Source organism: Geodermatophilus sp. SYSU D00684, assembly GCF_054050455.1.
The window spans coordinates 56,637-111,918 of sequence record NZ_JBJGZI010000012.1 but is presented as its reverse complement, the minus strand read 5'-3'; the positions used below and the strand labels follow the sequence as shown (position 1 = coordinate 111,918).

Genomic DNA, 55,282 nt, shown 5'->3' with positions numbered 1-55,282 from the left:
GGCCGGCGCGGCGGTGCTCGCCCTCGCCCTGGCGGCGGCGACCCTGCGGAGGAGGACCAGCTGACGGCAGCACGGCGCCCCGGACGGCGCCCCGGCAACCCCGACACCCGGGAGGCGGTGCTGGCTGCGGCCCGCACCGCCTTCGCCGAGCGCGGGTACGACGGCGCCTCGATCCGGGCCATCGCCGCGGCCGCGGGCGTCGACCCCGCCCTGGTGCACCACTACTTCGGCACCAAGGACGCGCTGTTCCTGGCCGCCGTCGAGGCCCCGGCCGACCCCGAGGACTTCCTGCCCGAGCTGCTGGCCGTGCCGGTGGACGCCCGCGGCGAGGCGGTGGTCCGCACGGTGCTGCGGGTGTGGGACGGGCCCGCCCGGCCGGGGATCCTCGCGCTGGTCCGCTCGGCGGTGAACCACGAGTGGTCGGCGCGGCTGCTGCGCGAGTTCGTGCTGGCGAAGGTCATCCGCCGGGTCATCGGCTCGATGGACATGCCGGTGGCCGAGCGCGAGACCCGCGGCGCCCTGGTCGCCTCCCAGGTGATCGGCCTGGTGATGACCCGCTACGTGCTCCGGCTGGAGCCGCTGGCCTCGGCCGCCCCGGAGGACCTGGCCGCGGCGGTCGGCCCGACCGTGCAGCGCTACCTCACCGGGGACGTCGCCCTCCTGGGCCGGCGGGACTAGCGCGCGACGCGGGCCAGCTGCCGGGCCTGGGCGACCAGCCGCCCGGTGGAGTCCCAGATCCGGCACTCCTCGTCCGACCAGCCGCCGGTGACCTCGGTGGACCGGGACTCGACGACGCACCATCCCGGCGCCGGGAGCGCGCGCACCAGCACCTGCAGCTGCACGGTGGGCGCCCAGCCGGGCTTCCCGACGGCGAACGCGGTGGGCGGCAGCGCGTCGGCGAACAGCAGCAGCGCCAGGGGGTCGGGCTCGCGGTCGTCGGCCAGCCGGATCCAGGCGCGCAGCAGCCGGCGGTCCGAGGGCCGGCCGGCCACCCAGCCCGCCGTCGCCGGGTCCAGCCGGGTGTCCAGCTGCCGGGCCAGGCCCACGGCGGGGCCCCCCTCGGTGGTGCGGGTCGCCACGCACTCGTCGGGTGCCGGGAGCTCCGGCGCGGGGTTGACCGTGTAGTCGGCGACGGCGTCGGGGCCCAGGGTCGCCGTCGTCACCTGGACGGCGAGGGAGGGCCCGGCCGCGCCGGTGAGCAGCACCGAGGAGTGCGCGAGCGTGCGCCCGGCCGGCCCGGCGGTGACCGCGAGGTCGGCCGGCCCGCCCGGGGTGGCGCGCAGGTAGCTCGCCGACAGCGCCACCGGGTGCGGGTGCGGACTGTCCAGCAGCGCCGCCCGCGCCACGACGGCGAGCAGGTAGCCGCCGTTGAGGACCCCGCTGCCGACGTCCCAGCCCGGGTCCAGCTCGGCCCGGACACCCCCGCCCTCGGTGCGGGTGAGGGCGGTGGCCCGGTCGAAGGCGGACTGCGCGGTGTCGGTCTGCGGCACGGCGGACAGGGTGCCAGGGTGGTCCCCCGTGGAGTACACGCACCTCGGGCGCAGCGGCCTGTCGGTCTCGCGGCTGTGCCTGGGCACCATGAACTTCGGCTGGAAGACCGAGGAGGCCGACGCCCACGCGATCATGGACCGCGCGCACGACGAGGGCGTCAACTTCCTCGACACGGCCAACGTCTACGGCTTCGACGCCGGCAAGGGCCGCACCGAGGAGGTGCTGGGCACCTGGTTCGCGCAGGGCGGCGGCCGCCGCGAGCGCACCGTCCTGGCCACCAAGGTCTACGGCTCGATGAGCGAGTGGCCCAACGACACGTTCCTGTCCGCGCGCAACCTGGTGCGGTCGGCCGACGAGTCGCTGCGCCGGATGCGGACGGACTGGATCGACCTCTACCAGTTCCACCACGTCGACCTCGAGACGCCGTGGGACGAGATCTGGCAGGCCTGCGAGACGCTCGTCGCCCAGGGCAAGGTGCTCTACGTCGGGTCGTCCAACCACGCGGCCTGGCAGCTCGCCGCGGCCAACGAGGCCGCGGCCCGGCGGCACTTCCTCGGGCTGGTCAGCGAGCAGTCGCACTACAACCTGCTCACCCGGCACGTGGAGCTCGAGGTGCTCCCGGCGGCGCGGCACTACGGCATCGGCGTCATCCCGTGGAGCCCGCTGGCCGGCGGCCTGCTCGCCGGCGCGCTCGGGCAGCCGGAGGGCACCCGCCGCACGGAGGACCGCCAGCAGCGGCGCATCGAGCGGCACCGCCCGGCGCTGCAGGCCTACGAGGACGCCTGCCGCGAGTGGGGGCTCGCCCCGGCCGACGTCGCGCTGGCCTGGCTGCTGCACCGGGACGGCGTCACCGCGCCGATCGTCGGCCCGCGCACGATGGAGCAGTTCACCGGGTCGCTGGCCGCGCTCGACGTGCGGCTGGAGCAGGCCCAGCTCGACCGCCTCGACGAGGTCTTCCCTGGCTTCAGGCCCGCTCCGATGGAGTACGCGTGGTGAAGGTGCTGAGCGTCTCGTGCCGGCCCGCGGTGCTGCGCACCAGGGACACCTCCGCCAGGGCCCACTCCGGCCCGCGGTAGCCGGCCAGCCGGGCGGGCAGGTCGCCGTCGGCGGGGCGGCGGGGGTGCCAGCGGCCGAGGGTGAGGTGCGGGCGGAACGGCCGGTCCTCGAGCGGCAGGCCCAGCCCGCGGGCGGCGCGGGCCAGCCGCCCGGCCAGGGCGGTGACGACGGCGACGTCGCCGTCCAGCCCCGCCCAGAACACCTGCGGCCGCCGGGCGGACCCGAAGCGGCCGGCGCCGGCCAGCCGCAGCACCGCCGGCGGCGTGCCGGCGACCGCGGACCCCACCGCGGCGGTGAGCGGCTCCAGCAGCGCCGGCGGGACGGCGCCGAGGAACAGCAGCGTGAGGTGCCAGCGCGCGGGGTCCCCCCAGCGGGGCGCGCCGGGGGCCTCGCGCAGCGGCGCGACGGCCGCCGCGAGGGAGTCGCGGGCCGGCGCGGGCGGTGCCACCGCGACGAACAGCCGCAGCGGCGCCGGCGCGCTCAGCGCACCACCAGGCCGGCCCCGGCCAGCGCGGTCTCCACCCGCAGCCGCTCGGCGTCGCGTGCGGTACCCGGCGGCGTGCCGAGCAGCGTGGTCGGGACCTCGAGCAGCTCCGCGGCCTCGGCGAGGAGGTCGTCGTAGGCGGCGAGGATCCCGCGCCGCCGGGCCATGGGCACCCCGGCCGGCACCCGGGCGACCTGGCGGGACACCCGGCGCAGGTCGGTGGCGACGACCTCGAGCGGCCGGTGCGGCGGCTCCACCGGCGCCGGGCTCCGGCGGCGGAGCGGCGCCGGCACCTGCGCCGACCCGAAGACCACCCTGGCGATCCAGCCGAGCAGCGCGACCGACCCGACCACGCCCGCGACGATCGATCCGAGTTGCAGCAGCGCAGCGGGCATGTCGCCTCCACGGACGACGCGGGTCGTGACGTGTATCACGGTACGTCCTGGGACGGCGTCCGGCCTCCCCCCGCGTCCGCCGGAGCCAGCGACCGGACGGCCCGCGTGCCCACGTGCAGCTGCAGCCGCGGCGGGAGCACGCGGGCCTCCAGCCGGACCCGCCGCCCCCGGGCCAGCCACAGCCCCGCGACGGCGCCCGCCGCGACGACGACCAGCCCGCCGAGGATCAGCCCCCACGGCGCGCCGAGGTGCTCGGCGGCCCAGCCGATCAGCGGGGCGCCCAGCGGCGTGCCGCCCATGAAGGACGTGAAGTACAGGGCCATCACCCGCCCGCGCATCTGCGGGTCGGCGCCCAGCTGCACGAAGCTGTTGTTGGCCACGCTGAACACCAGGGCGGCCGCGCCGGTGGGCACCAGCAGCACGGCGAACGACCAGAACCCCGGCACCAGGCCGCAGGCCACCGTGAGCAGCCCGAACACGACGGCCGAGGTGACCAGGAACCGCTGCCGCGGGCGGGCGCTGCGGCGGGTGGACAGGAACGCGCCGGTCAGCGACCCGACGGCGAACGTCGTCGAGAGCAGGCCGAACGCCTCGGCGCCGAGGTCGAAGACCTCCCGGGCCATGAGCGCGATGGTGACCTGGAAGTTGAACCCGAAGGTGCCGATGACGAAGGCCAGCACCATCGCCAGCCGCAGGTCCGGGCGCGACCAGGTGTAGGCCAGCCCCGCCCGCAGCTGCCCGCGGGCGCGGGCGACCGGCTCGCTGCGGCGCAGCTCCCCGCCCCGCATGAGCAGCAGTGCGCCGATGGTGAACACGAAGCTGGCGGCGTTGACGAGGAACGCGGGCGCGGTGTCGCCGCCCGAGGCGCCGATGAGCAGCCCGGCCAGCGACGGGCCGACCAGCCGGGCGCCGTTGAAGATCGTCGAGTTGAGCCCGACCGCGTTGGCGAGCAGGTCGCCGCCGACCATCTCCGAGACGAACGCCTGGCGCACCGGGGCGTCGACCGCCGACACGCACCCCAGGGCGCCGGCCAGCAGGAACACGTGCCACAGCGCGACGGCGCCGGTGGCCACGAGCGTGCCGAGGCCGAGCGCCAGCAGGCCCATGAGGGCCTGGGTGACGATGAGGACGCGGCGCTTGTCGTAGCGGTCGGCCAGCACCCCGCCGTACATGCTCAGCAGCAGCGTCGGGCCGAACTGGAGGGCGGTGATCAGGCCCAGCGCCACCCCGCTGTCGCCGGACAGCTGCAGCACCAGCCAGTCCTGGCCGATGCGCTGCATCCACGTGCCGGTCAGGCTGACCAGGTTCGCCGACGCGTAGAGCCGGAAGTTGTGCACGCGGAGGGACCGGAACGGGCTGCGCCCGCTGGGGGCCGGTCCCCCCGAGCCGGGGTCAGCAGGCGTGGACGTCACCCACCGGCGAGCTCCTCCATGATCTCCGCGGCCTCGCGCAGGGTCGCCCGCTGCTGCGGGGTGAGCCGCTGCAGCCGGCCCGACAGCCACGCCTCCCGGGCCCGGGCCTCCTCGGCCAGCAGCGTCTCGGCGGCCGGGGTCAGGTCGATGACCACCTGCCGGCCGTCGGTCGGGTGCGGCGTGCGGGTGACCAGGCCCATGCCCTCGAGCGCGACGACGACGCGGGTCATCGACGGCGGCTGCACCCGCTCGTGCGCGGCCAGCTCCCCCGGGCTCATCGCGCCGTGCCGCTGGATCGTGGACAGCGCGGCGAGGTGGGTGAGCGTGACCGAGGTGTCGACCCGCTGGTTGCGCAGCCGGCGGGAGAAGCGCATCACCGCCAGGCGGAGGTCGTGGGCGAGCGCTGCGGTGTCCAGCGTCGACCGGGTCACCACCCCAGCCTAGCGGTCGTTAGCGCCGCTCAGAACAGTTGCTGGAGCGGCTCCAGCGCGAAGTAGACGACGAACGCCAGCGCGATCACCCACATCAGCGGGTGGATCTCCCGCCGCCGGCCGACCGCCGTCCGCAGCAGGACGTAGCTGACGACGCCCGCGCCGATGCCGTTGGTGATCGAGTAGGTGAACGGCATGAGCGCGATGGTGAGGAAGGCCGGGATGACCAGGCTCATGTCGTCCCACTCGAGCGTGCGGATCTGGCTGATCATCAGCGCGCCCACGATCACCAGCGCCGGGGCGGCGGCCTCCGAGGGCACCACCTGCACCAGCGGGGTGAAGAACATCGCCACGAGGAACAGCACGCCGGTGACGACGCTGGCCAGGCCCGTGCGGGCGCCGTCGGCGACACCGGAGGCGCTCTCGATGTAGGTGGTGTTCGACGAGACGCTGGCCGCGCCGCCGGCCGCGGCGGCGATCGAGTCGACCAGCAGCACCGGCTGGGAGCCGGGCAGGTTGCGCTTCTCGTCGAGCAGGCCGCCCTCGGCGCCGACGGCGGTGACCGTGCCGACGGTGTCGAAGAAGTCGGCGATCATGATCGAGAAGACGATGAGCAGCGCGGCGACGACGCCGATCCGCTCGAACCCGCCGAACAGCGAGAACTGCCCGACGATCGACAGGTCGGGGGCGCTCACGACCTGGTCGGGGAGGCTGGGCACCTGCAGCGCCCAGCCGCGCGGGTTGCCGCCGTCCGGGGTGCGGGCTCCGACCCCGGCCACCGCCTCGATGACGATCGCCAGCACGGTCGAGACGACGATGCCGATGAGCAGCGCGCCCTTGACCCTGCGCACGACCAGCACGGCGGTGAGCAGCAGGCCGACGACGAACACCAGCAGCGGCCACCCGGCGAGCTGGCCGCCCACGCCGAAGCTGATCAGCGGCGAGCCGGGCCGGATCACCCCGGCGTCGGCCAGCCCGATGATGGTGAGGAAGAAGCCGATGCCGACGGCGATCGCGGTCTTCAGCTGCGGCGGGATCGCCTCGAACACCGCCCGGCGGAACCCGGTGAGCACGAGCACGGTGATGAGCAGGCCCTCGAGCACGACCAGGCCCATGATCTCCGGCCAGGACAGCTGGGTGGCCGCGAAGACGGCGACGATCGCGTTGATGCCCAGCCCGGTGGCCAGCGCGAACGGGTAGCGGCCCACGATGCCCATGACGACGGTCAGCGCGCCGGCGACCAGCGCGGTCACCGCGGCGACCGCGCCGAAGGGCAGCGTGGCCCCGGTGACGTCGGCGCCGGACAGGATGATCGGGTTGAGCACCACGATGTAGGCCATCGTGAAGAAGGTGGTCAGCCCACCGCGCACCTCGCGGCCGAGCGTGCTGCGCCGGGCGCTGATGCCGAACCAGCGGTCCAGCCCGTTGCGCGGCCGGACCTGAGGGCCGGCGCTGCGGCGCGGCCGGGGCGCCTCCACCGCGACGTCGGCCGGCGTGTCCCCCGTGGGGGCGGCGGCGCGGGCTGCGCGGGCACCGCGGGCGGGACGGGACTTCTCGGGCATGCGGGCTCCTGCGGACATGCGGCTGCCGGGCGGTGAGCCGCGACAGCGTGCCACACCGCACGCGCGCCTCCCCGCCGGTCTCCGGGGGACGCCGCCTAGTGTCGGCGGTGTGTCCCGCCCCGCTGCACCCGGCCCCCTGAAGCCGGCCCCTCCCCCGCTGCGCGTCGACACCGCGCGCGTCGTCCTCGCCCTGACGGCGCTGTGGGCGCTGGCCCTCGTCGTCCTGCTGCTCCTCGGCGACCGGGTGGACCGCGTGTGGACGTGGACCTGCGTGGCCGGGATCGCGCTGGCCGGCGTGGGCCTGGCGGTGATGCGCCGGCAGGGCCAGCTCGGGCCTCGCCGCTGAGGCAGGGCCGCTAGTCGGTGAGGACGTCGAACTCCGCGGTGTCGTAGCGGGCCGACGTCACGACCTCGGCCGGCTCCCCGACGGCGAGGGTGGCCTGGCTGTGCGCGCCGCAGCCGTAGTCGACGGCGACCACCCGGCCGTCGGCGGGCGCGTACTCGTTGCCGCAGGCGCCGAGCAGGTTCCGCAGCGACCCGGCCAGCGGGAGGAAGAAGCCGCAGGTGCCGCACGGGCCGGGGGCCTGGCGGGCCATGGGCGCGTGCGGGCCGAAGTCCCCGGCCAGCCAGCGGGCGGCCGCGGCGCTGCGCCCCTCGCGGGACATCACCCGCTCCCGGCCCAGGCCGATCTCGCTCGCCGGCGCCTGCGCCTCGGGGTCGGCCGCGGCGTCGTCCTCGGTCGTGTAGGCGGGCACCAGCCGCGGGTCGTCCTCGGTGGCCGGCAGGACGTCGCCCACCGACAGGTCGCCCGGGCGCAGCCGCTCGTGCCAGGGCACCCACGCCGGCGCCAGCAGCGCGGCGTCGCCGGGCAGGAGCACGACCTCGTCGACGGTGGCCACGTCGTCACCGGGGACGTGCGCGAGGGTGACCGCCCAGTGCCAGCCGACGTAGCCGGGCAGCCGGCTGGCGAACGAGTGGGTGACCACCTCGCCGAGGACGGCGGTCGCGGCGTCCCCGGGCTGCTCCGGGGTGGCGCCCAGGTGCTCGCCGACCACCGCGGGGTCGCCGGCGGTCTCCTCGGCCGCGGCGCGGGCGAGGTCGACCGCGCCGGTCAGCACGTCGCTGGGGGCGGGATCGGGGGTCACGGCCCCCATGTTCCCAGACGGGGGTGCCGACGACGCGCACGCGGGGACCCGCGTGATCACGCCCGCCCGGACTGCCCGGCGGGTGCGGCACCATGGGGGCGTGCCGTCGTCGCGTCCGCCCGGGTCCCGCCGGGGCCCGCTGCGCCGGTCGCGGCCGGACCCGGTCCCGCCCGACCGCCTGGACACCACGCAGCTGGACCTGCCCCGCCCGGGGACCCGGCCGCAGGCCGCGGTGCCCTCGCCCGGGCACGTGCCGCCCGCGTACGGCCCGCCCGCGTACGGCCCGCCCACGAACCCCGCGCCGCCCGGGTACGGCCCTCCGCCGCAGGCGCTCCCCCCGGCACCGCCCCCGCAGGAGCAGCCGCCGCAGGCGCAGCCGCGGGTGACCGTCACCCGGGTCGCCGTCGCCCGCACCCGCGAGCTCACCGGCGCGGCCGTCGCCCGGGTGCGCGCCGCCAGCCGCGCCGACGGGGCCGCCGAGAGCGGCCTGACCCAGCTGCTGTGGGTCAACGCCCTGCACATGGCCGGGGACGCGATGGTCGCCGTCTCGCTGGCCGGCACCCTCTTCTTCGCCGCGGCCGCCGACGCGCAGCGCGGCAACGTCGCGCTCTACCTGCTGGTCACGATGGCGCCGTTCGCCGTGGTCGCCCCGGTCATCGGCCCGCTGCTGGACCGGCTGCAGCGCGGCCGCCGCTGGGCGCTCGGGGCGGCCTCGCTGGGGCGGGCGGCGCTGGCGCTGGTCATGGCCGCGCACCAGACCGACTGGCTGCTCTACCCCGCGGCGCTCGGCGTCCTGGTGCTGTCCAAGGCGCACAACGTGCTGCGCGCCGCCGTCGTCCCGCGGGTGCTGCCCGGCGCCATGTCGCTCACCTCGGCCAACGCCCGGCTGTCGGTGTTCGGGCTGGTCACCGCCGGGGTCTTCGGCGGCATCGGCGCCGGCCTGGCCTGGGCCTCCGGCTTCGAGCCGCTGCTGTGGGCGACCGCCGCGGTCTTCGCCGTCACCGGGGTGCTCGCCGTCCGGCTGCCCCGCCACGTCGACGTGCCCACCGGCGAGCAGCCGGCCGACGTGCTCAGCACCGGCCCCGTGCCGGTCGCCGGCCGCCGGCGCCGCCCGGTCAACCCGCACGTGGTGCTGGCGCTGCGGGCCAACGCGGCGCTGCGCGGCCTCGGCGGCTTCCTGACGATCTTCTCCGCGTTCCTCGTCCAGGCCACCGTCTCCGGCGGGTGGGAGGCGAGCCTCGCGCTGGGCGCCATCGCCGGCGCCGCGGGGGCGGGCAGCGTGCTCGGCACCGGCATCGGGTCCCGGCTGTACCACGCCGACCCCGACCGGGTGGTCGTGTGGTCGGCCGGCGCCGCCGCCGCCGTCACCGTGCTCGCCGCGGTGTTCTTCGGCCCGGCCACCGCGGCCGCCGTCGCCGGGGTCGCGGCGGTCGCCAACGCCCTGGGCAAGGTCGCCCTCGACGCGATCATCCAGCGCGAGGTGCCCGAGAGCCTGCGCGCCTCGGCGTTCGCCCGCTCCGAGACCGTCCTGCAGCTGGCCTGGGTCCTCGGCGGCGCGCTCGGGATCGCGCTGCCGCCGATCGGCTGGCTCGGCTTCACCGTCGCCGCCGCGCTGCTCGTGCTCGCCGTCGGGCTGGTGCTGTGGACGCCGCGCCGCCGCCGGTGGGCGCCGGTCGACCCGAACGCCCCCACCGTCCCGGGCGCCGCCCCCGTCGCCCCCGACGCCCCGACCGTGCCGGAGGCACCCCGCCCGTGAAGACCCCCACCCGCGCCGCCGCAGTCCTGCTGGCCGGCGCGCTCCCCGCCGTGCTGACCGGGTGCGGCGGCTCGTCCGGCTCCTCGGACACCCCCCCGGAGGTGACGGTGGCCGCCGGGCCGCAGGAGGTCACCGCGCAGCCCACGCAGTACTGCGGGTCCGGCCAGGGGCAGCGCTACGACGTCACGCCGCCGGTGGTCGAGGTCTCCCCCGACACCCCGATCGAGCTGACCGTGCCCGAGGACGTCGCCGCGAACGGCTGGAGCGTGCAGGTGTTCGACGAGCGCCTCGAGGAGCGGCTCGGCGAGGTCGACGTCGACGCGGGCACGACGACGTTCGACGGGATCAACAGCTCCGACGTCGTCCCGCCGGCCTACTACCTCGTCGTCGTCGAGGACGAGCACGACGACTGCCTGCTCACCGGCTCCTGGCCGGTCGGCTTCCTGCGCGCCGGCGGCGAGGTGGGCACCACACCCACCCCGACGCCGGCCGGCTGACCCTCAGGCCTCGAGGTCCCCGGCGACCGCCCGCAGCACCGCCGCGACCTTGCGCGACTCGGCGCGGTCGGGGTGCCGGCCGCGGCGCAGGGAGTTCGAGACGTCGTCGAGCAGCTTGATGAGGTCCTCGATGATCGGGACCAGCTCGTCGGGCTTCTTCCGCCGGGACTCGGCCACCTTGGCCGCCACCGAGGGCAGCGGGTCGAGGACCCGCACCTGCAGCGCCTGGTCGCCCCGGCGGCCGGCGACGATGCCGAACTCCACGCGCTGCCCCGGCTTGAGCTCGGCGGTGCCCGTGGGCAGGGCGTCCTTGTGCACGAAGACGTCGGGCCCGTCCTCGCGCGAGAGGAAGCCGAAGCCCTTCTCGGGGTTGAACCACTTGACTCTGCCGGTGGGCACGTTGATCCCTCGGGTCGCTTCTGCTCGCGGGTGTCCCGGCACGGGGCCGGCGGACGGCGGCGCGGGCGCACCGCTCGCTGCCAGGTTAGCCGTCCCGCGCACCTGGATTGGCCGGGCGCCGCCCGCGTCCGAGTCCGCCGGGGACCCCGGCCCCCGCACCCGGACCACCGGTTCACCCTCGCCAACGAGCGCATCCTGCTGGCCTGGCTGCGCACCGGGCTGGCGCTGGTCGCCGGCGGGGTGGCGGTGGCGGTGGCGGTGGCGGTGGCGGCGTACGTACCCCGGCTCGGGGCCTCCTGGGGCGGCGGCGCGGTCGGCCTGGCCCTCGTGGCGACCGGCCTCGGCACCGCGCCGGCCGGCTACCGGCGGTGGCGGCGCAACGAGCGGGCGATCGCCACCGACGCCCCGCTGCGCGCCGGCCCCGAGGTCCCGGCACTGGTCGCGCTGGTCTCGGCGGTGGTGCTGCTGGTGGCGGTGCTGCTGGTCGTCGAGGTCGCCTGATGACCGCGCAGGAGACCCAGCCGCAGCGCACCGTCCTCGCCTGGCAGCGCACCGGGCTCGGCCTCCTCGGCGTCGCCGCGGTGCTCGGCTCCCACGCCGTGCTCGACGCGCGGGTGCTGCCCCTGGTCCTCGCGGCCGCGGTGGCGGCGACCGGGCTGGGCGTCCTGGGCGTCCTCGCGCGGCGGCGGGCCCGGACCCCCGCGTCGGCGCCGGCCGCGGTCGCGCTGGCCACCGCCGCCGCCGTCGCGACGGCGGTGGCGGCCGCCGCGACCCCGCTCAGCCGCTGACCACCTCGGGCTCGACGACGCCGAGCCGGCCGAGCAGGTCGAGGAACACGACGGCGAAGTCGTTGTCGGCGACCTCCCGCCGGACGGCGGGCCAGTCGACCTGCTCGCGCAGCGCCCGGGCCACCGGCAGCAGCCGGGAGAAGTCGCAGTAGTGCTCGTCCAGCGTCATGATCTTGGTGACCAGGATGTCGGTGGCCGCGAGGACCGGCATGTGTACCGAGAGGACCGAGACGTCCTCGGCGCGGTCGATGAGGTCGGTCTCCACCGGCTTGCCGCAGGTCCGCCAGAGCACGTCGACGAACGAGTTGCCCTGCACGACCTTGGTCAGCCAGTCCTCGGCCGGGTCCTCCACCTGCAGGCCGGCGTCGGCGAGCACCTTGACCGCCCGCTCGGCCTCGGCCGCGGGCACGAGGAAGTCCGCGTCGTGGTCCGGCTCGGGGGCGCCACGCACGAACGCGGCGTAGCCGCCGCACAGGGCGAAGGGCACGCCGCCCTCCTTGAGGGCCACGGCGGTGCGCTTGAGGAGGTCACGGATCTCGTCGCGGTCGGAGGGCAGCACGGGGTGCGTCTACCCGGCGTCCGGCCGGTCACGCACGGTTGAGCCCCGCCCGCGGGGGCACGGGAGACCCCGTGCGCATCGCGACCTTCAACATCCTGCACGGGCGCTCACCCGAGGACGACCGGGTCGACGTCGACCGGCTCGCCACGGCGGTGAAGACGCTGGACGCCGACGTCCTGGCGCTGCAGGAGGTCGACCGCGACCAGCCCCGCTCGATGAACGCCGACCTCACCGCGGTGGCCGCCGAGGCGATGGGCGCGGTCGACCACCAGTTCGTGGCCGCGCTGTCGGGGACGCCCGGCGGCACGTGGATGGCCGCCACCGGCGACGAGCAGCCCGGCGCGGCCAGCTACGGCGTCGCGCTGCTGTCGCGGTACCCGGTGGTGTCCTGGCGGGTGGTGCGGCTGCCGACGCTGCCCGGCCGGGTGCCGGTGTGGTTCCGCGGCGCGCGGGCGCCGCAGCTGGTCAGCGAGGAGCCGCGGGTCGCCGTCGCCGGCGTCGTCGACGGGCCGACCGGGCAGTTCACCGTCACCTGCACGCACCTGTCGTTCGTGCCGTACTGGAACACCGTCCAGCTGCGCCGGCTGGTGCGGTCCCTGCGCGGGACGCGCGAGCCGCTGCTGGTCCTCGGCGACCTCAACATGGAGCCGCGCAAGGCCGCCCGGGTCAGCGGGCTGCGGCCGCTGGCCGCCGGGCTGACCTTCCCCGCCGACGTCCCGGTCCGGCAGCTGGACCACGTGCTGGCCCGTGGGCCGGTGACCGCCACCGGCCCGGCCGAGGTGGTGCGGCTGCCGCTGTCGGACCACCGGGCGCTGGTGGTGCCGTGCGCGGTCGGGTGAGGCGGTTGGCGTCGTGACAGCGACGGGTGTCACGATCAGCCCATGGCTGCGTCCGACGTCGGCACCCGCGCGTTCACCCTGGTCGCCTCGGCGGTGCGCCTGGTCGCCTCGCTGGTGGCGGCGGTGATCGTGGTCCACGCGGTGTTCACCTTCTTCGAGGCGAACCCCGCGAACACCCTGGTGTCGGCCGCCGCGGACGTCCGGGAGAACCTGGGCTGGTTCACCGTCGACCTGTTCCGCCCGTCGGACCCGCGCATCGGCGAGACGATCAACGCCACGATCGCCGCGCTGGTCTGGGTCGTCGTCGGCACCCTGGTGTCCAGGCTGCTCGTGAAGCTCGCCCCCTAGGCGTTGCGGACCGCGGCCGCCGCCTCCAGGCCCAGTTCCTTCACCGACACCTCGCGCATCTCGACCTTGCGGACCTTGCCGGTCACCGTCATCGGGAAGCCCTCGACGACCTTGACGTAGCGGGGCACCTTGTAGTGCGCCAGCTTGCCGGCGCAGAACTCCCGCAGCGCCTCCGGCGTGAGCGGCTCGGCGCCCTCGCGCAGCCGCACCCAGGCCATGAGCTCCTCGCCGTACCGCTCGTCGGGCACGCCGATCACCTGCGCGTCGACGACGTCCGGGTGGGTGTAGAGGAACTCCTCGACCTCGCGCGGGTACACGTTCTCCCCGCCGCGGATGACCATGTCCTTGATCCGGCCGACGATGTTGAGGTAGCCGGCCTCGTCCATGACGGCGAGGTCGCCGGTGTGCATCCAGCGGGCGGCGTCGATCACCTCGGCGGTCTTCTCCGGCTCGTCCCAGTAGCCGAGCATCACCGAGTAGCCGCGGGTGCAGAACTCCCCCGGCGTCCCGCGCGGCACGGTGATGCCGGTCTCGGGGTCGACGACCTTGACCTCCAGGTGCGGGTGCACCCGGCCCACGGTCGAGGTGCGGCGGTCGAGGTCGTCGTCGGCGCCGGTCTGGGTGGAGACCGGGGAGGTCTCGGTCATGCCGTAGCAGATGGTCACCTCGGTCATGCCCATCTCGGCGACCACCCGCTTCATCACCTCCACCGGGCACGGCGAGCCGGCCATGATCCCGGTGCGCAGGCTGGAGAGGTCGTAGGTGCCGAAGTCCGGCAGCGCCAGCTCGGCGATGAACATGGTCGGGACGCCGTACAGCGACGTGCACCGCTCGTCCTGCACCGCCCGCAGCGTGGCCGCCGGGTCGAAGGCGGGCGCGGGGATGACCATCGTGGCGCCGTGGCTGGTGGCCCCGAGGTTGCCCATGCCCATGCCGAAGCAGTGGTAGTACGGCACCGGGATGCAGATGCGGTCCGCCTCGGTGTAGCCGCAGCCCTCGCCCACGAAGAACCCGTTGTTGAGCAGGTTGTGGTGGGACAGCGTGGCACCCTTGGGGAAGCCGGTGGTCCCCGACGTGTACTGGATGTTGATCGGGTCGTCGGGCGAGAGCTCGGCGGCGCGCTCGGCCAGCAGCCCGCGGTCGGCGGCCCGGCCGGTGTCCAGCAGCCGCTCCCACTCCGGGTCGCCGAGGAAGACGACCTCGCGCAGGTCGGGGCAGTCGTCGCGGACCTCGGCCACCATCGCCCGGTAGTCGCTGGTCTTGAACTCCGGCGCGGCGACCAGCACCGAGATGCCCGCCTGCTTCAGCACGTAGGCCAGCTCGTGCGTGCGGTACGCCGGGTTGATGTTGACCAGGATGGCGCCGAGCTTGGCGGTGCCGTACTGGACGAACACCCACTCGGCGCAGTTGGGCGCCCAGATGCCGACCCGGTCGCCCTTCTGCACGCCGAGGGCGTCGAGGCCGAGGGCGCAGGCGTCGACGTCGGCGACCAGCTGCGGGTACGTCCAGCGGCGGCCGGTGGCGCACTCGACGAGCGCCTCGTGGTCGCCCACCCGCGCCGCCGTCCGGTCGAGGTCCGCACCGATCGTGTCCCCCAGCAGGGGGACGGTCGAGGTGCCGCTGGCGTAGGACGGCAGCGCGGGGGTGGTCACGGCCGCCGGTTCTCGGGCAGCTGCACCCCGGCCCGGTTGGGCTTGTCGGTGGGGTGCGCGTAGCGGATGCGGTCCGGCGGGAGCGGGAAGCTGTGGTCCTCGCCGAACGGCGACAGCGGGCCGGCCATCTCACCGAGGAACTCGGTGACCGGCGGGCCAGCGTTCTCCGACCGGCCCCAGGTCGGCTCCACCAGGTGGGCGTGCTTCTCGTTGCGCTTGGCCATCTCGCCTCCGTGTCCGGTGCGCTCCCCCGGGGGGCGCACGTGCGGCGTCATTCTCGCGTGCCCCTGGTCCTACCCGCAGCAGCCCCGCCCACGTCACCCCCGTTCGCGGGGAGCGCGGCGGGCGGCCCGGGCCGACCGGGCGCCGTAGAGGCTGGGCAGCCCCTCGGCGGTGAGCACCCACTCCCCCGGGCCGACCGGTGCGAGCCGCACCTCGCCGCCGTCGAGCCCCTGCACCTGGCGGGTGCGCCAGACCGAGGTGCTCACCAGCGTCAGCCGCACCGGCTCGTGGGTGGGGTCCCACTCGTCGTAGCCCTCGGGCTCGAAGGCGACGATCGCCGGCCCGGCGATGCGCAGCAGCCCGCGCTGCCAGGGGACGGCGGCCAGCGCCCGCCGCCAGCGCAGGGCGCGGGCCAGCGCGCCCAGGCCCGCACCGGCGGCGACCAGCCCGCCGACGACCAGCCCGACGACGACCGTCCCGGCCAGCGGCACCGGCCGGCCGCGGTCCTCCGCGAGGGCGACGGCGACCGCGCCGAGCAGCACGGCCAGGACGACGGCGATCAGCCCGCCCGCCAGCCAGCGCAGCGCGCCGGCCCGGTAGCCCTCGAGGGCGGTCCGGGTGTGCGGGTCGTCGGCGGCCGGCTGCACGGCGTCCATGCTGGCAGGACCGGCCGTCCAGGCGGCACGGGCGGGCGCGGACGTAACGTGGTCCGGATGCCTGCCGACCGCCCCGCCACGCTGGCCGCGTGGCTGCGCACCCGCAGCGACGCCCAGCTCGGGGCGCTGCTGGCCGCGCGGCCCGACGTGGCCCGGCCCGCGCCCTCCGACGTCGTCGCGCTGGCCGGCCGGCTGGCGGTGCCCGTGTCGGTGGACCGCGCCCTCGACGACCTCGACGCCGCCACCCTGCAGGTGCTCGACGTGGTGCTGCTCGCCCCCACCGACGGCATGGACGCCGCCGACGTCGTCGCGGCGCTGCCCGGGCTGCCCGAGGACGTCGTCGACGCGGCGATCGAGCGGCTGACCACCCGGGCGCTGCTCTGGGGCGACGAGGTCCTGCACGCCCCCGACCAGGTGCGCCGCGCCGTCCGCCACCCCGCGGGCCTGGGCCGCCGGGCCGTCGAGCTGCGGGTGACCCTGCCCGCCGACCTCGCCGCCACCGTCGGCGGGCTGGCCCCCGCCGAGCGCGAGGTGCTCGAGCGGCTGGCCGGCGACCGCCCGGTCGGGCACCTGCCCGAGGCCGGCGGCGGCGCCGCCTCCCCCGCCCGGCGGCTGCTGCAGGCCGGGCTGCTGGCCCGCATCGACGCGCTCAACGTCGAGCTGCCGCGCGAGATCGGGCTGCTGCTGCGCGGGGAGCTCCCCTACGGCCCGCCGCGGCCGCGCCCGGAGCCCGCCGCCGTCGAGCGGGACCCGGCCGCGGTCGACCGGCAGGCCGCCGGCGCGGCGCTGGAGGCGGTCGGGCGGGTCGGCGAGCTGCTGGCGGTGCTCGAGGAGGAGCCGGCCGGGCTGCTGCGCAGCGGCGGGGTCGCCGTCCGCGACCGCAAGCGGCTGGCCAGGGCGCTGTCGGTGTCCGAGGCCGACGCCGGGTGGCTGCTGGAGCTGGCCTTCGCCGCGGCGCTGCTCGACGTCGGCGGTCCGCACCGCGACGAGTGGCTGCCCACCCGCGGCTACGACCTGTGGCGCGAGCAGCCGCTGCCCGACCGGTGGGCGACCCTGGTCGCCGGCTGGCTGGACAGCACCCGGCTGCCCTCGCTGGTCGGGTCGCGGGACATGGCGGGCAAGGCGGTCAACGCGCTGTCCCCGGACCTGGTCCGGCACACCGCCCCGACGATCCGCCGCTCGGCGCTGGCCGCGCTGCTCGACGCGCCGCCCGGCCACGGGCTGGCGCCCGACGACCTGGTCGCGCTGCTGCGCTGGCGGACCCCGCGCCGCGCCGACAGGCTCGCGCCGGTGCCGGACATGCTCGCCGAGGCCGCGCGGCTCGGCGTCCTGGTGGGCGGGGTGCTGTCCTCCGGCGGGCGCGGCCTGCTGACCCGCGGCGAGGAGGGCGCCGCCGACGGGGTGCAGGGGCTGCTGCCCGAGCCGGTCGACCACGTCCTCGCCCAGCCCGACCTCACCCTCGTCGCGCCCGGCCCGCTGGTGTCCGACCTCGCCGACACCCTCGCCGTCGTCGCCGACGTCGAGTCCTCCGGCGGGGCGACGGTGTTCCGGGTGTCGGAGTCCTCGGTGCGGCGGGCGCTGGACGCCGGGTGGTCGGCCACCGACCTGCACGAGTTCCTCGCCCGCGCCTCGCGGACGCCGGTGCCGCAGGCGCTGCGGTACCTGGTCGACGACGTCGCGCGGCAGCACGGCCGGCTGCGGGTCGGCGCGATCGAGTGCTACGTCCGCTCCGACGACCACGGGCTGCTGTCCCAGGTGCTCGGCGACCGGCGGACGGCGGGTGCCGAGCTGCGCCGGCTGGCCCCGGGCGTGCTGGTCAGCGGGCTGGGCGCCGACGAGGTGCTCACCGTGCTGCGGGCCGCCGGGTACGCGCCGGCCGGGGAGTCGCCGGGCGGTGCGGTCCTGACCCGCCCGCCGGCCCGGCCGCGCGCCGCCGGCCGCCGTCCCGGGCCGCCGCCGTCGGCCGCCGGGCGCCCGCTGACGCCGGCCGAGGCGGAGGCGACCGTCCGCGAGATCCGGGCCGGCGACGCCGCGCTCGCCGCCCGGCCCACCGCGCCGATCCGGCAGGTCCCCGGGGTCACCACCGCGGGCACGCTGGAGCTGCTGTCCCGCGCCATCCGCGACGGCGCCCCGGTGTGGCTGGGCTACGTCGACGCCCAGGGCAGCGGCAGCCAGCGCGTGGTGCAGCCGGTGTCACTGGCCGGTGGTTTCCTCCAGGGGTGGGACGAGCGCCGGCAGGAGAACCGCACCTTCGCGGTGCACCGGATCACCTCGGTCGCGCTGGTCGACGAGGAAGCACCGGCCGCCGGCAACAGTTGACCTGACAGACGCCCACCCGCCGAGGAGAGGCCCCCATCCCCGTGAACGACGGACCCCTCATCGTCCAGTCGGACAAGACCCTGCTGCTCGAGGTCGACCACCCGGCCGCCCGCGAGTGCCGCGCGGCCATCGCGCCGTTCGCCGAGCTCGAGCGCTCCCCCGAGCACGTGCACACCTACCGCGTCACCCCGCTGGCGCTGTGGAACGCCCGCGCCGCCGGGCACGACGCCGAGCAGGTCGTCGACGCGCTGGTCCGCTACTCGCGCTACCCGGTGCCGCACGCGCTGCTGGTCGACGTCGCCGACACGATGGACCGCTTCGGCCGGCTGACGCTGGTCAACAACCCGGTGCACGGGCTGGTGCTCACCACGACCGACCGCGCGGTGCTCGAGGAGGTCATCCGCTCCAAGCGGGTGGCGCCGATGCTCGGCGCGCGGATCGACCCCGACACGATCGTGGTGCACCCCTCCGAGCGCGGCCGGCTCAAGCAGGCGCTGCTCAAGGTGGGCTGGCCGGCCGAGGACCTCGCCGGCTACGTCGACGGGCAGGCGCACCCGATCGAGCTGGCCCAGGACGGCTGGCACCTGCGCGACTACCAGCAGGAGGCCGTCGACGGGTTCTGGGCCGGCGGCTCGGGCGTCGTCGTCCTCCCCTGCGGCGCGGGCAAGACGCTGGTCGGCGCCGCGGCGATGGCCCAGGCCCGGGCGACCACGCTGATCCTGGTGACCAACACCGTCTCCGGGCGGCAGTGGAAGCGCGAGCTGCTGGCGCGCACCACGCTCACCGAGGACGAGATCGGCGAGTACTCGGGCGAGCGCAAGGAGATCCGCCCGGTCACCATCGCGACCTACCAGGTGATGACCACCCGCCGGAAGGGCGAGTACCGGCACCTGGACCTGTTCGACGCGCAGGACTGGGGCCTCATCGTCTACGACGAGGTGCACCTGCTGCCGGCGCCGATCTTCCGGCTCACCGCCGACCTGCAGTCCCGCCGCCGGCTCGGGCTGACCGCCACGCTCGTGCGCGAGGACGGTCGGGAGGACGACGTCTTCTCGCTGATCGGGCCCAAGCGCTACGACGCGCCGTGGAAGGACATCGAGTCCCAGGGCTACATCGCCCCGGCCGAGTGCATCGAGGTGCGGGTCGGGCTCGACGACGAGGAGCGGATGACCTACGCCGTCGCCGAGCCCGAGGAGCGGTACCGGATCGCGGCGACGGCGTCGTCGAAGCTGCCGGTGATCCGGCGGGTGCTCGACCGGCACCCCGACGAGCAGAAGCTGGTCATCGGCGCCTACCTCGACCAGCTCGAGGAGCTCGGGCGGACCCTGGACGCCCCGGTGATCCAGGGGTCGACCACCAACCGCGAGCGGGAGAAGCTCTTCGACGCGTTCCGCGCCGGGGAGGTCAAGACGCTCGTCGTCTCGAAGGTCGCCAACTTCTCCATCGACCTGCCCGAGGCCGCGGTCGCCGTCCAGGTGTCGGGGACCTTCGGGTCGCGGCAGGAGGAGGCGCAGCGGCTGGGCCGGGTGCTGCGGCCGAAGGCCGACGGCCGGCAGGCGCACTTCTACACGGTGGTCAGCCGCGACACCCTCGACGCCGAGTACGCCGCCCACCGGCAGCGCTTCCTCGCCGAGCAGGGCTACGCGTACACGATCGTCGACGCCGCCGACCTGGCCGGCCCGGGCGAGGTCAACGGCCCCGACTGGGTCGACGAGCCCGCCGACTGAAGCCCTCCTCAGCCCTCGCCGCGGCCCCCTGGTCCCCGTGACCCGGGGGCCGCGGTCGTCTCACTCCTCGGTGAGCTCGTGCAGGACGTCAGCGGCATCGGCGTTGCCCTCCTCGGCGAGCCGGCGCAGCTCGGCGAGGTCGCCGAGCTCGCTCGCCCGCTCGACGAGCTCGTCCGCGGCGTCGCGCGAGCCGAGATCGGCCAGCCGGCGCAGCTCGGCGAGGTCGCCGCGCTCCCCGGCGAGCTGGATCAGTTCGTCGACGGCGTCGCGGTCGCCCTTCGCCGCGCGTTCGCGGAGTCCCGCGTACTCGGGCTCGGTCATGCCTTCAGGATGCCCGCGTGGCCGGCGAACGGGACCTGGATCGGCTCCTGACCGGCATGGCGCCACGGCGCGCGCCGGGGACGTACGTGTCGCGACCGTCCCGGGCCCGGAGGTGCCGGCCGGGCTGACGCCGTTCGCCACCGTGCGGGAAGACGAGGGCCTGACGGTGGTCGTCCTCCGCGAGGAGGCCGACCGGGCCGGGCCGGCGTCCGACTTCCCCGCCGCCCGCGTGACGCTGCACGTCCACTCGGACCTCGCCGCCGTGGGGCTGACCGCGGCGGTGAGCACCGCGCTCGCCGCCGCCGGGATCAGCTGCAACGTGGTGGCCGGGTACCACCACGACCACCTGTTCGTCCCCGTCGGCGACGCCGACCGTGCGCTCGCGGTGCTGGAGGGCCTGACCTCCTGAGGCGGTGGCCGTCCTCACCACCCGGGACGGCCGGGGTGCCACGGTGGAGGCGGGACCGCAGCGGATCCCCCGACGAGCGGCGCCGCACCCGGACAGCGACAGGACGGCGTCCTCGGGAGTCGTCGTCTCCCGGCTCGTCGTCGTCCCGTCCGGTGCCCTCGAGTCGGTGTGGGCGAACCGCGCTCGGCCTCCTGCTCGGCATCGTCGGTCGCGTGATCGGGTTCGAGCTCACGCACTGAGCGCGTGGCTCGGCACGGCGGGGCGGATGGGGCCGGCGGGACGCGCCGGACCGGTCCGTTCCCGATGTGAGGCCTGCCACGCGGGACCGGTGGGCGAGTGCGGAACCGCAGGTCAGGTGAGTGCTTCGTGCCGCGTATACGACGCCCGCGGGCGGGCGCGCGGGAGGTGGCCGGTTGGGCGTGTCCCCCCGCGCGCAGGCAGGATGGGCCGCGAGATGGCGAGTGCAGCACGGGCGGGGGCGGTCGCCCCGCAGACGACCAGCCGACCGCTCCGGGCCTGGCAGCAGGCGGCGCTCGAGCGCTACGAGGAGACCTCCCCCAAGGACTTCCTGGTCACCGCGACCCCGGGCGCCGGGAAGACCACCTTCGCGCTGACGCTGGCCTCGCGGCTGCTGCAGCGGCGCGAGGTGGCCCGCGTGATCGTGGTCTGCCCGACCGACCACCTGCGGATGCAGTGGGCCGACGCCGCCGACCGGATGGGCATCGTCCTCGACCCGGGCCTGACCAACGCGGTCGGCCCTGTGCGCGCCGGCACCCAGGGCTACGTGACGACGTACGCGCAGGTCGCGGGCAAGCCGATGCTGCACGCCGCGCGCGCCACCGCCGTCAAGACGCTGGTCATCCTCGACGAGGTGCACCACGCCGGCGACGGCCTGTCGTGGGGCGAGGCGATCGAGGAGGCCTACGGCTTCGCCGCCCGCCGGCTGTGCCTGACCGGGACGCCGTTCCGCACCAAGCCCGACGAACGGATCCCCTTCGTGCGCTACGAGGAGGACGGCTTCGAGGGCGACGCCGGGGAGGTCGGCGCCGGGCTGGTCAGCCGCGCCGACTACACCTACGGCTACAAGGAGGCGCTGGCCGACAACGTCGTCCGCCCGGTCGTCTTCGCCGCCTACACCGGCACCTCGCGCTGGCGGAACTCCGCCGGTGAGGTCGTGGCCGCGTCGCTGTCGGAGGCCGGCACCCGCTCGGTGGAGATGGCCGCCTGGCGCACCGCGCTGGACCCCAAGGGCCAGTGGGTGCCGCACGTCGTCGCCGCGATGGACGACCGGATCACCCAGCTGCGCGAGCACGGCGGCATGCCCGACGCCGCGGGGCTGATCCTCGCCAGCGACCAGGACGACGCCCGCGCCTACGCCCGCATCGTCAAGCGGATCACCGGCAAGGCGCCCGAGCTGATCCTGTCCGACGACCCCAAGGCGTCGAAGAAGATCGAGCGCTTCTCGGCCGGATCGGCGCGGATCGCCGTCTGCGTGCGGATGATCTCCGAGGGCGTCGACGTCCCGCGCGCCGCCGTCCTGGCGTGGATGACCTCCTACCGGACGCCGCTGTTCTTCGCCCAGGCCGTCGGCCGCGTCGTCCGCTCCCGGGCGGCGCACGAGACGGCGACGGTGTTCCTCCCCGCGGTGCGGCCGCTGCTCGGCCTGGCCGCGTCCATGGAGAAGGAACGCAACCACGTCATGCCGCCGCCGAAGGCCAAGGACCCCGAGGCGCTCGACCTCGACCCGCTGCCGCCCAAGGAGCGCGAGGCGGTCGGCCTCAAGCAGTGGGAGGCGCTGGAGGCCGAGGCCCGGTTCGCGCACGTGCTGCACGGCGGGACGGCGCACACCGGCGAGGGCTCCGGCGCGGTCGCCGTCGCGCCGGAGGACGAGGAGTTCCTCGGCATCCCCGGGCTGCTCACCGCCGAGCAGACGGCGTCGCTGCTGGCCAAGCGCGACGACGAGCTGCGGCTGCGGATCGCCCAGCGGGTGCACGAGGAGGACACCGGCGAGCTGCCGATCGTCGAGGACCACCCCGACGAGGACGACGCCGGTCGCGGCTGGCGCGACGTCGCCGAGCTGCGGCGGGAGATCAACCGCCTGGTCAGCCGGGTGTCGGCGAAGACGTCGACGCCGCACGCGGTGGTGCACACACAGCTGCGCCAGCACGTGCCCGGCCCGCCGTCGGCCTCCGCGCCGGTCGAGGTCCTGCGCGCCCGCCGGGAGCGCCTCCGCACGATGCTCTGAGGCCTCCCGCCCCGGGACCGCGCCGCGGGGGACCGGTCCCGGGGCGGACGCCACGGGCCTAGTCTCCCGGCGTGGCGCCTCCCGTGAGGTACGCCCCCTGCGGGGACCTCAGCATCGCCTACCAGCTCCTGGGCGAGGGCCCGGACCTGGTCCTGGTGCCGGGCTTCGTCTCGCACCTCGACCTGGCCTGGGAGGAACCCCACCTCGCCCGGTTCCTGCGCGGACTGGCGTCGTTCAACCGCCTCATCTGGTTCGACCGCCGCGGCACCGGGCTCTCCGACCCCGCTCCCCGCCCGCTGACGCTGTCCGACGCGGTGGACGACGTCCGCGCGGTCCTCCACGCGGCCGGCTCCTCCGGGGCCTGCCTGTTCGGGGTCGCCGTCGGTTCCGCCATCTGCACGGCCATGGCCCGGGACCGGCCGGAGGAGGTCCACTCGCTGGTGCTCTGGGGCGCACACGCGCGGCTGCTGGCGGCTCCCGGCTACCCGGCCGGCTGGACCGAGGCGTTCTTCGACGAGGTGGTCGCCGGGATCGACGCGGACTGGACGAGCGGGCGCAGCGCGGGCGTCATGAACCCGTCCCTGGCCGGGGACGACCGCTACCGGGACTGGTTCCTCCGCAACGCACGGGCCGCGGCCAGCCCGGCACAGGCGCGGGAACTGTTCCGCCTCTGCGCGACGGTGGACCTGCGGACGTCCCTGGCGGCGGTCCGGGCCCCCACCCTGCTCCTGCACCGGCGCGACGATCCCTGGCTCTCGGTCGACCACTCCCGCTACGTCGCGGCACGGCTGCCGGCCGCCCGTCTCGTGGAGTTGCCAGGGGTCGACCACTGGCCGTGGATCGGTGACCAGGACGCCGTCCTGGACGAGGTGGCCGGCTTCCTCACCGGCAGCCGCACCCGCCGGCGACGGCCGGCCTGGGGACCGGACGCGCTCACGGCCCGCGAGCGGCAGGTCCTGGGCCTGGCCGTCGAGGGCCTCAGCGCCCCGGTCATCGGGGTCCGGCTGTTCATCAGCGAGCGCACGGTGGAGACGCACATCGCCAGCGCGTACCGGAAGCTCGGCGTCACCTCCCGCGTCGAGCTCGCCCGCAGGGCCCGGGATCTCGGCCTGTGACCGGACGCCGAAGACCCGTACCCGTACGGATGCCCGCTCGCCGGCGCCCTGCCTAGCGTCGCTCCACGCCGGGGACGACGTGGAGGGGGACGCCATGGAGGAGCGGAGGAGCCCGGTGGCCGAACGCGGGACGAGCGCGCTCGTGCGGGACATGACGGCGGCAGCCGGACGCCCCGGCTTCGGCCCGGATCAGGCGGCCGCGGTACTGGGCCGCTTCCTCGACGACCGGACGGCACGGCTGGACGACCTCCACCTGCACCGACCCGGCGACGAGCCGTGGGCCCTGTACACCCTGGCGCGAGCGCCGGACCGGAGCTGGTCCATGGTCGTGGCGGTCTTCGCGCCCGGAGCCCGCGCACCGGTGCACGACCACGGCTCGTGGGCGGTGATCGGCATCTACCGCGGGCAGGAACGTGAGGTGTGGTTCCGGCCGGGCGGTGGACGGGGCGCCGCACTCCTGGAGGACCGCGTGCTGGTCAACCTGCCCGGGACCGTGCACGTCGTCCCGGACGGGACGATCCACACCGTCGAGGCACTCGACGAGGCCGTGTCGATCCACGTCTACGGCACCGACATCGTGCTGCAGGAGCGGAACACGTACGACCCGGTCACCGGGGCGGTGGAGCGGTACCGCCCGGCGTTCAGGGACGCCGTCGACGACTGACGCCCGTCACGACGGCGCGGGCAGGAGACCTCGCGATGCCGCGAGGGCGACGGCCTCGGTGCGGCTGCCGGCGCCGAGCTTGGCCAGGATGTTGCTCACGTGCACGCTGGCGGTCTTCTCGCTGATGAACAGCTCGCTGCCGATCTGCCGGTTGGTGCGGCCGCGGGCGAGCAGGGCCAGCACCTCGGTCTCGCGCGGGGTGAACACCGCCGCGGTCTCCACCACCCGCCCGGCGCCGGGCAGCTCCAGCCGCGCCCGGCGGGCCAGCGCGGTGACCGCGGCCAGCAGCGGCGCGGCGCCCAGCTCGCGCGCGGTCCGCGCGGCGGCGGAGAGCGGCTCCAGCGCCGCCTCCCGGTCGCCGGCGGCGACCAGGGCCTCGGCCAGCCGCCACCGGCAGCGGGCGTGCTCGTACACGTGCCCGTAGCCGAACGCCTCGACGGCGGCCGCCCACAGCTCCGGCGCCGGGCGCCCGGCCAGCCGCGCGGCCTCGGCCTCCACCCGGGCGACCCACGCCGCCGCCTCGACCCCGTGCGGGCCGATCAGCCGCGCGTGCGCCTCCACCGCGGAGTGCGCGATCCCCACCAGCGACTCCCCCGCCGCCGTCCACTCCCGCTCCGCGGCGGCGTCCCCGGTCAGCCGGGCCGTGGCCGCGGCGTCGCCGACCGGCGCCAGCGCGGTCGCGGCGAGCCGGACGACGGCGAGGCGGTCGTCGCCCCACAGCCCGGTCAGCGTCTCCGTGGCCGACCGCGCGGTGGCCAGGGCGGTGGCCGGGTCACCGGCCCACGCGGCCAGGTCGATCTCCGCGCCGGCGGTGGCCAGGAGCAGCAGCACGTGCGCGTCGAGCCGGCCGACCAGGCCGCGCGCCCACGCGATCCGCTCCGCGGCGGCCGGGTCGCCGCGGCCGACCTGCACGAGCAGCCCGGCCGCCCGCACGTGCGCGGCCATCTCGGGCACCCGGGCCAGCCGGTCGGCCAGCGCCAGGCTGCCGTCCCAGTCGCCGACGACGTACCGCGAGACGACGCCGAGGTGGCGCAGCTCCGCGGCGTAGAAGGACCACTCGACGCCGAGCTCCGCCGCCCGCGCCAGCGCGGTGTCGCTCCACCGCAGCGTCTCGCCCGAGCAGCCGGCCTCGTAGGCGACGATCGCCAGGTTGAACAGCACCCGCATCTCGACGTCGGGGTCCCCCGACCGGCGGGCGCGGGCCAGCGCCTCCTCCAGCCGCGCCGGCAGCTCCTCCCCGCCGCGCGAGCGGGCCAGCGACACCGCGACGTCGGCCCACGCGCCGTCGAGCCCCAGCGCGTCGGCCGCGGCCAGCGCCTCCTCGGCGGCGGCGTCGCCCTCGGCGCGGCGGCCCACGTCGTAGCAGACGCGGGCGTGCGTGGCCGCGGCCCAGGTGCGCACCGGCGAGGGCGGGTCGGCCGGCACCAGCGCCATCGCCGCCGTGCTCTCCCGCAGCGCGGCGGCCTGGTCCTCGATGCGGCCCAGCGCCTGCGCCAGCGTCGAGTGCACCCGCGCGCGCAGCTCCCGGTCGCCGTCCGGGCCGAGCAGGTCCTGCGCCGAGCGCAGCAGCGCCACCGCCCGGTGCAGCTCCCCGCCGCGGCGGGCGGCGGCCGCGGTGTCCAGCAGCAGCTCCGCCTGCGACCGTCCGGCCCGCGCCGCCGCGTCGGGCACCGCCGGCCACAGCGCCAGCACCGCCTCCAGGTGCTGCAGCTGCTCGGCCGGCGCCGCCAGCCGCCGCGCCTCGTCGGCGGCGTCCAGGGAGGCCGACAGGGCGCCGGCCAGGTCGTTGCTCTCCCGCAGGTGGTGCGCCCGCTCCGCGGCGGTGCCCGCCCCCGGGACGCCGGCCAGGTGCGCGGCGACCGCGGCGTGCAGCCGGACGCGCTCGCCGGGCAGCAGGTCGGCCAGCACCGCCTCGCGCACCAGGGCGTGCCGGAACCGGTAGGCGCCGTCCGGGTCGACGACGAGCAGGTGCGAGTGCACCGCCTCGCCCAGCGCCGCCTCCAGGTCGGCCGGCGCCAGCCCGCCCACCGCGGCCACCAGCTCGTGCCGCACCCGCCGGCCGGCGACCGCGGCCACCCGCAGCACCTGCTGCCCGGCCGGGGTCAGCTGCTCCACCCGGGCCAGCAGCACGTCGGTGAGCAGCAGCGGCAGCGACTCCCCCGCGAGCCCCGCGGCCAGCAGCTCCTCGGCGTAGAACGCGTTGCCCTCCGCGCGGGCGACGACGTCGTCCACGGTGCGGTCGGGCACGCCCGCGGCCAGCCCGCGCACCAGCTGCTCGACGTCGGCGTCGGGCAGCGGGCCGAGGTCCAGCCGCTCGACGCCGGGCAGCCGGACCAGCTCGGCGAGCAGCGGCCGCAGCGGGTGGCGGCGGTGCAGGTCGTCGGAGCGGTAGGAGGCGACGACGGCGACCGGCTCGCCGGTCAGCCGGGCCAGCAGGTAGCGGACCAGGTCGCGGCTGGAGCGGTCGGCCCAGTGCAGGTCCTCGAGCACCACCAGCAACGGGGTGTCGGCGGCCAGCCCGGACAGCGCGGTGGCGACCGCCTCGAACAGCTGCAGCCGGCCGTCGTCGACCGGCGGGCGCAGCGCGCGGACCGGGCTGCCCAGGTCGGCCGCCTCGGGCTCGCGCGCGGCGGCCGAGCGGGCGGCGAACAGCGCGGCGGCCCCGTCGCCGAGCTCGTCGGCGACGGGGCGCAGCAGGTCGACGAAGGGCAGGTAGGGCAGGCCGACCTCGCCGAGGTCGACGCAGTGCCCGGTGAGCACCCGCAGGCCGCGGGCGGCCGCGCGTCCCGTCAGCTCGTCGAGCAGGCGGGACTTGCCGACGCCGGCGTCCCCGGCCACCAGCACGGCCGCGCCGCGGCCGGCGACCGCCCGGTCGACGGCGGACAGGAGGGTGGCCAGCTCCGCCGTCCGCCCCACCAGGGGGCGCTCGTCCCACCGCGCCACGTCGGCGATCGTGGCACGGACCCCCGACGGGACGGCCGCCAGCGGCCCCCTCCAGGGCACCGCCCCGAGCTCGCGAGGGGTGGGGAGGAGGGGCTCCTCCTTCAGCGGGACCGCCGGGAGCGCCACGGCCCGCGGCGGGTGCGGGTGCCGCGGCCGAGCTCCCGCAGCACCTCGCGGCGGTAGGCGAGCTCGGCCTCGAGTCCCGGGTTGGGGTAGACGTTCACGATGGGCTCCTCAGGTCCGTGTCCGTGTGCCTGTCCGGTGGGGACGGCGACCACGGTCGTGCTGAGGCGGTGGGGCGGGCATCGGGCGACCGGGCAGTCCTCCCCCACCCCGGGCGTCTGAGGTCCCCTCAGACGCAGCCGGCGCGCGCCTGAGGGGCCGGGCGGCGAGGCTGGGCGCATGGCCGACCTCCGCCCGACCGTCTTCGTCCTGTTCGGCGCCACCGGCGACCTGGCCGCGCGCATGGTGCTGCCGGCCTTCGACGTCCTGCAGCGCCGCGGGCTGCTCCCGCCGGACTGGCGGATCGTCGGCAGCGGCCGCGGCGAGCGCTCCGACGACGAGTTCCGCGACCTGGTCCGGGACGCCCTGGCCGAGCACGGCGACGGGGCGCCCGCCGAGGGGCTGCCCGAGCGGCTGCGCTTCGCCGGCGGCGGCTTCGCCCCGGACGACCCCGGGCAGCTGCCCGACGCCGTGGCCCGCGCCCGCGAGGAGCTCGGCGACGACGCCCAGCTCGTGCACTACCTCGCCGTCCCGCCCGAGGCGTTCGGCGGCATCACGCGGGCCCTGGACGCCCACGGCCTGGCCGACGGCGCCCGCGTCGTCTACGAGAAGCCCTACGGCACCTCCCCCGACGGGTTCGGCGAGCTCGACGAGCTGGTGCACGCGGTGCTCGACGAGGAGCAGGTCTTCCGCATCGACCACTTCCTCGGCAAGGAGGCCACCCAGGACCTGCACGTGCTGCGCTTCGCCAACGGGCTGTTCTCCTCGGTGTGGAGCCGGGAGCACGTGGCGCAGGTGCAGGTCGACGTCCCCGAGACCCTCGACGTCGCCGACCGTGCCGAGTTCTACGACGCCACCGGCGCCACCCTGGACATGCTGGTCACCCACCTGTTCCAGGTGGCCGCCGAGGTGGCGATGGAGCCGCCGGTGTCGCTGGCGCCGGGCCACCTGCAGGAGGCCCGCGAGGCGGTGCTCGCGGCGTTCCGGCCGCTGAGCCGCGAGGACGTCGTCCTGGGGCAGTTCACCGGCTACCGGGACCTCGACGAGGTCGCCGACGACAGCGCCACCGACACCTTCGTCGCGGCGCGGCTGTGGATCGACACCGACCGCTGGCACGGCGTCCCGTTCCTGCTGCGCACCGGCAAGCGGCTGGCCGAGGACGAGCAGCGGGTGACGCTGGTGCTGCGCCGGCCCGACGGCCCGGTCGGCGCGGTGCCCGGCGGCGGGAACACCGTGTCGCTGTCGCTGTCGGGCGCCGGCGCGCTGGACCTCGGGCTGGTGGCCAAGCGCCCGGGGCCGGAGCTGGAGCTGGCGGTGGCGGAGTCCTCGCTGGACCTGGGCGCGGTGCCCGAGGGCGACCCGCTGCCGCCCTACGCCACGCTGCTCTACGACGTCCTGGTGGGCGACCGGTCGCTGTTCACCACGAGCGGCGGGCTGGCGCGGGCGTGGCGGGCGGTCGCGCCGGTGCTCGCGGACCGGCCGGAGGTGCGCCCCTACGAGCCGGGCTCCTGGGGGCCCGCGGAGGCGGCGGCGCTGGCCGACCCGTGCGGCTGGGCGCTGGGGAGCTGAGGAGGAGGGTCCGGACCGGGCTCTGGTCGCCTCGCGGCGAGAAGCACGACGCGGCTCCAGACCCCCGGCCGAGGCCGGGGCGGTGGTCCGCGAAGGCGGTATCCAATTGGCACCCGGGGACACAGATCGCCCGGTCCGGACACCACCGACGGTACCCCGCTCCCGGCCGCGACACGCGCGGGTCAGCCGAATCCGCGGGAGTCCTGCTTGAGCGCGGTGTCGACGGTCAGCGCCGAGGCCAGCACCAGGCTCGCCAGCGGCTCGGGCAGCCGGGCGTGCACCCGCACGACGTAGCGGTCGGCGGTGGTGAACAGCGTGCGCGCCAGGCCCTCCCACGTCTTGGTGATGCGGGCGACCTCGTTGCCCGGGGAGTCGGTGATGGAGAAGTCCCAGGCCCGCCAGTTCTCCGCCTGGATCGCGCCGGCGAGCTGACCGCCCACCACCAGGTCGAAGCGGATCCGGCCGAACACGTTGGCCTGGACGATCTCCCCCACCGGCGCGCCCTCGGGCGTCTCGACGACGACCCGCGACTTGACCAGCTTCGCCGGGCGGGTGAGGACGAGGACCGGCCCGTACGCGTCGCGCACCTCGAGGCGGTGGGTGAGGTACTGGTCGAGGCTGCTCACGAAGCGGACGACCTTCTTGGCCGCCGACTGCCCGACCTCGACGACGGCGCCGATCTGCGTGCCGTTGCCGTCGAGGACGGCGTACTCGTTGGTGAGCTCGACCAGCTTGGTCTTCTGGTTGACCAGCAGCACCGGCTGGTCGTGCAGCACCGACCGGCGCGGCTGGGCGCCGTGGTGCTGCGGCTGCGCGCCGTACGGCTGCGGGGCCGGCTGGACCGCCTGCTGGACCGGTGCGGGGGTGGGCTGCGGGGCCGGCTGCTGAACGTGCCCGGTCCAGGTCCGGCCGTCCCACCAGCGGGAGCCGCCGCTGCCGGCGGGGTCGGGGTACCAGCCGGGCGGCGGGAGGGGCTGTGTCACGGCGGCGACGGTAACCGCCGCGACCGTGCGCGCGTGCCAGACTGCCGGGCCGTGACCGACCTGAGCCGTGCCGAGGCCGCCGTCCTGGACGCCGTCGACGAGGCCGCCGCGGTGGCCCTGCTGTGCCGCCTGGTCGCCGTCCCCTCGGTGGGCGGCACCGCGGCCGAGAGCGAGGCGCAGGCCCTCGTCGCCGGCGAGCTCGGCGCGCTGGGCTGCGACGTCGACCACTGGGCGATCGACCTCGCGGCGGCCGCCGCCGCGCCGGACGCGCCCGGCCAGGAGGTCGAGCGCGACGAGGCGTGGGGCGTCGTCGGCACGCTGCCCGGCGCCGACGACGGCGACCCGGCGCTGGTGCTGTGCGGGCACACCGACGTCGTCCCGACCGGCGACCGCGCGCTGTGGGCCGGCGACCCGTTCACCCCGCGGCTGGACGGCGGCGCGCTGCACGGCCGCGGCGCGTGCGACATGAAGGGCGGCCTCGTCTCGGCGCTCGCCGCGCTGGCCGCGATCGGCGCCGCGGGCGTGCGCCTGCGCCGGCCGGTGGCGCTGCACAGCGTCGTCGGCGAGGAGGACGGCGGCCTGGGCGCGTGGGCCACCCTGGCGCGCGGGCACCGCGGCGACGCCTGCGTCATCCCCGAGCCCACCGACGGCGCCGTGGTCACCGCCGCGGCCGGCGCGCTGACCTTCCGGCTGGAGGTGACCGGCCACGCGGCGCACGCCGCGGTGCGCGACCGCGGGGTGAGCGCGGTGGAGCTGTTCGCCGAGGTGCACGCCGACCTGCGCGCGTTCGAGGCGGAGCGGCAGCGCGACGCCGACCCCCGCTTCGACGGCGAGCGGTACCCGTTCGGGCTGTCGATCGGCACGGTCCGCGCCGGCGACTGGGCCTCCAGCGTGCCCGACCGGCTGGTCGCCGAGGGCCGCTACGGCGTGCGGCTGGGCGAGCCGGTCGCGGCGGCCCGCGCGGCGTTCGAGCAGCGGGTGGCGGCGTTCTGCGCCGGACACACGTGGCTGGCCGCGCACCCGGTGCGGGTCACCTGGACCGGCGGCGCGTTCGCCAGCGGGCAGCTGCCGCCGGGGCACGAGCTGCTCGGCCAGGTGCGGGGCGCGGTCCTCGACGCGGTCGGGGCGCCGCCGTCGGAGCGGGCGGTCGCGGCCGGCACCGACCTGCGGCTGTACGCGGCCGCGGGGGTCCCCGCGCTGCACCTGGGCCCCGGCGACCTGCACCTCGCGCACGGCCCGGCCGAGCGGGTGCCGGTGGCCGAGGTGACCGCCGTGGCCCGCGCGCTGGCGCTGCTCACCCTGCGCCGCTGCGGGGTCGCGTGATCGCCTACGGGGACTTCGCGGCCCTGACCGGCGACTCCCCCGCAGCGCGCGACGAGTGGGCCGCCGTCGTCGCCGCCTGGGGGGAGCCGCACCGCCGCTACCACGACCTGCACCACCTGGCCGCCGTCCTCGGGCTGGTCGACACGCTGGGCGCGGCCGCGGCCGACCCGGCCGCCGTCGCGCTGGCCGCCTGGTACCACGACGCCGTCTACGACCCCCGGAGGAGCGACAACGAGCGGGCCAGCGCCGAGCGGGCGCGGGCGGGCCTGTCCGGCCTGGTGCCGCCGGCGCGGCTGGAGGAGGTGGTCCGGCTGGTGCTGCTGACCGCCGGCCACGACGCGGCCGACGGCGACGCGAACGGCGCCGTCCTGTGCGACGCCGACCTCGCCGTCCTCGCCGGGCCGCCGGAGGCGTACGCCGCCTACGCGTCGGCCGTCCGCGAGGAGTACGGGCACCTGCCCGACGAGGTGTTCACCGCCGGGCGGATCGCCGTCCTGGAGTCCCTGCTCGCGCTGCCGGCGCTCTACCGGCTGCCGGCGACGCGGGGGTGGGAGCCGCGGGCGCGGGCCAACCTCGCCGCCGAGCTCACCCTGCTGCGCGGTCGCGCTTCCTGACCCGCAGGCCCGCGGCCGTCAGCCGGGCGAGCAGCTCGCGGGCCCCGACCGGCTCGGCGCCGGCGGCCACCGCGATGTCGTAGAGGTCCTCCGGGACGTCGTAGTGGTCGCCCTGGAACGCCCGGCGCGGGATGCCGAGCTCGGCGGCGACGAAGGCGTGCAGCTCGTCGTGCGACACGTCGCTGACCAGGTGCGACCAGCGGCGGCCGCGCCACGGCCAGACGGGACTGTCGATCAGCACGGCCACGGGGTGCAGTCTGCCCGGCGACTAGCGTCGTCGCCGTGAGCGAGCAGATCCGCTGGGGCATCGTCGGGCCGGGGCGCATCGCGCAGAGCGTGATGGGCGACTTCGCGCACGTGGACGGGGCGCGGCCGGTGGCCGTGGCGTCCCGCTCGGCCGACCGCGCGCAGGCGTTCGCGCAGCAGCACGGGCTGGAGCGCGCGTACGGCTCCTACGCCGAGCTCCTCGCCGACCCCGAGGTCGACGTCCTCTACGTCGCCACCCCGCACCCGCAGCACCACGCGATCGCGCTCGCCGCCATCGAGGCGGGCAAGGCGCTGCTGGTGGAGAAGGCGTTCACCGCCACGACCGCGGGCGCGCAGGAGGTGGTGACGGCGGCCCGCGAGGCCGGCGTCTTCGTCATGGAGGCGATGTGGACGCGGTTCCAGCCGGCCGTCGTCCGCATGCGGGAGCTCATCGCCGACGGCGCCATCGGCGAGGTGCGCTCGGTGCAGGCCGACCTCGGCGTCGACCGCGCCTACGACCCCGCCGACCGGCTGTTCGCCCTCGAGCTCGGCGGCGGCGCGCTGCTCGACCTCGGCGTCTACGTCGCCTCGTTCGCCCAGATGCTGCTGGGCACGCCCGACACCGTCACCGCGGCCGGGTCCACCTACCCCACCGGCGCGGACGCCGAGGCGGCGCTGCTGCTCGGCTGGGAGGACGGCCGCTCGGCCACGCTGACCACCTCGCTGCGCTACCCGACGCCGGGGCAGGCGCGGGTGTTCGGCACCGGCGGCTGGATCGACGTCCTCCCCCGGTTCCACCACCCGGCCACGATCGCGCTGCACCGCACCGGCGCCGAGCCCGAGGAGGTCACGCGCCCCGCGGACGGGGTCGGGTACTCGCACGAGCTCGCCGAGGTCACCCGCTGCCTGCAGGAGGGGCGCACCGAGTCCGCGGTCATGCCGCTGGCCGACACCCTCGCCGTGCAGGAGATCCTGGGGCGCGCCGCCGAGCAGCTCGGCGTGCGGCACCGCGAGGACCCGCACGTCCTCGGCTGATCAGGCGGCGGCCCAGGCCGCGCCGGTCGCCTCGTCCGGCGTCGGCACCCGGGTGGGCGTGCGGTCCGCCCGGCGGACGGCGCCGGCGAGGGTGACCGCGTCGACGACGGCGGCGCCGCCCGGGTCGTTGTTCAGGTAGACGAACACGTCCTCGTCGTCGGCGTACGCCTCAGCCAGGCGCTGCGCCCACTGCTCGAGCACCGCCGGCGGGTAGGCCCAGCCCTCGGCGCCGGTGTGCAGCCGCAGGTAGCCCCAGCCGGTGGTGCGCCACAGCGGCGTCACCGGCCGCTCGGCGCGGTCTGCCCAGCACAGCGCGGCGCCGTAGCGCTCCAGCAGCGCCCGGACCTCGTCGGTCCACCACGTCTCGTGCCGGGGCTCCACCGCGACCCGCAGGCCGGGCGGGAAGCAGGCCAGGCAGTCGCGCAGCAGCCCGGCGTCCGCCTTCAGCGTGGGCGGCAGCTGCAGCAGGACGACGTCGAGGCGGTCGCCGAGGCCCGCGGCGTGCTCCACCAGACGGGCGACCGGCTCCTCGGGCTCGCGCAGCCGCCGGACGTGGGTGAGGAAGCGGCTGGCCTTGACCGCCCAGCGGTAGTCGGGCGGCGTGCGCTCGCGCCAGGCGGCGAAGGTGTCCCGCTCGGGCAGCCGGTAGAACGCGGCGTTGCTCTCCACGGTGGCGAAGTGCCGGGCGTGGTGCTCCAGCCACAGCCGCTGCGGCAGGCGCTGCGGGTAGAAGCGACCGCGCCAGTCGCGGTACTGCCACCCCGAGGTCCCGATCACCACGGCCACGACGTCGGCCTACCCTGCGCGCCCATGGCCGACGCACCCGCCCGCTTCAAGGACCTCTGCATCGACGCCCGCGACCACCAGGCGCTCGCCGACTGGTGGTGCGCCGCCCTCGGCTACGTCCGGCGGGACACCCTGCCCGACGGCACGCCGCGCGAGCGCGACTGGCCGGTGCCGATCGAGGACCCCACCGGCGCCGGGCCGCTGATCTGGCTCAACCCGGTGCCCGAGGAGAGGGTGGTGAAGAACCGCGTGCACCTCGACGTCGTCGGGGACTCCGCGGCGCTGCAGGCCGCCGGCGCCACGGTGGTGCGGGCCTCGGACGCGCGGCCGGGCCACGAGCCCGACGAGGACGTCGGCGAGATCGGCTGGGACGTCCTCGCCGACCCCGAGGGCAACGAGTTCTGCTGCTTCCCGCCGCGGGACTGAGGGCCCGCGGCACCCGAGGTGATCCCGGGGCCCGGGGTCGACCACACGCTGGGCGCCCTCTCCGCCGCCGGGAGAGGGCGGCCAGCGTGTGGTCGACCTCCCGAACGCCGACAGGGGCGGCCCCGCGCGATGCGGGACCGCCCCTGCCGGGCGTTGCTGGTGTTACGGGAGGGCGGGACTCAGAAGTCCATGCCGCCCATGCCGCCGTCGCCACCGGGCATGGCCGGGGCGGCCTTCTCCGGCTTGTCGGCGATGACGGCCTCGGTGGTGAGGAAGAGCGCCGCGATGGAGGCGGCGTTCTGCAGCGCCGAGCGGGTGACCTTGGCCGGGTCGATGATGCCGGCCGCGACCAGGTCCACGTACTCGCCGGTGGCGGCGTTGAGGCCGTGGCCCACCTCGGAGTTGCGCACCTTCTCCGCCACGACGCCGCCCTCGAGGCCGGCGTTGACGGCGATCTGCTTCAGCGGCGCCTCGAGCGCGACGCGCACGATGTTGGCACCGGTCGCCTCGTCACCCTCGAGGTCGAGCTTCTCGAACGCGACGGCGGTGGCCTGCGCCAGGGCGACGCCACCACCGGCGACGATGCCCTCCTCGACGGCGGCCTTGGCGTTGCGCACCGCGTCCTCGATGCGGTGCTTGCGCTCCTTGAGCTCGACCTCGGTCGCGGCGCCGGCCTTGATGACGGCGACGCCACCGGCCAGCTTGGCCAGGCGCTCCTGCAGCTTCTCGCGGTCGTAGTCGGAGTCCGACTTCTCGATCTCGGTGCGGATCTGGTTCACCCGGCCGGCGATCTGGTCGCTGTCACCGGCGCCCTCGACGATCGTCGTCTCGTCCTTGGTGACGACGACCTTGCGGGCGCGGCCCAGCAGGGAGACGTCGGCGGTGTCGAGCTTGAGGCCGACCTCCTCGCTGATGACCTGACCACCGGTGAGGATGGCGATGTCGGTCAGCATGGCCTTGCGGCGGTCACCGAAGCCGGGGGCCTTGACGGCCAGCGACTTGAAGGTGCCGCGGATCTTGTTCACGACCAGGGTCGCGAGGGCCTCGCCCTCGACGTCCTCGGCGATGATGGCCAGCGGCTTGCCCGACTGCATGACCTTCTCCAGCAGCGGGAGCAGGTCCTTGACCGAGCTGATCTTCGAGTTGACGACGAGCACGTACGGGTCGTCGAGGACGGCCTCCATGCGCTCGGCGTCGGTGACGAAGTAGGGCGAGATGTAGCCCTTGTCGAAGCGCATGCCCTCGGTGAGCTCGAGCTCGAGGCCGAAGGTGTTGCTCTCCTCGACGGTGATGACGCCTTCCTTGCCGACCTTGTCCATCGCCTCGGCGATGAGCTCGCCGATGGCCGGGTCGGCGGCGGAGATCGACGCCGTGGCGGCGATCTGCTCCTTGGTCTCGACGTCCTTGGCGGTCGAGAGGAGGTACTCGGTGACCGAGGCGACGGCCTTCTCGATGCCCTTCTTCAGGGCCATCGGGTTGGCGCCGGCGGCGACGTTGCGCAGACCCTCGCGGACGAGCGCCTGGGCCAGCACGGTGGCGGTGGTGGTGCCGTCACCCGCGACGTCGTCGGTCTTCTTCGCGACCTCCTTGACCAGCTCGGCGCCGATCTTCTCCCAGGGGTCCTCGAGCTCGATCTCCTTGGCGATGCTCACACCGTCGTTGGTGATGGTGGGAGCGCCCCACTTCTTCTCGAGGACGACGTTGCGGCCCTTGGGGCCGAGCGTCACCTTGACGGCGTCGGCGAGGGTGTTCATGCCCCGCTCGAGGCCGCGGCGCGCCTCTTCCTCGAAGGCGATCATCTTGGCCATGTGGTGATGTCCTCCATGCATGGATCGCTGCACGGCCGGGACCGGCGCCCGCGACGGACGACACCGGCGCGGCGGGCTCCCATGTGGCCCGCGCTCCTGTGCCTCACCGTTCCGACCTGATTGGCACTCGGCACTGTCGAGTGCCAACCGGAAGTCTGGCACTCGCCCCTGCCGAGTGCAAGAACGGGGGGTGGGTGGCGCCTGTTCCCGGGCGGGTCAGTCGGTCAGGCGGGCCAGCACGGCGGTGTACGCGGCACCGAACAGCAGCAGGGGGACCAGCCAGACCCAGCCGTAGCCGGAGAACCCGATCACGGTCACCCACGCCCAGCCGCTCTCGGGGTGCGAGGCCGACAGCCCGGTCGCCAGCCAGGCCCACGGCAGGACCGCCCAGCACGCGGTGCCCGCCAGCCAGTACGCGAGCCGACCGGGCCGCCGCGGCCCGACGGTGCGCGCCACCACCACGACGACGAGCAGCGCGAGCACCCAGGTCGCCACGGGGACCGCGGGCGACGGGCCGGTCCAGCGGCCGGCGTCGTCCTGGCCCCCGGTGCGCACCCCGGCGACGTGGAGGACCCCGGAGACCGCCGCCAGCAGGGCGAGGACCGCGGCGTGGGCGGCCAGCAGCGACGGCGCCCAGCTCACCGGCGGCGGCCCGGGAACGGCTGCGGCCCGGCTCCCGCGGAGGGAACCGGGCCGCAGCACGGGGTACGGAGGGGCTCAGGCGACGCGGACGCCGTCGGCCTGGGGGCCCTTCTCGCCCTGGACGACCTCGAAGACGACCCGCTGGCCCTCGTCGAGGCTCTTGTAGCCGTCCATCTGGATGGCCGAGTAGTGGACGAAGACGTCCTGGCCGCCGTCGACGGCGATGAAGCCGAAGCCCTTCTCGGCGTTGAACCACTTCACGGTGCCCTGTGCCACGTGCGCTCCCACGGTCGTGCGTGCGGACGGCCCCCGTGATCCGGGGACCGGGATCCAGCTCTTCCGCCCGTCGGACACGTGCGTGGAACTGACCGCGCGAGACGGTACAACAGGCACGCCGCCGTGGGGAGATCCTGGACACACGACTCGGGGACGATCGGGCGGGATGTCACCCGCCGGATCGACGCCGGCGAGCCTACGCCCCCCGCCGGGGGCTCAGCCGATGAGCCCCGTGGACCGGACCGACCGCAGCGACGGCTCCACGCGGTGGGTCGGGCCGACCACCGGCAGCAGCGGGTCGAGGGTCTTGAGGCCCTCGCCGGTGTTGAGGACGACGGTCTCCCGGCTCGGGTCCAGCCGCCCGTCCTCGACCAGCTGGCGCAGCACCGCCACGGTCACGCCGCCGGCGGTCTCGGCGAAGACGCCGGTGGTGCGGGCGAGGTCGCGGATGCCCTGGACGATCTGCTCGTCGCCGACCCGGCCGACGGCGCCGCCGGTGCGGCGGATGGCGTCGAGCGCGTACGGGCCGTCGGCGGGGTTGCCGATGTTCAGCGACTTCGCGATCCCGGTGGGCCTGACCGGCTTGACGACGTCCCAGCCGTTGTCGAAGGCGGTGGCGATCGGGTCGCAGCCGGCGGACTGGGCGCCGAAGACCCGCCACTCGGTGTCCGCGACGATCCCGGCCCTGACCAGCTCCCGCCAGGCCTTGTCCACCTTGGTGAGCAGCGAGCCCGAGGCCATGGGGATGACCACCTGGGCCGGGATCCGCCAGCCGAGCTGCTCGGCGATCTCGTAGCCCATCGTCTTGGAGCCCTCGGCGTAGTAGGGCCGCACGTTCTGGTTGACGAAGGCGGTGTCCTCGAACTCGTCGGTCTCGGCGAGCTCGCTGGTCAGCCGGTTGACGTCGTCGTAGGAACCGTCGACGGCGACCAGCGTCTGGCCGTAGACCGCCGACTGCACGACCTTGCCCGGCTCCAGGTCGGACGGGATGAACACGAACGACGGCAGGCCGGCGCGGGCGGCGTGCGCGGCCACGGAGTTGGCCAGGTTGCCGGTCGAGGCCGCGGCGATCTTGCGGTAGCCCAGGCCCTTCGCGGCGGTGGCGGCGAGGCTCACCACGCGGTCCTTGAACGAGTGGGTGGGGTTGGCCGAGTCGTCCTTGACCCACAGCCCGCCGGTGATGCCGAGCTCGGCGGCGAGCCGGTCGGCGCGCACCAGCGGGGTCATGCCCGGGTCGAGGGAGACGCGGTCGGCCGGGTCCTGGCCCACCGGCAGCAGCGCGGCGTAGCGCCAGATGTTCTGCGGGCCGGCCTCGATCTGCTCGCGGGTGACCTGTCGCATGAGCTCGGGGTCGTAGTCGACCTCGAGCGGGCCGAAGCACTGGGCGCAGGCGTGCTCGGCGATGAGGCCGAAGGTGGCGCCGCAGTTGCGACAGACGAGGCCGCGGGCGGGGCTGGGCGGAACGGGGCCGCCGGCAGCGGAGTCGGCCTGCAGAGAACCGGGAGCGGTCAGGGTCATGCGACGACTACCTCCTCATCTTCCCCGCGTCGGGCCGTCGAGCCGCGCGGGACGGAATTGGCACCTCTCGCCGCTGTCGCGAGCGCGGTTGCCGGGGCTTCACCGGGCCGTGTCCCTCTGCCCCTCTGGATGAGTGGAACGGGCCCGACTCTACCCGGCTGCGGGGACCGCCCCCGGCCCCGGCCATGCTGGGCGCCGTGGCTGCGCGCATCGTCTACACCGACCTCGACGGCACGATGGTCGGCCCGCGGGGGTCGTTCTGGCACGCCGCCGACGGCTCCCCCACCGCCGAGCCGGCCGCGGCCCTGCTGGAGCTGCACACCGCCGGGGTCGCGCTGGTGATCGTCAGCGGGCGCACCGCCGACCAGGTCACCGAGGCGGGGCGGATCTTCGCCGCCGACGGCGCGATCGCCGAGCTGGGCTCGCTGGTGACGTGGAAGGGCGGCCGGGAGCGGCACGAGCTGACCGGCGAGCTGCCCGCCGAGTACGCCGGCCGCACGCCGATGGACGTGATGGCCGAGCTCGGCGTCGTCGACGCGCTGTGCGCCGCCCACGCCGGCCGGCTGGAGTGGCACGCGCCCTGGCACACCACGCACGACGGCGACGCGCTGCTGCGCGGGTTCGTCGACCCGCTCGCCGTCGACGCGTGGCTGGCCGAGCGGGGCCTCGGCTGGCTGACGCTCAAGGACAACGGCGCCATCCCGGCCTCGGCGCGGCTGCGGCTGGCGCCGGAGGGGCAGCTGGCGCGGGTCTACCACCTGATGCCGCGCGGCATCTCCAAGGGCGCGGCGATCGCCTGGGACCTCGAGCGGCGCGGCGTCGACCCCGCGGACGCCGTCGCGATCGGCGACAGCGCGAGCGACCTGGAGATGGCGCCCGCCGTCGGCCGGCTGTGGATCACCGCCAACGGCGCGGAGGTCGAGGGCATGGCCGGGCTGCTGGGCGCCGTCCCCAACGTGTCGGTGACCGCCGAGCCGATGGGCGTCGGCTGGGCCGAGGCGGTTCGAGCGAGCCTGTGAGCGGGTCGCGCCGAGTGGGCCCCGGAGGGGTCCGCGCAGGCGCGACGGAAGGGCTCCGCGGCCCTGGGGGACGGCCCCTGGCCGCGGTGTCGCCCGGTAGGGCGACGATCACGACGTGACGTCGCGCCGGGCGAAGTGGCGGAACCCCAGCCCGGTGAAGACCGCGGCGTAGACCAGCGACTGGACGACGCCGCGGAACAGGTCCGAGGAGTCGACCGGCGTCTGCAGCAGGTCGGTCCAGGCGAACTCCTCCGCGGTGGGGAACCAGTCGCGGATCGACCCGAGCTGCTCGACCTGGTCGAGGATGGCGAACACGACCGTCGTGAACACCGCCCCGCCGACGGCGGCCAGCGGCGCGTCGGTGATCGTGGACAGCCAGAACGCCAGCGTGCCGACGACGAGCAGGTGCACGGCGAGGTAGCCGAGCATCCCGGCCAGCCGGAGGAACCCCTCGCCCTGCGACAGGGTCACCCCGACCGGCGTCCGGATCTCGCCGAACCCGAACGCCAGGCCGCCGGCGACCACCGCGACGACGGCGAGGGTGAGCAGCGCGCCCACCGACTGCACCAGCGCCGCGAGCCACTTCTGCCGGAGCAGCCGCATCCGGGGCACCGGCGTGGCCAGCGTGTAGCGCAGCGAGCCCCACTGCGCCTCGCTGGCCACCGTGTCGCCGAAGAACAGCGCGTAGACCACGACGAGGAAGAACGTCGTCGTCGCGAACAGCACGAACAGGGTGAAGTTCAGCCCGCTGGCGGTGGCGACGTCGACGAGGTTGATCCGGCTGTTGGTCTGCGCGTCCTCGCTCGCCCCCAGCTGCAGCGCGGCGATGAGGACCAGCGGCAGCGCCACCATCGCCGCGAAGACGCCGATCGTGCGGCGCCGCTTGAACTGCCGGCGCAGCTCGACCGACAGCCGCAGCGTCCGCTCGGGCCGGTAGCCGGCGACGGCGCCGGTGGGCTGGACGTGCTCGGTCGCGGTCACGACTCCCCCACGAGTGCCAGGAACGCGTCCTCCAGGCGGCGGCGCGGCGTGAACTGGTCGACGGCGACGTCCGCGGCCACGAGCGCCTGCAGCGCCGTCGCCCGCGAGGTCTCCGGGCCGAGGTCGGCGACCAGGCCCTCGTCGGTGCGCTCGACGGCGACGCCGGGCAGCGCCGACAGGACGGCCGCCGCGCGGTCGGCGTCGGCGTCGTCGGCGAGCCCGACCAGCACCGCACCGCCGGTGCCGACGATCTCCTCGACCGTCCCCTGCGCGATCTTCTGCCCCTTCGCCATGACCACCACGTGGGTGCAGGTCTGCTCGATCTCGCTGAGCAGGTGGCTGGAGACGATGACCGTGCGGCCGGTGGCGGCGTAGTCGCGCAGCACCTCGCGCATGGCGTGGATCTGCGGCGGGTCCAGCCCGTTGGTCGGCTCGTCGAGGACGAGGAGGTCGGGCAGGCCGAGCATGGCCTGGGCGATCGCCACCCGCTGCCGCATGCCCTGGCTGTAGCGGCGCACCGGCCGGTCGATGGCGGCGCCGAGGCCGGCGACCGCGATCGCCTCCTCCATGTGCGCGTCCGCGGCCGGGCGGCCGGTGGCGGCCCAGTACAGGCGCAGGTTGTCGCGGCCGGACAGGTGCGGCTGGAGGCCGGTGCCCTCGACGAACGAGCCCAGCCGGGACAGCACCGGCGCGCCGGGGCCGACCGCGTGGCCGAAGACGGTGATCCGCCCGGAGTTCGGCCGGATCAGGCCCATGAGCATGCGCAGCGACGTCGTCTTGCCCGCGCCGTTGGGGCCGAGCAGGCCGAGCACCTGGCCGCGGCGGACCTCGAAGGACAGGTCGCGGACGGCGACGAAGCCGTCCTTGTAGGCCTTGGTGATGCCCTCGAAGCGCAGCGGCACGTCCTCGCCGTCGGGCTCCACCACCGAGGTGACCCGGCGCCGGCGGCGGCCCCACAGCACCGCGGCCAGCCGGCCGAGCAGGCCGAGGGCGGCGACGGCGCCGAGCAGCCACCACCAGCGCGAGGTGCCGCCGTCGGCCTGCGGCTGCCCCTCGACGGTGGGCACGGCCAGCGCGGTGCCGCCGTTGCCGGCCCCGGCGAGGGCGACGGAGTAGACGGTGGCCTCGGCCGGCAGGGCGAAGGCCTGGTCGGTCGAGGAGACGACGACGCGCATCGTGTGCCCGGCCTCGAAGCGGTGCACGATGCCCGGCAGCGTCACGGCGACCTCGGTGGGCGCGGCCGGGTCCACCGACAGGCCGGTGAGCGCCAGCGGGGCGACCAGCCCGCCGGGCAGCGTCCGGGCGCCGTCCGGGCCGACGTCGTAGAGCTTGGCGAACAGCGTGGCGCTGCCGGTGGGCGAGGCGACGGCGAGCTCGACGGTCGGCGCGCCGACCACCTCGACCGCCTCGTCGAGCGGCTCGCTGGCGAACGCGGCGAACTGGCCGGGGATCTCCACGGCCTGGCCGCCGAGCGCCGAGGCCAGCGCGCCCAGGCCCGGGACGGTGGTGATCGCGGCCGGGGTGCCGCCGGCGGGCGTGACCACCGGCTGGGTGCCGCCGTCGAGCGCGACGCTCTCCCGCTGCGCCGGCTCCCCGCCGTCGAGGCCCGGGTAGGCCCCGGCGAGCACGCTCTGGGTGCCGCCCTGCACGGTGCCCAGCCCGCTGCCCAGGCCGGTGGGCGCGGGGAACTCGAAGCCGGTGCCGGGGTCCTCGCCGCGGGCCGGGTCGTCCTCGTCGCGCAGGTACCAGTCGAACCAGCCGGCGACCTGGTCGCGCAGCTCGGCGGTCTCCCGCTCCGAGGCCTGGGAGTCGTGGCCGCCGGCGTACCAGACGACCTTGACCGGGGCGCCGTTCGCGGCGATGCCGCGGGCGTTGGCGTCGGCCTGGCCCAGGCCGAACAGGGAGTCCTCGGTGCCCTGGACCAGCAGGGTGGGCGCGGTGATGCGGTCGAGCACCGCGGCCGGGCTGCTGCGGTCGAGCACCGCGGCCACCTCGGGCGTGAGCGTGCCCGAGGCCGCGGCGGACTGGTAGGCGGCGCAGATGTCGGCGCGGAACCGGCCGCAGGTCAGCGCCTGCTCCACCACCGCGGGGTCCACCGACGCCGGGTCGAACGGCAGGCGGGGCGCGGCGTCGCCGGAGACGGGGGCCGCACCACCGGTGTCGCCGGAGTCCTCGCCGTCCTCGGCCTCGGCCGCTCCCCCGCCGCCGAGCGCGTCCAGCAGCCCGCCGGTGGGCACCGCGCCCACGCCGAAGAACAGCCCCGACCACAGCCGCTTGTAGACGCCGGCGTCGGCGGTCTGCGGCGTGGCGGCGACCGTCGGCGCGTCGGCGGCGCCGGTCTGGGAGGGGAAGAGCGCGGCGGTCAGCGAGTTCCAGGTGATCTGCGGCGCGATGGCGTCGACCCGGTCGTCGTAGGCGGCGCCGAACAGCGACAGCGCCCCGCCGTAGGAGGCGCCGGCCACGCCCACCCGCGGGTCGCCGTCGCCGTCGAGGAGGACGTCGTCGCGGTCGGCGAGCAGGTCGAGCAGCGTGGACAGGTCGGCGACCTCGTAGCGCGGGTCGTCCAGGCCGATCTGGCCGGTGCTCTCGCCGAACCCGCGCGCGGAGTACGCGAGGACGACGTAGCCGCGGCCGGCGAGGTCCCGGGCGTCGTCGGCGACCGACCGCTTGCTGCCGCCGAAGCCGTGCGCGAGGACCACGGCCGGCGCCGGGTCGTCGGCGGTGGCCGAGGCCGGGAGGTAGAGCGTGGTGTCCAGCTCGACGGCGTCGGCGCCCGAGCCGGAGGGGACCCGCGCGTCCTCGGTGCGGACGTCCTCGGCGGCGGCCGCCGGGGTGGGCAGCGCGCCGACGAGGGTGCCGGTGAGCAGGAGGGCGAGCAGGGCGCCGGCCACCGCGCGGGCGCCGGGGCGCGGGCGGGGGGTCACGGGCCCGCGGAACGGACGCACGCTGCGGCCAACGGACGGTGCCGCGCCGGGGTTCCGCAGGTGTCGGGACGGGGCGCGACCGGGGACGGTCAGGGCTGGAACCCGCCGGCGACGACGACGACCAGGCCCGGGTCGGCCACGCCCGGCACCTCGAAGAACCGCACCGCGGGCCCGGTGGTGATGCCCGGGAAGGCGTCCATGAGCTGCTGGGCGGACTGGCGCTGCGCCTCGTCGCCCTCGTCGAAGAAGACGGTGGTGGCGGCGACGTCCCCGCCCTCGTAGGTCCCGACCCCGGCCGTCGTCCAGCCCTGGGCGGCGAACGCGGCGGCGACGTCGGCGGCCAGCCCGCCGGTCTGCGTGGCGTTGAGGACGGTCACCGGCACCCGCACCGGGGTGCTCGGCGCCTCCTCGACCGGGGGCAGCGGCTGGGCCGACAGCGGGGGCAGCGGGCCCGACGACGGCGCCACCGACGCCGAGGCCGAGGCCGACGGCTCGCTCGCGGGCGTCGCCGCCGAGCCGGCCTCCTGCGCCGCCGGGGAGGCGAAGCTGTAGACGCCGAGGACGACCAGCGCGACGACGACGACCGCCAGCAGCGCGACGCCGGTCCGCCGGCGCGGCGGCGCGTCCGCGCCGTCGGCGGCGCGCAGCGCGGCGCGGGAGACCCCGGCCCGGCGCGCGGCCTTGCGGCGCTCGGCCTCCATGGCCTGCCGTTCGGCCTCCTTCGCCTGGCGCTCGGCGCGCATCGCGGCGCGGTTGCCCACGACGCCGGTGCCGCCGGTCGGCGGGCCGGTGTCCGGCTCGGCGTCGCGGTCCCCCTGCGCGCGGTCGCGGCGGGCGGTGACCTCGCGGTCGGGGATCGCCTCGGTCAGCGGCGCGGCGGGGGCGCGGTCCCGGGTCCGGTCGCGGGACACCTCCCGCTCGGGGATCGCCTCGGTCGCCGGGGCGGGCGCCCCGGACGCCGCGCGGTCGCGGGACACCTCGCGGTCGGGGATCGCCTCGGTGGGCGGGGCGGCCGGCGTCGCGGTGCCCGCACCGGAGGGGCTGGTCCAGTCGCGGTAGCCGTTCCCGGCGGGGGCCGCGTCGCCCGGGGTCCGGCCCCGGTCCCGGGGCTGCGCGGGCTCCGCCGCGGGCGGGGTCTGCGTCCGGCCGCGGGCGGGCGGCCGGGCCGGCTGCTCCCACGGGTCCAGCGGCGGCGCCGCCGGCTCGGCGGCCTCGGCGTCGGGCCGGGGGACCGCCTGGAACGGGGCGACCGTGGTCTCGGGCGGCGCGGGACGGGCCGGCGGCGTGGGCGCCGGGCGGGAGACGGCCGGCGACTGTGCGGTCGGCGGCTCGGCCGCCGGCCGGTCCGCGGGGCGGGCCGGCGGCTGCGGCGCGGGCGCCTGCCGGGTGGCGGCGCCGGCGGCCACCGGTACGGGGACCCGCGGCCGGGCCGGGGCGGCGGGCTGCGCGGGGCGCGACCGGACGGCCGGCGCCTCGGGCTGCGGCGCGCGGGCCGGCGGGCGCTGCGGCTCGGCCGGGCGGGCGGACGTCGCCAGGAGCACGGGTGCCGCCGGGGGCGCGGGTGCCGCCGGGGGCGCGGGTGCCGACAGGGGTGCGGCGGCCGCCGGGCGGGCGGCCACGGCGGGGCGGGCGGTCCGGCCGGTGAGCCGGCGGCGGTCGGTCTCGTCCCCGGCGCCGAGCAGCGCGTCGCGGCGGCGGTCGGCGCGACTGCGGCCGGGACCGGGCGTCGTCGGGTGGTCGCTCAGCTCCGCGGCGCCCGGGTTCACGCCGGGGCCGGGCGCCGTGGGCAGGTCGGGCAGGGGCGCGCTGGGGTGGTCGGTGCGGCGCCGGCCGCCTGCCACCGGGGCTGACGGCCGGTCCGGTTGGTCACCGCCTGGTGCCGCGTGCCTGCCCACGGTCACCAAATCTAGAGGGCAGACGAGCCCTTGCCCAGCAGGTGAGGCGAACGCCGCTGCCGCCGCGCGCTGCGCAGCCGCCGCAGGCGGCGGACGAGGAGGGGGTCGGCCTCGAGCGCGGCCGGGCGGTCCACCAGCGCGTTCAGCACCTGGTAGTAGCGGGTCGGGGGCAGGCCGAACCGCTCGCGGATCGCCGTCTCCTTCGCGCCGGGCTGGCGCCACCACTGCCGCTCGAAGGCCAGCATCTCGTGCTCGCGCCGGGTCAGGCCCGCGGGCTGCGCGGGGCCCTCACCGGACTCCGAGCCCCCCGGCGGGGAGACCGCGGGGTCGGGGTCGGGGGTCATGGTCGGGTCCGTTCGATCGGGGGGAAGCCGTCACCCACAACGGTAGGCCCGGGGGGTGACAGGCCACAGCCCGAGACGCGCGGTCAGGCCGCGGCGGGCACCTGCTCGGCGGCCGCCCGGCGGCCGGCGGCCCGGACCGAGCGCAGGCTGTCCACGGTGAACACCGCCAGCGCCGCCCAGACGATCGCGAACCCGGCCAGCCGCGCCGGGGGCATCGGCTCGTGGAACACGAAGACGCCGAGCGCCAGCTGCATGAGCGGCGTGACGTACTGCAGCAGCCCGACGGTCGACAGCGGGATGCGCCGGGCGGCCGCGGCGAACAGCAGCAGCGGCACCGCCGTCGCGACGCCCGAGGCCATGAGCAGCAGGAGGTGTCCGGTGCCCTCCGACCCCGCGGTCCCCCGCCCGGTGGCCTGCAGCACGCCGAGGAACACCAGCGCGGGCAGGAAGGCCACCGCCGTCTCGACGAACAGGCCCGGCGCCGCCTCCACCCGCACCAGCTTCTTGAGCAGGCCGTAGCCGCCGAACGTGGCGGCCAGCGCCAGGGCGATCCACGGCGGCCGGCCGTGGTCGACGGTCAGGACGACGACGGCCACCGCGGCCAGCCCGACCGCGGCCCACTGCAGCGGGCGCAGCCGCTCGGCGAAGACCACGACGCCGAGCAGCACGCTGACCAGCGGGTTGATGAAGTAGCCGAGCGAGGTCTCGACGACGTGCCCCGAGTTCACGCCGTGGACGAAGACCAGCCAGTTGGCCGCGATGAGCACCGAGGCCCCGGCCAGGACCAGCAGCGAGCGCCGGTCGGTGACCGCCGCGCGGACCAGCGCCCACCTCCGCAGCACCGTCAGCAGCACGGCCACGAACAGCAGTGACCAGACGATGCGGTGGGCGACGATCTCCACCCCGCCGGCCGGCTCCAGCAGCGGGAAGTAGAGCGGGAACACGCCCCACAGCCCGTAGGCGGCGAGTCCCGCTGCCGTGCCCGCCCGCCGCTCGTCCACGGCGGGCAACCGTACGCCGCGCGATCAGGTGGTCTGGATGTAGTCGACGAGGTGGTCCCGCTCGTCCTGCAGCTCGTCCAGGCGGGCCTTGACGACGTCGCCGATCGAGACGATCCCCAGCAGCCGGCCGTCCTCGACGACGGGCACGTGCCGGATGCGGTGGTCGGTCATCGTGCGGGCGAGGTCGTGCACCGAGGCGCCGGGCACGCAGGTGCGCACCTCGGCGGTCATCAGCGCCGACACCGGCCCGTCGAGGACCTCCGGCCCGGAGGCGTGCAGGGCCCGGACGACGTCGCGCTCGGAGACGATGCCGTCGACGGTGCCTCCCCCGCGGGAGACGACGAGCGCGCCGATGCGGTGCTCGGCGAGCAGGGCCAGGGCGGCGCGGACGGGCCGGTCCGGCGCGACGGTGACGACGTCGGGACCCTTGCGGCGGAGCAGCGAGGCGATCTGCACGGGAGCCCTCCCTCACTCGGCGGTCGCAGTGTCCACCCGCCGCCGTGGCAGGGCAACGGCCCGGACGTGACGCTCCCGTCCCGGTTCCCGGGGTGGACAGCGGGGCCTACCGTCGAGTCGTGCGCACCCAGCACGCCGCGCCCGCGACGTCCCGCCCCACCGCCCTGCAGTGGCTCCGCTACGCCGTCGGCGGCGGGCTGCCCCGGGCGCTGTCGCCATGGGTGCTGTCGGACACCACCCGGCCGGGATGGGTGCGCCGGCACGTCGCCCGCTCGCTGGTGCAGCTCGCCCCGCTGGTGGTGATCTGCCTGGTCGCCGTCCCCGTGGGGATGGGCTACCGGCTGACCGCGGCGGCCGGGGGGCTGATGGTCGGGCTGATGTACTCGCTGGCGTTCGTGGTGGAGACCACCGAGCACCGCGTCGCCAAGGCGGGCTACCCCGCCGGCACCGCCGCCCGGCTGCGCGAGGAGCGCGCCGAGCGGGCGCGGGCGGCCCGCGCCGAGCGGCACCACCCCTACCGCGTGGGCGGGGCGGGCAGCTTCGACTGAGCCGACGGGGGGACTCGAACCCCCAACCGCCCGATTACAAGTCGGGTGCGCTACCAGTTGCGCCACGCCGGCGTACGACGACCACGATAGGGCTCGACCCGGACGGCCCTGCTGCCGATGCTGAGCGCGTGGCACCGATCGACGGCCCGGCCGCGCTCCTGCCGCTGGACCGGACCCAGCTGGACGCGCTGCGCGAGCACCTCGACGCCGTCGTCGCGGCCGGCGGCTGCGACCGGACCCACCGCGCCACCGACGCCTGGGCCGCCGGGCACGGCATCGCCCTCGACCGGCTGCACGACGGGCTCGAGGAGTACGGCGGGTTCTGCGACTGCGAGGTCGTGATGAACGTCGACCCGGCCGCCGTCTTCGACCCTCAGGCGGCCGCCGGGCCCTCCCGCAGGTAGCCGGCCGGGTCGCTGCCGGGCAGCGGGCCCTCGGCCAGCCAGCGGGCGAAGCCGGCGGGGTCGCGGCGCTCGAGCTCGTCGAGGGCCTCCTGGCGGCGGCGGACGATCTGCTGCCGCGCCGCCGGGTCCAGCCGGCCGGCCAGCACCGCCGTCGTGCTCAGCCACTCGCGACCCAGCGCCGCGGTCGTCAGGGTCGCCACCGGCGGCAGGGAGGTGACCGTCCCGACGGCCTCCCCCGGGCGGGCGCCGGCCACCGGCCGCTGCGGCGCGGGCGCGGCGAGCCGGCCGGGCGCCGGCGCGTCGTCGGGAGCGGCCGGCCGCACCGGGCGACCGGTGCGCAGCAGCCACAGCCCCAGCCCGCCGAGGAAGAGCACCGCACCGGTCAGGGCGGTGAGCGCCGGGCCGCCCAGCACGGCGACGCCGGACAGGAACAGCAGCACGCCGATCGTGACCGCGCCGGCCCGCCAGGCCGCCTCCAGCGGCGTGTACCGCGGCGGCCGGCCGTCCTCGTGCGACTCGCGCGCCACGCCGCCGGCCAGGCAGGAGGTCACCACCGCGGCCAGCGCGACGGCGAGCAGCCCCGGGGGCCGCAGGGCGAGGCCGCCGACGACGGCGACCGCGACGGCGGTGAGGGCGGCGAGGCCCACGAGGAGGCGGGCGGGCAGACCGCGGGTGGGCACGAGCAGCCTCCAGGAGCGCAGGCCGGGCAGCGGGGACCCGCCCGCTCCCAGGGGAGCGACCGGGCTCCCCCTCTACCCCGCGACGCTCCCGTCGCACACGGTGGTCGGCGTGTCGCGGGCGGCCGGGCCGCGGACGGCAGGATCGCCGGCCGTGGGGACCTCCGTCGTCGAGCTGGGCCCGCCGCTGGCGGTCGTCCTGGTGCTGCTCACGGTGCTGGCGGCGGCGGGCGGGCGGCTGTCCGGGCTGGGGCAGGAGCGGCCGGTCGTCGTCGCGGCGCTGCGGGCCACGGTCCAGCTGGCGGCGGTCTCGGCGGCGCTGCTGGTCGTCGTCCGCTCGCTGTGGCTGTCGGCGGCGTTCGTGCTGCTGATGGTCACCGTCGCGGCGGTCACGGCGGCGGGGCGGGTCAGCGGCCTGCCGCTGGGGGCGCCCGGTGCCCCGCGCCGGGTGGGGGCCGCGGCCCTGGCGGTGGCCGGCGGGGCGGCGCCGGTGGTGGCGCTGGTGCTGGCCAGCGGCACGGTGCCGCTGCGCGGGGAGGCGGTGATCCCGGTCGCGGGCATCCTGGTCGGCGGTGCGATGACGGCGACGTCGCTGGCCGGCCGGCGGCTGCACGAGGAGCTGACCACCCGCCGCGGGGAGGTCGAGGCGGCCCTGGCGCTCGGCCTGCTCCCCCGCGACGCCGTCCTCGAGGTCGCCCGGCCCTCCGCCGCGACCGCCCTGCTGCCGCCGCTGGACCAGACCCGCACCGTCGGGCTGGTCACGCTGCCCGGCGCCTACGTCGGCGTGCTGCTGGGCGGGGGCAGCCCGCTGGCCGCCGGCGCCGCCCAGCTGCTGGTCCTCGTGGGGCTGCTGGCGGCCGAGGTGGCGGCGGTCTGGGTGGTCACCGAGCTGGTCGCGCGGGGCCGGGTGCTGCCGGACCTCCCCCGCTGAGGACGTCCAGACACCTCACAGGCGCTCCGCAGGGCCCCGCCAGACGCCGCGCCGACAGTGGTCCCCAGAGCGGCGGACGGCCGCACAGGAGGAGGACCACAGCAGTGAACGGACACCCGTACCCGAACCCGGCGCAGCCGACCGGTGCGACCCCGGGCTGGACCCCGCCGCCGTCCGGCGACTCCTGGTACCCGCCGGCCGGCCCCGCGACGGCGACCCTGCCGCCGCCGGCGGGGGCCCCCGCGCCGGCCCCGGGGAAGCGGCGGGCGGGCCGGCTGCGGATCGGCGTCGCCGGGCTGCTCGCCGGTGCCCTCGTCGGCGGCGGCGCCGGGGCGGGGGTCGTCGTCCTCACCTCCGGCGGCGGGAGCGGCGGCAGCGGCACGGCGGCCGCGGCGCAGTCGGTGGTCATCACCGACCCCGAGAACGCGACCGCGGTGACCGCCGCGGCCGCCAAGGCCTCGCCCAGCGTCGTCACCGTCTACGTCACCAGCGGCTCGGGCTCGGGCAGCGGCTCGGGCGTGGTGCTCTCCGACGACGGCTACGTGCTCACCAACAACCACGTCGTCACGCTGGACAGCAGCACCGGCGACGCCGCCATCCAGGTGCGCACGTCCGACGGCACGCTCTACGACGCCATCGTCGTCGGCACCGACCCGACCTCGGACCTCGCCGTCATCCGGCTGCAGGGCGCCGAGGGGCTCACCGCGGCCACGTTCGCCGACTCCGACGACGTGCAGGTCGGCGACCTCGCCGTCGCGATCGGGGCCCCGCTCGGCCTGTCCGACACGGTGACCGACGGGATCGTCAGCGCCACCGACCGCGCGGTGGCCACCGGCTCCACCCAGGACGACGCCACCGTCATCGACGCGCTGCAGACCGACGCCGCGATCAACCCTGGCAACTCCGGCGGCGCGCTGGTCGACGCCTCCGGCGAGGTCATCGGCATCAACACCGCGATCGCCTCGGTGGCCTCGGGCGCGCCCGGCTCGTCGGGTCAGAGCGGCAACATCGGCGTCGGGTTCGCGATCCCGAGCAACACCGCCCAGCGGATCGCCGAGGAGATCATCGACACCGGCTCGGCCACCCACGCCGTCCTCGGCGTGAACGCCCGGACCGCCGGCGGCACCGGCTCGTCCGAGGTGGGCACCGGCGCGCAGGTCGTGCAGGTGCAGCCCGGCGGGGCCGCGGCGGAGGCGGGCCTGCAGGCCGGCGACGTCGTCACCGCGGTCGGCGACCGGGCGGTGACCACCTCCACCGAGCTCACCGCTGCGATCCGCAGCTCCGCCCCCGGCGCGCAGGTGCAGCTGACCGTGCAGCGCGGCGGCGGGACGTCGACGGTCGAGGTCACCCTCGGCAGCAGCGCGGGCTGACCCCCTCCAGCCCGGGATGGCACCCTCCCCCGCCTCTAGGCTGGGGAGGGTGTCGTCGTCTGTGAGCGTGCCGCTCGCCTCCTCGCTCGACGACCCGGAGCGCGCCGCCGGACTACGACGGATGAAACGGCTGGCCACGGGGCTGTTCCTGCTCGCCGCGGCCGTCTTCCTCGCCTGCGTGCTGCTCGGCGACACCGCCGGGCCCTGGGTCGGGTACGTGCGGGCCACCGCCGAGGCCTCGATGGTCGGCGCGCTGGCCGACTGGTTCGCCGTCACCGCACTGTTCCGGCACCCGCTGCGGCTGCCGATCCCGCACACGGCGATCATCCCGCGCAAGAAGGACCAGATCGGCGCGAGCCTGGGCACCTTCGTGCAGGAGAACTTCCTGACCCGCTCGGTCGTCGAGGAGAAGCTCGCCACCGTCGACGTCCCCGGCCGGCTCGGGAACTTCCTCGCCGCGCCCGGCCGGGCCGAACGGCTGGCCGGCGACGCCGCCGCCGGGCTCTCCGGCCTCACCGACCTGCTGCGCGACGACGACCTGCAGCAGGCCGTCTCCGGCCTGGTCGACCGCAAGCTGCACGCGACGCCGGCCGCGCCGGTGCTGGCCCGGGTCCTGGAGCTGGTGGTCGACGGCGACCGGCACCAGGAGGTGCTGTCGGCGGCCCTGCGCTACCTCGCCCGGTTCCTCGAGGAGAACCGCGTCGTCTTCCGCGCCCAGCTCGGGGACGCCTCGCCGTCCTGGGTGCCCAACTGGGTCGACGACCGGGTGTTCGACCGGGTGTTCGCCGGCGTCGAGGGCTTCCTGGAGGAGGTCGGCGAGGACCGCGAGCACGAGCTGCGGCGGGTGTACGACGCCCGGCTGCGCGCCTACGTGCACGACCTGCGCACCGACCCCGACACCGCCGCCCGCGTCGAGGGCTTCAAGAAGGAGCTGCTGGACCACCCGGCGGTGCGCACCTGGTCCTCGTCGCTGTGGACCACCGCGAAGAGCTCGTTCCTCGCCGCCGCCGCCGACCCGGACTCGGAGCTGCGGTCCCGGGTGACCGGCATGATCCGCGACGCCGCCCGGCTGCTGCAGACCGACCCGCTCGTGCGCGAGCGGGTGCAGCGGCAGTCGGTGCGGGTGGCCGGCTACCTGGTGGAGCGCTTCGCCGACGACCTGGCCGACGTCGTCGGCAGCACCGTCGCCCGCTGGGACACCGAGGAGACCAGCCGGCGCATCGAACTGCAGGTGGGCCGCGACCTGCAGTTCATCCGCATCAACGGAACCGTCGTCGGCGGCCTGGCCGGGCTGGTCATCTACACCTTCGCGCAGCTGCTGGGCTGAGCTCAGACCAGCCGGAAGCCGCTCCACGCGAAGCCGGGCGAGACGACGCAGGTCACCAGCACCTCGTCCTCCGCCGGGTCGGTCGCCTGCCGGGCGCCGGCGGGCACGAGCACCTGCGGGTGCGCCGCGTCGAGCACGGTGCGCTCGTCACCCACGTGCAGCACCAGCGCGCCGGGGCCGTGCCAGAGCCACAGCTCGTCGGCGTCGACGGTGTGCGGCGCCGACCGCTCCCCCGGCGCGAGCAGGAACAGGATCGCCGTCGCGGCCGGGCGGTCGCCGACCGCCGCCGGCGAGGTCCAGGTGCGCCGGTACCAGCCGCCCTCGGGGTGCGGCTCCAGCCCCAGCCGGGTCGCGGTGGCGGCGACCGGCGAGCGGGGCCCGGAGGGTCCCCGAGGAGGGACGCGTCCGCCGGGGCTCATGGCCACAGGGGGACGGCACCCGGCCACGTGGCTGCGACCGACGAGCGGGGCCCGGAGGGTCCCCGAGGAGGGACGCGTCCGCCGGAGCTCACGGCGTCAGGGGGACGGCACCCGGCCGCGGTGCGGTCCGGCAGGACCGCCGTGTCATAGCCGGGCCTGGGCGGCGGCGTAGAGGGCGATGGAGGCCGCGACGCTCACGTTGAGCGACTCGGTGTCGCGGGCGATGGGGATGCGGACGACGACGTCGCAGCGCTCGCGCACCAGCCGGGACAGCCCCGCGCCCTCAGCGCCGACGACCAGCGCCACCGGGTCGGCGAGGCCGTCGTAGTCGGCGATGTCCACGTCGCCGTCGCCGGCCAGGCCGACCGTCTGCAGCCCGGCGTCCTGGTAGGAGGCGAGCGCGCGGGCCAGGTTGACCGCGCGGGCCACCGGCAGCCGGGCGGCGGCGCCGGCGCTGGTGCGCCACGCCGAGGCGGTCATCCCGACCGCGCGCCGCTGCGGCACGACGACGCCGTGGGCGTCGAAGGCGGCCGCCGAGCGGACCACCGCGCCGAGGTTGCGCGGGTCGGTGACGCCGTCCATGGCCACGACCAGCGGGGGGCGGCCGGAGTCGCGGGCGACGTCGAGCAGGTCGTCGGGGTGCGCGTACTCGTAGGGCGGGACCTGCAGCCCGATGCCCTGGTGCAGCGCGTTGTTCGACATCCGGTCGAACTCGGTCTTGCCCACCTCGAGCAGCGGCAGGCCGCGGTCGGCGGCCAGCTGCACCGCCTCGGTCACCCGCTCGTCGGAGCGGGCGGTGTCCCCGGTGACGACGTACAGCGCCGTCGCCGGGATCTGCGCGCGCAGCGCCTCGACGACGGGGTTGCGGCCGAGCAGCAGCTCCGGCGCCTCCTCGGCGCGCTGCCGGCTGCGGTCGCGCTCGGCGCGGCGGCGGGCGTCGGCCTGCGCCCGGCGCTGCGCCGGGTGACCGGTGCGCTTCTCGGCCGGCGGGGTCGCCCCGCGGCCGGCCAGCGCCCGGCGGTTCTTGCCGCCGGTGCCGGCGGTGGCGCCCTTCTTGCCCGCGCCGCTCGTGCGGCCGCGGCGCTGGCTGTTTCCGGCCATCAGCGGGTCAGCTCCCATCGGGGTCCCTGCGGGGTGTCCTCGACCTGCACGCCGAGGGCGGTGAGCTGGTCGCGCAGCGCGTCGGCCGCCGCGTAGTCCCTGCGCGCGCGGGCGGCCTGCCGCTGCTCCAGCGCCAGCCGGACCAGGCCGTCGGTGACCTCGGCCAGCCGGTCGCCGGTACCCCCGCCGGCCGCCCGGTGCGGGTCGAGGGGATCCAGCCCCAGCACCCCCAGCATGCCCCGGACGGCGCCGAGCGCGTCGGCCAGTGCGGCGTCGTCGCCCTCGGCCAGGGCGGTGTTGCCGGTGCGGACGACCTCGTGGACGACCGCGATCGCGGCCGGGGTGCCGAGGTCGTCGTCCATGGCCTCGCGGAACGTCGGCGGCAGGCTCGTCGGGGTGTCCCGGCCGACCCGCTCGGCGGCGCGGTGCACGAACGACTCGACCCGCCGGTAGGCGGCGCCCGCCTCGGCCAGCGCGGCGTCGGTGAACTCGACCGTGGACCGGTAGTGCGGCGCCACCAGGTAGTAGCGCAGCTCGACCGGCCGCACCCGGCGGACGACCTCGTCGACCAGCGCGGTGTTGCCCAGCGACTTGCTCATCTTCTCGCCGCCGAGGGTGACCCAGCCGTTGTGCATCCAGTACCGGGTGAACGGCAGGCCGGCGGCCATCGACTGGGCGCGCTCGTTCTCGTGGTGGGGGAAGCGCAGGTCCAGCCCGCCGCCGTGGATGTCGAACTCCGCGCCGAGGTAGCGCCCCGCCATCGCGGAGCACTCCAGGTGCCAGCCGGGCCGCCCGGCGCCCCAGGGGGTCGGCCAGCTCGCGGTCTCCGGCTCGCCGGGCTTGTGCGCCTTCCACAGCGCGAAGTCGCGGGGGTCGCGCTTGCGCTCGTCGGTGTCGGTGTCGGCCGCGGGCTGCAGGTCGCCCAGGGCCTGCCGGGTCAGCTCGCCGTAGCGGGGGAAGCTGCGGACGTCGAAGTAGGCATCCCCGTCGACGGTGTAGGCG

At 76.5% G+C, this 55,282-nt stretch carries 59 protein-coding genes, 1 tRNA gene and 2 riboswitches (2 of these 62 only partly in view); of the genes, 27 read left to right on the top strand and 33 right to left on the bottom strand.

The features are described 5' to 3' along the window. A protein-coding gene (locus ACI79L_RS10945; protein WP_456936811.1) for an ABC transporter permease crosses the window boundary here: on the top strand, positions 1-64 show its 3' end. 713 nt of this gene lie to the left of the window's left edge; 64 of the gene's 777 nt are visible here — the last part of the coding sequence; its start codon lies beyond the left edge, outside the window; it ends in the stop codon at positions 62-64. Between the two features lie 53 nt (positions 65-117). Next, on the top strand, positions 118-678 hold the full coding sequence (locus ACI79L_RS10940) for a TetR/AcrR family transcriptional regulator (protein ID WP_456936810.1): 561 nt from the start codon (positions 118-120) through the stop codon (positions 676-678). On the opposite strand, the gene ACI79L_RS10935 is transcribed toward ACI79L_RS10940, so the two are convergent. Continuing rightward, positions 675-1,490 (bottom strand): thioesterase family protein, encoded by an 816-nt coding sequence (locus ACI79L_RS10935; RefSeq protein WP_456936809.1) that lies wholly within the window; start codon positions 1,488-1,490, stop codon positions 675-677. The two genes, ACI79L_RS10940 and ACI79L_RS10935, sit on opposite strands and share 4 nt — an antisense overlap. 28 nt (positions 1,491-1,518) lie before the next feature. Between ACI79L_RS10935 and ACI79L_RS10930 the strand changes: the two genes are divergently transcribed. Further along, positions 1,519-2,487, top strand: coding sequence for an aldo/keto reductase (locus tag ACI79L_RS10930; protein ID WP_456936808.1), 969 nt, complete (start codon positions 1,519-1,521; stop codon positions 2,485-2,487). Here ACI79L_RS10930 and thpR read toward each other — a convergent pair. From thpR to ACI79L_RS10905, 5 genes are read right to left on the bottom strand one after another with little or no spacing between them, the layout of a single operon-like run. Beyond that, positions 2,456-3,007 carry an RNA 2',3'-cyclic phosphodiesterase gene (gene thpR / locus ACI79L_RS10925; protein WP_456936846.1) on the bottom strand — a complete coding sequence of 184 codons (552 nt, stop codon included), beginning with the start codon at positions 3,005-3,007 and terminating at the stop codon, positions 2,456-2,458. The two genes, ACI79L_RS10930 and thpR, sit on opposite strands and share 32 nt — an antisense overlap. Before the next feature lie 20 nt (positions 3,008-3,027). After that, a complete protein-coding gene (locus ACI79L_RS10920; protein WP_456936807.1) occupies positions 3,028-3,426 on the bottom strand; it encodes a hypothetical protein in 399 nt (132 codons plus the stop codon). A 35-nt stretch (positions 3,427-3,461) separates the two neighbouring features. Beyond that, positions 3,462-4,838 (bottom strand): MFS transporter, encoded by a 1,377-nt coding sequence (locus tag ACI79L_RS10915; protein WP_456936806.1) that lies wholly within the window; start codon positions 4,836-4,838, stop codon positions 3,462-3,464. Further along, positions 4,835-5,269, bottom strand: coding sequence for a MarR family winged helix-turn-helix transcriptional regulator (locus ACI79L_RS10910; protein ID WP_456936805.1), 435 nt, complete (start codon positions 5,267-5,269; stop codon positions 4,835-4,837). The genes ACI79L_RS10915 and ACI79L_RS10910 overlap by 4 nt, the downstream gene beginning before the upstream one ends. 29 nt (positions 5,270-5,298) lie before the next feature. Further along, on the bottom strand, positions 5,299-6,831 hold the full coding sequence (locus tag ACI79L_RS10905) for an NCS2 family permease (protein WP_456936804.1): 1,533 nt from the start codon (positions 6,829-6,831) through the stop codon (positions 5,299-5,301). A 109-nt stretch (positions 6,832-6,940) separates the two neighbouring features. Between ACI79L_RS10905 and ACI79L_RS10900 the strand changes: the two genes are divergently transcribed. Next, on the top strand, positions 6,941-7,177 hold the full coding sequence (locus tag ACI79L_RS10900; RefSeq protein ID WP_456936803.1) for a DUF2530 domain-containing protein: 237 nt from the start codon (positions 6,941-6,943) through the stop codon (positions 7,175-7,177). A 10-nt stretch (positions 7,178-7,187) separates the two neighbouring features. Here the strand turns inward: ACI79L_RS10900 and ACI79L_RS10895 are convergent, their stop codons facing one another. Continuing rightward, positions 7,188-7,985, bottom strand: coding sequence for a DUF3027 domain-containing protein (locus ACI79L_RS10895; RefSeq protein ID WP_456936802.1), 798 nt, complete (start codon positions 7,983-7,985; stop codon positions 7,188-7,190). Positions 7,986-8,076: 91 nt separating this feature from the next. On the opposite strand from ACI79L_RS10895, the gene ACI79L_RS10890 reads away from it, so the two are divergent. Next, positions 8,077-9,732 (top strand): MFS transporter, encoded by a 1,656-nt coding sequence (locus ACI79L_RS10890; RefSeq protein WP_456936801.1) that lies wholly within the window; start codon positions 8,077-8,079, stop codon positions 9,730-9,732. Then, on the top strand, positions 9,729-10,229 hold the full coding sequence (locus ACI79L_RS10885; RefSeq protein ID WP_456936800.1) for a DUF2771 family protein: 501 nt from the start codon (positions 9,729-9,731) through the stop codon (positions 10,227-10,229). Before ACI79L_RS10890 ends, ACI79L_RS10885 begins: the two co-directional genes overlap by 4 nt. Before the next feature lie 3 nt (positions 10,230-10,232). On the opposite strand, the gene ACI79L_RS10880 is transcribed toward ACI79L_RS10885, so the two are convergent. Then, the gene (locus tag ACI79L_RS10880; protein WP_456928080.1) at positions 10,233-10,628 is read right to left on the bottom strand and encodes a cold-shock protein; all 396 of its coding nucleotides are present in this window, start codon (positions 10,626-10,628) and stop codon (positions 10,233-10,235) included. 30 nt (positions 10,629-10,658) lie between these two features. On the opposite strand from ACI79L_RS10880, the gene ACI79L_RS10875 reads away from it, so the two are divergent. Then, positions 10,659-11,129, top strand: coding sequence for a DUF202 domain-containing protein (locus ACI79L_RS10875; protein ID WP_456936799.1), 471 nt, complete (start codon positions 10,659-10,661; stop codon positions 11,127-11,129). Continuing rightward, on the top strand, positions 11,129-11,416 hold the full coding sequence (locus ACI79L_RS10870) for a DUF202 domain-containing protein (protein WP_456936798.1): 288 nt from the start codon (positions 11,129-11,131) through the stop codon (positions 11,414-11,416). The genes ACI79L_RS10875 and ACI79L_RS10870 overlap by 1 nt, the downstream gene beginning before the upstream one ends. On the opposite strand, the gene ACI79L_RS10865 is transcribed toward ACI79L_RS10870, so the two are convergent. Beyond that, a complete protein-coding gene (locus ACI79L_RS10865; RefSeq protein WP_456936797.1) occupies positions 11,406-11,975 on the bottom strand; it encodes a nucleotidyltransferase family protein in 570 nt (189 codons plus the stop codon). The genes ACI79L_RS10870 and ACI79L_RS10865 overlap by 11 nt on opposite strands. 71 nt (positions 11,976-12,046) lie before the next feature. Here ACI79L_RS10865 and ACI79L_RS10860 point away from each other — a divergent pair, with 71 nt between their 5' ends. After that, the gene (locus ACI79L_RS10860; RefSeq protein ID WP_456936796.1) at positions 12,047-12,814 is read left to right on the top strand and encodes an endonuclease/exonuclease/phosphatase family protein; all 768 of its coding nucleotides are present in this window, start codon (positions 12,047-12,049) and stop codon (positions 12,812-12,814) included. A 42-nt stretch (positions 12,815-12,856) separates the two neighbouring features. Continuing rightward, on the top strand, positions 12,857-13,162 hold the full coding sequence (locus tag ACI79L_RS10855; protein WP_456936795.1) for a hypothetical protein: 306 nt from the start codon (positions 12,857-12,859) through the stop codon (positions 13,160-13,162). Here ACI79L_RS10855 and ACI79L_RS10850 read toward each other — a convergent pair. The 3 genes from ACI79L_RS10850 to ACI79L_RS10840 form a co-directional block, all read right to left on the bottom strand. Then, positions 13,159-14,814, bottom strand: coding sequence for an AMP-binding protein (locus tag ACI79L_RS10850; protein WP_456936794.1), 1,656 nt, complete (start codon positions 14,812-14,814; stop codon positions 13,159-13,161). The genes ACI79L_RS10855 and ACI79L_RS10850 overlap by 4 nt on opposite strands. Next, entirely contained in the window at positions 14,811-15,038 is a 228-nt protein-coding gene (locus tag ACI79L_RS10845) for a hypothetical protein (protein ID WP_456936793.1), read from the bottom strand. Before ACI79L_RS10845 ends, ACI79L_RS10850 begins: the two co-directional genes overlap by 4 nt. Before the next feature lie 93 nt (positions 15,039-15,131). Continuing rightward, complete coding sequence (locus tag ACI79L_RS10840) at positions 15,132-15,692, bottom strand: hypothetical protein (RefSeq protein WP_456936792.1); 561 nt, start codon at positions 15,690-15,692, stop codon at positions 15,132-15,134. A 57-nt stretch (positions 15,693-15,749) separates the two neighbouring features. Between ACI79L_RS10840 and ACI79L_RS10835 the strand changes: the two genes are divergently transcribed. Further along, on the top strand, positions 15,750-18,011 hold the full coding sequence (locus ACI79L_RS10835) for a helicase-associated domain-containing protein (protein ID WP_456936791.1): 2,262 nt from the start codon (positions 15,750-15,752) through the stop codon (positions 18,009-18,011). A gap of 41 nt (positions 18,012-18,052) precedes the next feature. Then, the gene (locus tag ACI79L_RS10830) at positions 18,053-19,738 is read left to right on the top strand and encodes a DNA repair helicase XPB (RefSeq protein ID WP_456936790.1); all 1,686 of its coding nucleotides are present in this window, start codon (positions 18,053-18,055) and stop codon (positions 19,736-19,738) included. Positions 19,739-19,798: 60 nt separating this feature from the next. Here ACI79L_RS10830 and ACI79L_RS10825 read toward each other — a convergent pair whose 3' ends face one another. Beyond that, positions 19,799-20,059 carry a hypothetical protein gene (locus ACI79L_RS10825; protein WP_456936789.1) on the bottom strand — a complete coding sequence of 87 codons (261 nt, stop codon included), beginning with the start codon at positions 20,057-20,059 and terminating at the stop codon, positions 19,799-19,801. On the opposite strand from ACI79L_RS10825, the gene ACI79L_RS10820 reads away from it, so the two are divergent. The 4 genes from ACI79L_RS10820 to ACI79L_RS10805 all read left to right on the top strand — a co-directional run bounded on the left by ACI79L_RS10820 (position 20,058) and on the right by ACI79L_RS10805 (position 24,492). Beyond that, entirely contained in the window at positions 20,058-20,468 is a 411-nt protein-coding gene (locus ACI79L_RS10820; protein ID WP_456936788.1) for an ACT domain-containing protein, read from the top strand. The genes ACI79L_RS10825 and ACI79L_RS10820 overlap by 2 nt on opposite strands. Before the next feature lie 48 nt (positions 20,469-20,516). Next, a riboswitch (guanidine-III (ykkC-III) riboswitch) is annotated at positions 20,517-20,581 on the top strand. A 341-nt stretch (positions 20,582-20,922) separates the two neighbouring features. After that, a complete protein-coding gene (locus ACI79L_RS10815) occupies positions 20,923-22,713 on the top strand; it encodes a DEAD/DEAH box helicase (protein WP_456936787.1) in 1,791 nt (596 codons plus the stop codon). A gap of 71 nt (positions 22,714-22,784) precedes the next feature. After that, a complete protein-coding gene (locus ACI79L_RS10810; protein ID WP_456936786.1) occupies positions 22,785-23,828 on the top strand; it encodes an alpha/beta fold hydrolase in 1,044 nt (347 codons plus the stop codon). Positions 23,829-23,943: 115 nt separating this feature from the next. Further along, positions 23,944-24,492: a hypothetical protein gene (locus tag ACI79L_RS10805; RefSeq protein ID WP_456936785.1), complete on the top strand. Its 549-nt coding sequence runs from the start codon at positions 23,944-23,946 to the stop codon at positions 24,490-24,492. A gap of 6 nt (positions 24,493-24,498) precedes the next feature. Here ACI79L_RS10805 and ACI79L_RS10800 read toward each other — a convergent pair whose 3' ends face one another. Both ACI79L_RS10800 and ACI79L_RS10795 read right to left on the bottom strand, forming a co-directional pair. Continuing rightward, positions 24,499-27,435: a helix-turn-helix transcriptional regulator gene (locus tag ACI79L_RS10800; protein ID WP_456936784.1), complete on the bottom strand. Its 2,937-nt coding sequence runs from the start codon at positions 27,433-27,435 to the stop codon at positions 24,499-24,501. Positions 27,436-27,536: 101 nt separating this feature from the next. Beyond that, positions 27,537-27,659 carry a hypothetical protein gene (locus ACI79L_RS10795; RefSeq protein ID WP_456936783.1) on the bottom strand — a complete coding sequence of 41 codons (123 nt, stop codon included), beginning with the start codon at positions 27,657-27,659 and terminating at the stop codon, positions 27,537-27,539. Between the two features lie 178 nt (positions 27,660-27,837). Here ACI79L_RS10795 and ACI79L_RS10790 point away from each other — a divergent pair, with 178 nt between their 5' ends. Next, the gene (locus ACI79L_RS10790) at positions 27,838-29,226 is read left to right on the top strand and encodes a glucose-6-phosphate dehydrogenase (protein WP_456936782.1); all 1,389 of its coding nucleotides are present in this window, start codon (positions 27,838-27,840) and stop codon (positions 29,224-29,226) included. A gap of 182 nt (positions 29,227-29,408) precedes the next feature. Here ACI79L_RS10790 and ACI79L_RS10785 read toward each other — a convergent pair whose 3' ends face one another. Further along, entirely contained in the window at positions 29,409-30,209 is an 801-nt protein-coding gene (locus ACI79L_RS10785; protein ID WP_456936781.1) for a phospholipid scramblase-related protein, read from the bottom strand. Positions 30,210-30,260: 51 nt separating this feature from the next. On the opposite strand from ACI79L_RS10785, the gene ACI79L_RS10780 reads away from it, so the two are divergent. Both ACI79L_RS10780 and ACI79L_RS10775 read left to right on the top strand, forming a co-directional pair. Beyond that, entirely contained in the window at positions 30,261-31,532 is a 1,272-nt protein-coding gene (locus ACI79L_RS10780) for an ArgE/DapE family deacylase (RefSeq protein ID WP_456936780.1), read from the top strand. Then, entirely contained in the window at positions 31,529-32,146 is a 618-nt protein-coding gene (locus ACI79L_RS10775; protein WP_456936779.1) for an HD domain-containing protein, read from the top strand. The genes ACI79L_RS10780 and ACI79L_RS10775 overlap by 4 nt, the downstream gene beginning before the upstream one ends. Here the strand turns inward: ACI79L_RS10775 and ACI79L_RS10770 are convergent. Then, positions 32,118-32,393 carry a DUF4031 domain-containing protein gene (locus ACI79L_RS10770; protein WP_456928057.1) on the bottom strand — a complete coding sequence of 92 codons (276 nt, stop codon included), beginning with the start codon at positions 32,391-32,393 and terminating at the stop codon, positions 32,118-32,120. The genes ACI79L_RS10775 and ACI79L_RS10770 overlap by 29 nt on opposite strands. A 35-nt stretch (positions 32,394-32,428) precedes the next feature. Between ACI79L_RS10770 and ACI79L_RS10765 the strand changes: the two genes are divergently transcribed. Beyond that, positions 32,429-33,427 (top strand): Gfo/Idh/MocA family protein, encoded by a 999-nt coding sequence (locus ACI79L_RS10765; protein WP_456936778.1) that lies wholly within the window; start codon positions 32,429-32,431, stop codon positions 33,425-33,427. On the opposite strand, the gene ACI79L_RS10760 is transcribed toward ACI79L_RS10765, so the two are convergent. Further along, on the bottom strand, positions 33,428-34,213 hold the full coding sequence (locus tag ACI79L_RS10760) for a DUF72 domain-containing protein (protein ID WP_456936777.1): 786 nt from the start codon (positions 34,211-34,213) through the stop codon (positions 33,428-33,430). It lies immediately after the preceding gene. Between the two features lie 24 nt (positions 34,214-34,237). Here ACI79L_RS10760 and ACI79L_RS10755 point away from each other — a divergent pair, with 24 nt between their 5' ends. Beyond that, positions 34,238-34,639, top strand: a complete 402-nt coding sequence (locus ACI79L_RS10755) for a VOC family protein (protein ID WP_456936776.1) — start codon at positions 34,238-34,240, stop codon at positions 34,637-34,639. A gap of 179 nt (positions 34,640-34,818) precedes the next feature. On the opposite strand, the gene groL is transcribed toward ACI79L_RS10755, so the two are convergent. From groL to thrC, 4 genes are all read right to left on the bottom strand, one after another. Further along, the gene (gene groL / locus ACI79L_RS10750) at positions 34,819-36,447 is read right to left on the bottom strand and encodes a chaperonin GroEL (protein ID WP_456936775.1); all 1,629 of its coding nucleotides are present in this window, start codon (positions 36,445-36,447) and stop codon (positions 34,819-34,821) included. Positions 36,448-36,663: 216 nt separating this feature from the next. Continuing rightward, a complete protein-coding gene (locus ACI79L_RS10745; protein WP_456936774.1) occupies positions 36,664-37,089 on the bottom strand; it encodes a hypothetical protein in 426 nt (141 codons plus the stop codon). 75 nt (positions 37,090-37,164) lie between these two features. Continuing rightward, positions 37,165-37,365: a cold-shock protein gene (locus tag ACI79L_RS10740; RefSeq protein ID WP_075013019.1), complete on the bottom strand. Its 201-nt coding sequence runs from the start codon at positions 37,363-37,365 to the stop codon at positions 37,165-37,167. 216 nt (positions 37,366-37,581) lie between these two features. Continuing rightward, on the bottom strand, positions 37,582-38,883 hold the full coding sequence (gene thrC, locus ACI79L_RS10735) for a threonine synthase (RefSeq protein ID WP_456936773.1): 1,302 nt from the start codon (positions 38,881-38,883) through the stop codon (positions 37,582-37,584). A gap of 12 nt (positions 38,884-38,895) precedes the next feature. Next, positions 38,896-39,019, bottom strand: a riboswitch (SAM riboswitch). Between the two features lie 61 nt (positions 39,020-39,080). Between thrC and ACI79L_RS10730 the strand changes: the two genes are divergently transcribed. Beyond that, positions 39,081-39,902: an HAD family hydrolase gene (locus tag ACI79L_RS10730; protein ID WP_456936772.1), complete on the top strand. Its 822-nt coding sequence runs from the start codon at positions 39,081-39,083 to the stop codon at positions 39,900-39,902. Positions 39,903-40,010: 108 nt separating this feature from the next. Here ACI79L_RS10730 and ACI79L_RS10725 read toward each other — a convergent pair whose 3' ends face one another. The 6 genes from ACI79L_RS10725 to ACI79L_RS10700 all read right to left on the bottom strand — a co-directional run bounded on the left by ACI79L_RS10725 (position 40,011) and on the right by ACI79L_RS10700 (position 47,503). Next, complete coding sequence (locus ACI79L_RS10725; protein WP_456936771.1) at positions 40,011-40,883, bottom strand: ABC transporter permease; 873 nt, start codon at positions 40,881-40,883, stop codon at positions 40,011-40,013. Next, positions 40,880-43,807, bottom strand: a complete 2,928-nt coding sequence (locus ACI79L_RS10720; RefSeq protein WP_456936770.1) for an alpha/beta fold hydrolase — start codon at positions 43,805-43,807, stop codon at positions 40,880-40,882. The genes ACI79L_RS10725 and ACI79L_RS10720 overlap by 4 nt, the downstream gene beginning before the upstream one ends. An 89-nt stretch (positions 43,808-43,896) precedes the next feature. After that, positions 43,897-45,648 carry a LytR C-terminal domain-containing protein gene (locus tag ACI79L_RS10715; RefSeq protein ID WP_456936769.1) on the bottom strand — a complete coding sequence of 584 codons (1,752 nt, stop codon included), beginning with the start codon at positions 45,646-45,648 and terminating at the stop codon, positions 43,897-43,899. A 65-nt stretch (positions 45,649-45,713) separates the two neighbouring features. Continuing rightward, a complete protein-coding gene (locus ACI79L_RS10710) occupies positions 45,714-46,046 on the bottom strand; it encodes a DUF3263 domain-containing protein (protein ID WP_456936768.1) in 333 nt (110 codons plus the stop codon). Between the two features lie 83 nt (positions 46,047-46,129). Further along, on the bottom strand, positions 46,130-47,047 hold the full coding sequence (gene rarD, locus ACI79L_RS10705) for an EamA family transporter RarD (RefSeq protein WP_456936767.1): 918 nt from the start codon (positions 47,045-47,047) through the stop codon (positions 46,130-46,132). 24 nt (positions 47,048-47,071) lie between these two features. Then, a complete protein-coding gene (locus tag ACI79L_RS10700; protein WP_456936766.1) occupies positions 47,072-47,503 on the bottom strand; it encodes a CBS domain-containing protein in 432 nt (143 codons plus the stop codon). A 119-nt stretch (positions 47,504-47,622) separates the two neighbouring features. Here ACI79L_RS10700 and ACI79L_RS10695 point away from each other — a divergent pair, with 119 nt between their 5' ends. Continuing rightward, positions 47,623-48,051: a DUF5313 family protein gene (locus ACI79L_RS10695; RefSeq protein ID WP_456936765.1), complete on the top strand. Its 429-nt coding sequence runs from the start codon at positions 47,623-47,625 to the stop codon at positions 48,049-48,051. On the opposite strand, the gene ACI79L_RS10690 is transcribed toward ACI79L_RS10695, so the two are convergent. Further along, a tRNA-Thr gene (locus ACI79L_RS10690) sits at positions 48,051-48,123 on the bottom strand. The genes ACI79L_RS10695 and ACI79L_RS10690 overlap by 1 nt on opposite strands. Positions 48,124-48,179: 56 nt before the next feature. On the opposite strand from ACI79L_RS10690, the gene ACI79L_RS10685 reads away from it, so the two are divergent. Further along, entirely contained in the window at positions 48,180-48,455 is a 276-nt protein-coding gene (locus ACI79L_RS10685) for a DUF2695 domain-containing protein (protein ID WP_456936764.1), read from the top strand. On the opposite strand, the gene ACI79L_RS10680 is transcribed toward ACI79L_RS10685, so the two are convergent. Then, positions 48,425-49,135, bottom strand: a complete 711-nt coding sequence (locus ACI79L_RS10680; RefSeq protein WP_456936763.1) for a hypothetical protein — start codon at positions 49,133-49,135, stop codon at positions 48,425-48,427. The genes ACI79L_RS10685 and ACI79L_RS10680 overlap by 31 nt on opposite strands. A 151-nt stretch (positions 49,136-49,286) precedes the next feature. Here ACI79L_RS10680 and ACI79L_RS10675 point away from each other — a divergent pair, with 151 nt between their 5' ends. From ACI79L_RS10675 to ACI79L_RS10665, 3 genes are all read left to right on the top strand, one after another. Continuing rightward, a complete protein-coding gene (locus ACI79L_RS10675) occupies positions 49,287-50,063 on the top strand; it encodes an ABC transporter permease (RefSeq protein WP_456936762.1) in 777 nt (258 codons plus the stop codon). A gap of 104 nt (positions 50,064-50,167) precedes the next feature. Continuing rightward, on the top strand, positions 50,168-51,433 hold the full coding sequence (locus ACI79L_RS10670; RefSeq protein WP_456936761.1) for a S1C family serine protease: 1,266 nt from the start codon (positions 50,168-50,170) through the stop codon (positions 51,431-51,433). A gap of 49 nt (positions 51,434-51,482) precedes the next feature. Next, complete coding sequence (locus ACI79L_RS10665) at positions 51,483-52,760, top strand: DUF445 domain-containing protein (RefSeq protein WP_456936760.1); 1,278 nt, start codon at positions 51,483-51,485, stop codon at positions 52,758-52,760. A gap of 2 nt (positions 52,761-52,762) precedes the next feature. On the opposite strand, the gene ACI79L_RS10660 is transcribed toward ACI79L_RS10665, so the two are convergent. From ACI79L_RS10660 to cysS, 3 genes are all read right to left on the bottom strand, one after another. Further along, positions 52,763-53,179 carry a cupin domain-containing protein gene (locus ACI79L_RS10660; RefSeq protein ID WP_456936759.1) on the bottom strand — a complete coding sequence of 139 codons (417 nt, stop codon included), beginning with the start codon at positions 53,177-53,179 and terminating at the stop codon, positions 52,763-52,765. 144 nt (positions 53,180-53,323) lie between these two features. After that, positions 53,324-54,280: a 23S rRNA (guanosine(2251)-2'-O)-methyltransferase RlmB gene (gene rlmB, locus ACI79L_RS10655; RefSeq protein ID WP_456936758.1), complete on the bottom strand. Its 957-nt coding sequence runs from the start codon at positions 54,278-54,280 to the stop codon at positions 53,324-53,326. Then, positions 54,280-55,282: the 3' portion of a cysteine--tRNA ligase gene (gene cysS, locus ACI79L_RS10650; protein WP_456936757.1), read on the bottom strand. The gene runs 401 nt beyond the window's last position; only the last 1,003 of its 1,404 coding nucleotides appear in the window; the start codon falls outside the window, past its right edge — the gene reads right to left on this strand; its stop codon occupies positions 54,280-54,282. The genes rlmB and cysS overlap by 1 nt, the downstream gene beginning before the upstream one ends.

What these genes read in the sequence shown, in the direction of transcription:
- rlmB (WP_456936758.1), bottom strand. Translation starts at nt 54,280, where the DNA reads ATGGCCGGAAACAGCCAGCGCCGCGGCCGCACGAGCGGCGCGGGCAAG.
- ACI79L_RS10905 (WP_456936804.1), bottom strand. Translation starts at nt 6,831, where the DNA reads ATGCCCGAGAAGTCCCGTCCCGCCCGCGGTGCCCGCGCAGCCCGCGCC.
- ACI79L_RS10855 (WP_456936795.1), top strand. Translation starts at nt 12,857, where the DNA reads ATGGCTGCGTCCGACGTCGGCACCCGCGCGTTCACCCTGGTCGCCTCG.
- ACI79L_RS10755 (WP_456936776.1), top strand. Translation starts at nt 34,238, where the DNA reads ATGGCCGACGCACCCGCCCGCTTCAAGGACCTCTGCATCGACGCCCGC.
- ACI79L_RS10825 (WP_456936789.1), bottom strand. Translation starts at nt 20,059, where the DNA reads ATGACCGAGCCCGAGTACGCGGGACTCCGCGAACGCGCGGCGAAGGGC.
- ACI79L_RS10710 (WP_456936768.1), bottom strand. Translation starts at nt 46,046, where the DNA reads ATGACCCCCGACCCCGACCCCGCGGTCTCCCCGCCGGGGGGCTCGGAG.
- thrC (WP_456936773.1), bottom strand. Translation starts at nt 38,883, where the DNA reads ATGACCCTGACCGCTCCCGGTTCTCTGCAGGCCGACTCCGCTGCCGGC.
- ACI79L_RS10835 (WP_456936791.1), top strand. Translation starts at nt 15,750, where the DNA reads ATGCCTGCCGACCGCCCCGCCACGCTGGCCGCGTGGCTGCGCACCCGC.
- groL (WP_456936775.1), bottom strand. Translation starts at nt 36,447, where the DNA reads ATGGCCAAGATGATCGCCTTCGAGGAAGAGGCGCGCCGCGGCCTCGAG.
- ACI79L_RS10660 (WP_456936759.1), bottom strand. Translation starts at nt 53,179, where the DNA reads ATGAGCCCCGGCGGACGCGTCCCTCCTCGGGGACCCTCCGGGCCCCGC.
- ACI79L_RS10815 (WP_456936787.1), top strand. Translation starts at nt 20,923, where the DNA reads ATGGCGAGTGCAGCACGGGCGGGGGCGGTCGCCCCGCAGACGACCAGC.
- ACI79L_RS10820 (WP_456936788.1), top strand. Translation starts at nt 20,058, where the DNA reads ATGCCTTCAGGATGCCCGCGTGGCCGGCGAACGGGACCTGGATCGGCT.
- ACI79L_RS10920 (WP_456936807.1), bottom strand. Translation starts at nt 3,426, where the DNA reads ATGCCCGCTGCGCTGCTGCAACTCGGATCGATCGTCGCGGGCGTGGTC.
- ACI79L_RS10790 (WP_456936782.1), top strand. Translation starts at nt 27,838, where the DNA reads ATGGCCGACCTCCGCCCGACCGTCTTCGTCCTGTTCGGCGCCACCGGC.
- ACI79L_RS10870 (WP_456936798.1), top strand. Translation starts at nt 11,129, where the DNA reads ATGACCGCGCAGGAGACCCAGCCGCAGCGCACCGTCCTCGCCTGGCAG.
- ACI79L_RS10895 (WP_456936802.1), bottom strand. Translation starts at nt 7,985, where the DNA reads ATGGGGGCCGTGACCCCCGATCCCGCCCCCAGCGACGTGCTGACCGGC.
- ACI79L_RS10840 (WP_456936792.1), bottom strand. Translation starts at nt 15,692, where the DNA reads ATGGACGCCGTGCAGCCGGCCGCCGACGACCCGCACACCCGGACCGCC.
- ACI79L_RS10845 (WP_456936793.1), bottom strand. Translation starts at nt 15,038, where the DNA reads ATGGCCAAGCGCAACGAGAAGCACGCCCACCTGGTGGAGCCGACCTGG.